This window comes from Streptomyces aquilus (genome assembly GCF_003955715.1).
Lineage (GTDB): Bacteria > Actinomycetota > Actinomycetes > Streptomycetales > Streptomycetaceae > Streptomyces > Streptomyces aquilus.
The window spans coordinates 4,222,511-4,277,784 of the sequence record NZ_CP034463.1 but is presented as its reverse complement, the minus strand read 5'-3'; the positions used below and the strand labels follow the sequence as shown (position 1 = coordinate 4,277,784).

Here is a 55,274-nt window from a genome sequence, read left to right as displayed (position 1 = left end):
GCCGATCTGCCGGTATCGGGCCGTCTTCCTGCCGGTGATTCTCCAGTCCTCGGGAAAGCTCTGCAGCACGGCGGTCTGGTCCACGGTGAGCCGTACCATGCCATCCCGGCCGAGTTCCGGCGCCCACTCGAAACCCGACCCCGGGATCTCGTTGCCCAGTGAGTGGGCGTTCACGCCCAGCCTCTCCCACTTCCGTTTCGTCCCGGCAAGCCCCAGATCCGCTCCACCGCGATTCTTCGACCCACCGACCAGTGTTGGAGCCACAACGGATGCCTGGGCAGCCCATTGGTCGGCGTCCTTCCATCCGCGCGAGCGCATGGACTCGACCAGGGCCTCACCGACTGACACATGGTGTGTCACGGTGGGAGATGGAGGCTGAAACGACGGGAACCAGTGCCTCTTGATCGCCACCAGCACCCCCTGCTTGCGATCCTGCGGTACTCCGAAGTCGGCGGCGTTGAGAACGAACCAGCTGAACTCGTAACCCAAGTGTTCCAGTTCCGCGCGGGCGAACTCGCGGAAGCCGCGGAACCGGTCCGAGTGGGCCAGAGTGGGCACGTTCTCCACGAGTAACGCACGAGGCCCGATTGCGTGTGCGAGGTAGACGGCTGCTTTCAGTAGACGTTCCTCGCTCCCGGACTCGGCCCGAGCTGCTGTGGCGTTCGACTTCACCCGCGGCAGCCCTGCGGACAGCAGGTCCACGTCGCGGCTCTCCGGGTGCTCGCTCGGATCGAAATCCAGAAGATCCGCCTGGAGCACGTTCCAGTGCGGCCGATTGGCGCGTAGGGTCCGGCAGGCGTCGTCGTCCTCGTCGAGCAACAGTCTCGGCTCAAAGCCGGCCCGCTCCAGCCCCAGGGCAAGCCCGCCTGCCCCCGAGCACACATCGACGAATGTCAGCCCGCTCAACGATTCCTCCCCAGTCTCTGTCGGGTCCTTCGCCGCTCGACTGCTGCCGTCACAACCTGAGCGACGACTTCTGGTGGCTCATGTTCCCAGAACCGCAGCACTTCCCAGCCTGCTGTCGTGAGGTGCTCAGTGGTCTCCGTGTCGCGCGCCATGTTGCGGTCCAGCTTCTTGCGCCACCACTCTGCGTTCGACTTGGGCTGCGTGGCGTGCTCAGGGCATCCGTGCCAGAAGCAGCCGTCGATCAGCACAGCAACTTTGACCGACGGGAACGCCACGTCGATTCGGCGCCGAGCCATTCCCGGCACGGGGTACTCCACGCGATAGCGCTGCCCGGCCGCGTGCAACAGGCGACGGACAGCCAACTCGGCAGCTGTGTCCTTGCTGACCTGCTTGCTCATGCGAGCCGAGACGGCGGGGGAGGAGGGGACAGCGTCTGACACATGAACAGTCTGCCGGCAGAGAAGCGCGTGCACGCACCCGCGCCTGCCTGGTGGGTCCCTGGCCTGTCGCCCAAATGCTGGAGAGCACCTCCTCTCTTTGATGCTGCTGTTGGGCCGCCCGCTTCTTTGCCAGTGTCGTGCTTCCGCGGCCCGCCTCAAGGGCGCTTCGCGTCGCCTTCGGCGATGGCCCTCCGGGCCACCCTTGACCCGGGCCGCTCCAGCACGGGGGGAGAAGCGAGCGAGCGGCCCGGAGAGACGGGTGGCCGAGGCCAGTTGGCGAGTGCTGTCGGCTGGGTAGTTGGTCGGGGTTGGGCGGGCGCGGGTGCGTCTCGCCTGCACGCCGGGTGAGTTTGGCGGCTTGTGGGTGGGTGCGTGGGCGGGTGGGGGTACGCCGGGTGGGGTTTGGCGTGCTGGTGGATTGGCGAGTTGGCGCAGAGGCTGGTGGCGGGCGGGGGCCGATAGGTGTTCGGTGGTGATTCACTCGTTCGAGTGCCAGATCTGACCTGGTGATATCACTCTGAGTGAGCGACAATGGGGGTGTCGGCCTGCTCGGGGGAGTGGGTGTTGCGGCGCGGTGTCGGGGGTGGGGGGTGAGTGCCGTGGTTGAGGTTGAGGTTGAGGCGATGACTCTTGGGGGTGTGGAGGGCGGTGGAGGTGTTCGCCGGTCGGGGTTGGAAGCCGGTCCTCTTGATGAATGGGTTGCTTCGATTCGGGAGCGGTCGCCCAGTGCGGTGACTGCTGGTGAGCTTGGTGCACTTGCGCCGGAGTCGTTGACGGCGCGGGGGCGGATCGATGCGCTTGTGGTGTTGGAGCGGCATCTGGCGTGGTTGCAGGCCAAGCAGGTGGAGGTGTTGGCGGCCATTGCCGCGCACACGGAGACTCCTGAGGCCGTCATCGTCGAGGCGGGCGGGTGTTTGGGGGACGTCTTTGCTGCTTCCTGGGACGGGGCCGTAGAAGAGGTGGCCTGTGCCCTGCGGTTGGCTAATCAGACGGCCGCGCAGCGGCTGAAGGTGGCGACTTTGTTGGCGGGGCGGCATGGGGCGACCTGTCGGCTGTTGGCCGAGGGGCGGATCTCTTATGTACAGGCCATGGCGGTCGCCGAGCAGTTGGAGGTCTTGGACGACGAGGTGGCTGGGCGGGTTGAGGCCGCCCTCGTCGACAAGATGCCTGGGCAGGCTGCCGGGCAGACTCGGGCTGCGTTGCGTCGGCAGATTCTGCGGGCCGACCCCAAGGGGGCAGAGGAGCGGCATCGGGCACGGGTCGGCGAGCGGAGGATTCAGCATTATCCGCAGGATGACGGCATGGCGTTGTTCGGGGCGGTGTTGCCTGCCCAGCAGGCCGCGTTGATGGAGCAGGCGGTGGATGTGCGGGCCAGGGGCTATGAGGCCGATGGGCGCAGCTTGGAGCAGAAGCGTGTGGATGCTCTGTTTGATCTTGTGGTCAATCAGCCTGGGGCTTCGGTCTCGGGTGAGGCCGCGGGTGGGCGGAGCGCTGCGGTGGTTCAGGTGACCGTCCCGTTCGATGTGCTTCTCGGGGCTGATGACGGGCCCGCGGAGCTCAAAGGGTATGGGTCCATCGGTGCTTCGCAGGCGCGGGAGTTGGCGTTTGCGCCGGGGACCGTCTGGCGGCGGTTGTTGATCCAGCCGGAGACCGGGTTGCTCGTCAAGACCGATCCCACCACCTATCGGCCCACCGCCGAGACCGAGCGGCATGTGATTGCGCGGGATCAGTACTGCGCGTTTCCCAGTTGCCGGATGCTTGCTCGGCGGTGCGATCTGGATCATGTCGAGCCGTTCGACCACCGGAACCCCGAACGGGGTGGGCAGACGACGCCCGACAATCTGCAGCCGTTGTGCCGTCGGCATCATCGGCTCAAGACACATCACCCAGGGTGGAAGGTCACCCGGGCCCCCCGCAGTGGCGTTTCGACCTGGACCGCGCCGACCGGGCATACGTACACCAATGCTCCGCCCGTGTATCGGGAGTGAGGTGAGGGCGAGGCGGTGAGAATGCCCTCGCGTAGCAAGATTCGGATCTGAATGCAGACACCGAACTTGGAGTTCGATCAGCCGCTGAACACTTCCAGCATGTCCGCCGCCGAGATCCGTCTACCTCTCGACGAAGTGGTTGCACTCCTGCAGGACCTGAACGAGTTCGTGGTTTCCCTTGATCGAATCGGGTCTCGCGAAGCTTCGGGGACTGCCGACGAGCACCTGGTCGAGGAGTTCGTCGCCGACTGGGATGTTGCTCGGCGGCTGGCTCGGGCGCGACGTGTCATCAGCGTTGCGCTGGACGAGCAGTTGACTGAGGAGGACAACGCGGAGATCGATGCTCTCTGCGAACGCGGGCGGTTTTACGGTGAGGGTGGCGCTGGTGGTGTTGATGCCGAATCGCGTTGAGCAGGGCGCGGGCGTTCCCAGCGCGGTTGCGTCCTGCATGGACGCCGGGTGAGGCTCGGCGGCTTGTGGGACGGGGAAAATCCCTCGCTCCGGGGCCGGGGTGGGCTGACACTCGTCTCATGTCTGACATGGGGGCGTTCCGGGACGCGGTCGCTGTGTGGGTGGGGGATGGTGGCGGCGACGGTGGTCTTGTGGCTGAGCTTGCTGCGTTGTTGCCCGTCCGTGTGGTCGTGCTGCTTGAGGGGCTGAGTGATGTCGCCGCCGTCAATGCCCTTGCGGAGCGGCGTGGGCGGGATCTGGAGGGGGAGGGGGTGTGCGTGTTGTCCATGGGTGGGGCCATGAACGTGGGGCGCTATGCCGGGCTGCTCGGGCCCTCCGGGCTGGGGCTTCGGCTTGCGGGTCTGTGTGATGAGCGGGAGCTGCCGTATTACTCGCGGGGCTTTGCGCGGGCCGGGGCGGCGGAGCAGGGGATCTTTGTCTGTGCGGCGGATCTTGAGGATGAGCTCATTCGTGCGCTGGGGGTGGCGCGGGTGGGGGAGCTCGTGGGGGAGGAGGGGGAGTCGCGGGCCCTGGAGATCTTTTTGCAGCAGCCTGCGCAGCAGGGGCGGGCTTCTGAGCAGCAGTTTCGGCGGTTTCTCGGTACGAAGAAGGGGCGCAAGATCCGTTATGGGCGTGTTCTCGTCGAGGCGCTCGATGACGATCGGGTGCCGGCTCCGCTCGACGGGCTGCTGGCCAGTCTGGTCAGTCTCTGAGCTGGGGTGACGGCCGCCTTGGCCGTGGTGGCCTGCGGCCGTCACCCGGGTTGGGTTCAGTTTCCAGTTGCGTCGGTTCCCGCGCGACGCCCGCTACGCCGGTCCCGCCCCGTGGCACTCGCCGTAGGCCTGTCCCGACCCGCACCAGCACACAGCCCCCCGCTGCGGCGGCCACGCCACCGCCCGGCCCCGGGCCGCCAGCGTCGTCGCGTACTGGGGGAGCAGCGTGCTGTCCGCCGGGGAGGCTCCCTCCGATGCCGCGAAGGCCTCGTAGGACGGGACCGTGCCTGTGACGATGCCCAGGTTCGGCGTGCCGGAAGCCGCCAGTTCGCGCAGGGAGGCCTCTATCGTCGCCAGGTGCTCCTCGTGGGAGGGGTACTCCTCCGACAGGGGCGCGTACGCGGCCAGCAGCTCCGTCAGTTCGTCCTTCGGCCAGTGCAGGACCGCCACCGGGAAGGGGCGGGAGAGGGCCTCGCGGTAGGTGCCCAGTTCCGCGCGCAGGCGGGAGATCTCCGCCGCCAGTTCCGCCGGGTTGTCCGAGCCGAGGGACCAGACGCGCTTGGGGTCGTGCAGCTCGTCCAACGGCACCGGGGACGTGTGGAGGGTGTCCGCCAGTACGTCCCAGTCGTCGTGCGGGGCGCCCAGCATCCTGCGCACCCGGTGGCGGCCGAACAGGAGGGGGTGCGTGGAGTACGGGGGTTCCGCTACGTCCGCCAGGAGCACGCGCGCCCCCTCCGTGAACGTCTCCTGGGCCTGCTCCAGCTCGTCGTGGGCCTCCAGGGCCTCCGCGACGATCACCCAGGGGGCCGGGTCGCGCGGGGCGGCCGCGCGGACGCCGTCGATGATCGCCCTCGCCTCCGCCTCATGGCCGTACTCCCACAGGTTCGAGGCCTTGAGGGCGCGTACCAGATGGGGGTTCTCCAGCGAAAGCGAAGCGGACGACGACAGCAGTCGGTCGTAGAGCGTGGTCGCGGCGGGGCGGTCGCCGGACAGTTCCAGGTGGGCGGCGGCCTGCAGGAGCAGGGGCTCGGCGTCCTCGGGATACAGGCCGGCGGTTCGCTCCAGGCGTGCCGCTTCGGCGGTGTGGTCGACGTTCTCGGCAGGCGTGTCGGGGCGCATGAGGGACACCGTACTGCCGAGCGGTGACAAGGGAGAGATCTCCGCAGGCCAGGGCCCGACCCGGAACCCTGGCCCACCTCACCCGGCGGCTAGATCGTCACCCCGTCGATCTGGATCGTCTGCACCGCCTTCGCCGCGAAGGGCACGGCCACCGTCTTTCCGCTCAGGAAGGTGTTGGAGTACGACGCGTACTTGTCGCCGCCCGTCGTCACCGTGTTCCAGCGCGGGACCAGGCCGCCCGAGCCGCCCGTCACCGTGGTGAAGCGGGAGAGGTCGAAGGTCAGGGTCTGGGCGGAGGTGGAGGTGTTGAGGGCGACGATGACCAGGCGCTTGGCGGTGGCGTCGTAGGCCGCCGTCGCGTAGCTGACGCCGGTGTCGAGGATCCTCATCCCCGGGCGGACGTGGCGGCTGAACTGGGCCAGCACGTAGTACTTCGTCTCGATCGCGCCGGGTTGCAGGGTGCTCGCGTCGTACTTGATCACGCCCCAGCCCGCCGACGGGTCCATGACCTGCCAGTAGACCCAGGCCGTGGGGTGCAGCCAGCGGAAGTCGTAGAGGAGGTTGAAGGCCAGGTTGTAGCCGGTGCCGTCGCTGTCGCCGGTCTCCGAGTTCCAGAGCTTCTTGCCGGCTGTCGTCACCACGTCCGTGTAGAGCAGGTCGCGGCGGCCGCCCGAGCCCTGGTAGCCGTGGACGTTGACCTGGTCGACGTAGCCCTTCGTCGTGGAGCTGAAGGAGTTCCAGGTGGTGCGGGCGAGGTCGTAGCTGGTCTCGTCGGAGGCGGAGATCTTCACGCCCGACAGGCCGCGGCTGTTCAACTCGCTTCTGAGATACGGCAGTACCGCCGCCTGGACCGTCGCGTCCATGTGGCAGCCCTCCTGCGTGCCGGTCGCCGTCCACCAGGACGACGAGGGCTCGTTGAAGGGGTCCACGGTCGCGAAGTTCACGCCCCAGTTGTTCTTGGCGCGGAGGACGACCGAGGCGAGGTGGGAGGCGTGCTGGCGGTAGTTCCAGGACTGGAGGTTGTTGCCGCCGTCCGAGGCGCCCGAGGGGTTGTGGTTCAGGCACATCCACCACATGGGGGAGTTGGCGAAGAGTTCGGTGGTCGCGCCGCGGGCCACCGCCTTCGTCAGCATCGCGCGCTGGGTGGCGTCCGCGGTCCAGTCCCAGGCGGAGGACGTGGGGTCCTCGTTGTTCCAGTCCTGCCAGTAGCCCTCGATCTGCTTGAACGCGGGGATGTTGGGGGACGCGACCATCGACGACCCGCTCACCGTGTTCCCGCTGCACGCGCCCAGGTTGTAGCGGGCGATGTTCAGGCCGAGGCCGGGGAGCGAAGTGCCGTTGTAGGTGGTCGACTTGGTGGTGAAGAAGAGGTCGGCGAAGTCGTCCCGGGCACCGAAGACATTGGCCCACCAGGCGAGCGATGTGCCCCATCCCTCCCAAGTGCCGTACGAGGTGCCGGGGTTGACGGCGATCGTGGCGTCGGCCCGTGCGGTGCCGGTCGCCAGGGCGCTGCCGAGGAGGGTGCCTCCTGCGGCTGTCAGCAGCGTTCTGCGTCGGATCATTGGCTGTCTTTCCGCCTCTCCGTGGGGCCGGGTTCCTGCCCCTGAGCAGGAGTTGGCCTGAAGACGTAGTGGCTCGCACCTCTCGCCCCCCGTGCGCCATCACGAAGCATCAGGGGTGACGTGTGGGGTTGTCGAGAGGTGCGACAGCGCTTTCTCCAACGGTTATGAGAAGGGGTAGCGGTTGTGGCGCGGCGGGCGGGTCGCCTGTGGCTCTGGTCACTTGCGGGAGTAGCGCCTATCGTGCGGGCCCGGTCCAGGTCCGGTGGGCGACCGAGCAGGCAGGTGGGTGCATGCGGGTTCCCCTGGTACGACGTTCACGCACTCCCGTCGTGCGGCACGACACCCGGCGTCGGCGTGCGCGACGGCGGCAGGCGGTGTGGGTGGGCGGTGAACTCCTCGTCACCGTGGGGGTGGTGCTGCTGCTTCTCGTCGTGCACCAGTTGTGGTGGACCAACCGGGAGGCCCGGCGCGGCGCCGAGCGGAAGGTCGAGGCGCTGGAGCGGGAGTGGGGGACGGGGGCGCCGACCCCACCGGTCGGTGACGCGCCCGAGGTCGAGGGCTCGGGGGAGCCGCAGGTTCCCTTGACACGCGGGCAGCCCACCACCCGCCCCGCACAGCCCAGTTGGTCCCAGGCCTACGCCATCCTCACCATTCCCCGCCTCCACCTCCGCGTCCCCGTCGCCGAGGGCGTCGGCAAGCAGGAGGTGCTCAACAAGGGGTACGTCGGCCACTACCCCGGGACCCAGCAGCCGGGCCAGGCCGGGAACTTCGCGCTCGCGGGGCACCGGAACACGCACGGGGAGCCGTTCCGCTACATCAACCGGCTGGCCGCGAAGGACACGATCGAGGTGGAGACCCGGACCGCGGTCTACACGTACGCCGTCGACAAGACCCTCGACCGGACCTCGGCCCACGACGCGGGGGTCCTGAACCGCATCCCGCGCTCCATCGTCCGTACCGCGTACGGCTACTCCGAACCCGGCTACTACCTCACCCTCACCACCTGCACTCCGGAGTACACGTCCCGGTACAGGCTGGTGGTGTGGGCCAAGCTGACGTCGATGCGCCCTCGCTGACCCGGCCCTGGGCTCGCCCTCGCTGACCCGGGCTCTGCGCCCGCTCCCGCTGAGCTGAGCCCTTGCGCCCGTTGAGCGGAGCCTCTGCGCCCGGCGCCGTTGAGCTGAGCCTCTGCGCCCGCTCCCGCTGACCTGGGCTCTGCGCCCGGCCCCGCTGAGCGGAGCCTCTGCGCCCGCTCCCGCTGAGCTGAGCCTCTGCGCCCGCTCCCGCTGACCCGGGCTCTACGCCCGCCCCGCTGAGCCGAGCCCTTGCGCCCGCCCCCGCTGACCAGCGCCCCTGCGCCCGCCCTCTACCCCCGCTCCCGCAACACCCCCAGCAGCACCGCCGCCCCCACCGCCAGCCCCGCCGACACGGCCATCGCGATGTCCGCGCCCTGTGCCAGGCCGCCGCCCGTCGACGTCGACACCGCGATCGTCAGCGCGACGCCGGCGCACGAGCCGACGTACCGGAACGTCTGCTGCGCTCCCGAACCCATCGCGGCTCGCGTCGCCGGCACCGACTCCACCGCCACCAGGGGAAGCGCGGCGTTGAGGAGGCCGCTGCCGATGCCGCCGAGGATCAGGCCGGGCAGGAGGCGGGTCCAGGAGTGCGCGGAGAGGGAGCCGAGCATGGTCAGGACGCCGCCCGCGTGCAGGGCGAAGCCGAGGGCGAGTTGGAGGCGGGGCGGGACGCGGCCGGCGAGGCGGCGGGCCTGGAGGGCGACCGTGAAGGAGAGGCCGGACCAGAGCAGGAACAGCCAGGCCGTGTTCATCGCGGACATGCCGAGGGTCTGCTGGAGCAGTGCCGGCAGGAAGCTGAAGAGGCCGATCACCGCGAGGCCGGTGAACAGGCCGCCCGCGGAGGAGGCCAGGAAGGCGGGGCGGCGCAGCAGGCCGAGGTCGATCATCGGGGTCGCCGTACGGCGTTCCACCAGGGTGAAGGCGGCCACCAGCGCGACCGACGCCAGCAGCAACAGGCCCACCGGGGCGCGTAGCCAGCCGTCCCGGCCCAGGGTCAGGGCCGCGATCAGGGCGACCAGCGCCAGCCCGAAGGTGAGGGCGCCGAGCACGTCGGGGCGGCCGGGGCGCGGGGCCTTGGACTCGGTGAGACTGCGGCTGCCCAGGGCCGCCAGGAGCAGCGCCGCCGCGCCCAGCACCCCGTACGCCACCCGCCAGTCGGGCATCGCGCCCGCGACCAGCGGGCCGACGGCTATGCCGCCGCTCACGAAGGCGCCCCACACACCGGTCGCGCGCAGCCGGCCGTGCGGGGTCGGGAAGGCGTGCACGAGCAGGCCCAGGCTGCTGGCGAGCAGGCCCGCGCTGGCCGCGCCCTGGGCGATCCGGGCCAGCGTGAACTGGAAGGTCGTGGATGCGAACGCGCCGAGGACCGTGGTGAGGCCCAGGGCGAGGGTGCCGGCGGTGAAGATCCGGCGGCGGCCGTGGTCGTCGGCGAGGCTGCCGGCCACCAGGAGGAGGGCGGCGAGACCGAGCGGGGTGCCGTTGAGGAGCCAGGCCTGGGCGGAGAGCGGGGTGTGCAGGTCGGCGGCGGTCTCGGGGAGCGTGACCATCGGCGCGGTGTACGTCATCAGCGCGACGGCGGTGGCGGCGCTGGTCAGGGCGAGGGTGCGGCCGGGGTGGGGGACGGCCACCGGGGCGGCGGAAGGGGTTGTCACGGGGGAACCGGTTACGGTTCGTTCATTGAACCTAGCCATGTCCCGTACCCTAGCAGAGTCGGTTCAGTCATTGAACCCGCATGTCGCAGACTGGCTAAGGTGGAGGACATGGCACTGGGCAAGGACTACGCGACGCAGGAGTGCTCGATCGCCCGCGCGCTGGAGATCGTCGGCGAGCGCTGGACGCTGCTCGTCGTCCGCGACGCGCTCTACGGCGTACGGCGCTACAACGACTTCCTCGTCCACCTCGGCATCCCACGCGCCGTCCTGGCCGCCCGCCTCCAGACCCTCACCGAGGAGGGAATCCTGGAGAAGCGCCGCTACCAGGAGTCGCCGCCCCGGGACGAGTACGTCATCACCGACCGCGGCATCGGACTGTGGCCCACCATCCGCTCACTGAGCCGCTGGGGCCGCGAGCACTTCGACGAGACCCGGCTGCGCTGGTTCCGGCACGCGGACTGCGGCACCGAACTCGGGTCGTACGGCGAATGTCCCGCCTGCGGAACCGTCGTACCGGTCGAGGACGTTCTGATGGAGCCGGGACCCGGACTCGATCCGGACCCGGCGGATCCGGTCAGCCGCGCGCTGCTCAAGCCGAGGAGGCTTCTTCAGCCGCTGGAGACCGGTCAGGTATAACCGAAGCGGACACGCACAGCACGCACAGGCAGGGAGGGGGCACCGGTGAACCGCAGTCCGCGGCCCGCACCCGCCGTCGCCCTGCTCCTCCTGCTTCTCCAGCTCGCCGTCCTCGACGCGGGCAGCCTCTCCGCCACGGTCGCGCTCGCCGCGACCGCCGCGGCCGGCTCCGCCCTCGCGCTCTGCGCCCTCGCCGCCGCGCGCTGCGCGCCCGCCGTGCCGCCCACCCGGGTGCGCACGGCCATCAGGGACCGCGCCCGCCGTACGGCCTTCCTGTCGCAACGCGACCCCGACGCCCGGGGCCGCACCAGGCCCCGAGCCCCCGGACACGCCCTCCCGGCGACCACCGCGTAGGGCGCGCACCTCATTCCGCCTGCCCTCGCGCGGGTCGTCATGCCGTTCCCGGCCATCCCCGGAACGTTCCGGCACCGACGAGACCCCCGGAGGGCTCACCCATGTCCGTCTTCGCCACCCTGGTCGAGCAGCTCGCCGACCTCCTCCACCCGCTGCTCGGCGCCTCCGCCGCGGCCGGCGCGATCGTCCTGTTCACCGCAGTCGTACGACTCCTCGTCCACCCCCTGTCCCGGGCGGCGGCCCGCGGCCAGAAGGCCCGCACCCAGCTCCAGCCGAAGATCGCCGAGCTGCGGAAGAAGCACGCCAAGAACCCCGAGAAACTCCAGAAGGCGGTGCTGGAACTGCACGCCGAGGAAAAGGTGTCCCCGCTGTCCGGCTGCCTGCCGAGCCTGCTCCAGCTGCCCGCCTTCTTCCTCCTCTACCACCTGTTCTCCACCACCACGAACCCGCTGCTGACCCATGAACTCTTCGCCGCGCCCCTCGGCGGCCGCTGGGCCGACGCCCTCGGTGACGGCGGGATGCTCGGGGGAGCGGGGCTGGTGTACGCCGCCCTGTTCGCGCTCGTCGCGGTCGTCGCCGCCTTCAACTACCGGCGCGCCAAGCGCACCCTGCCGGTCCCGGTCGCCGACGGGGAGACCGTGCCCGGCATGGGGGCGATGACCAAGGTCATGCCGTTCATGTCCTTCTTCACGCTCTTCACCGTGGCGGTGGTGCCGCTGGCCGCCGCGCTCTACGTCGTGACCAGTACGACCTGGAGCGCGGTGGAGCGGGCCTTCCTGTACCGCTGACCCGACCGGTCAAGCCCGAGCGGTCCAGTCCGTGAACCGGGTATTGCGGACTGGACGCCGAGCTTGGAGGATCGACCAGTCATCCGATGGCTGCACCCGTCGGAGGGCGCTCAGCGATCGAGGGAGATTGTGATCATGAAGCTGCTGCGAGTCGGTACGGCGGGAGCGGAGACGCCCGCGCTGCTCGACGGCGAGGGTGTCCTGCGCGACCTCTCCGGAGTCGTCCCCGACCTCGACGGGGCGCTGCTCGCCGACGCCGACGCGCTGGGCCGGATCCGGGCCGCGGCCGAGGCGGGCACACTGCCCGCGCTGGACCCGACCGGGCTGCGGATCGGACCGCCGCTCGCCCGCATCGGCAAGATCGTCTGCATCGGCCTGAACTACCACGACCACGCCCGCGAGACCGGCGCCCAGCCGCCCGCCGAGCCGGTGATCTTCTTCAAGGCCGCCGACACCGTCGTGGGCCCGAACGACACGGTGCTGGTCCCGCGCGGGTCGGTGCAGACCGACTGGGAGGTCGAGCTGGCCGTCGTCATCGGACGTACGGCCCGCTATGTCGAGTCGGCGGAGGCGGCGCTCGGGCATGTCGCCGGGTACGCGGTCGCGCACGACGTGTCCGAGCGGGAGTTCCAGCTGGAGCGCGGCGGCACGTGGGACAAGGGCAAGAACTGCGAGACGTTCAATCCGCTGGGGCCCTGGCTGGTGACGGCGGACGAGGTGCCCGACCCGCAGAACCTGTCGCTGAAGCTGTGGGTCAACGGGGAGCTGAAGCAGGACGGCACGACCGCCGAGCAGATCTTCCCGGTGGCGGAAGTGGTGCGGTACGTCAGCCAGTTCATGACCTTGTACCCCGGGGACGTCATCAACACGGGTACGCCCGCGGGGGTTGCGCTGGGCGCGGCTGATCCGAAGCCGTTCTTGAGGGCGGGGGACGTGGTGGAGCTGGAGATTGAGGGGCTTGGGCGGCAGCGACAGGAGTTGAAGGACGCCTAAGGGGGGTGGGGCGCGGGTACGGCGGCGGCTGCGGGTGGTTCGTGGTTGCTCGCGCAGTTCCCCGCGCCCCTGGGGCAGCTACTGCTCCTTGCTCAGGAACTCCTCCAGCGCCTCCACCACGAACTTGTGGTCCTGGAGCTGCGGCAGCCCGCTCACCGTCACCGCGCCCACGACCCCTACGCCCGCCACCGTGATCGGGAACGAACCCCCGTGGGCCGCGTACTCGTCCGGGTCCAGGCGGGAGCTCTCCTCGAACGTCGTGCCCTTGGCGCGGAAGCGGGCGCCGACCAGGTAGGACGCGGAGTTGTAGCGCTCGACCACCCGGCGCTTGCGGTTGATCCAGGCGTCGTTGTCCGGGGCGGAGCCCGGCAGGGCGGCGTGGAAGAGCTGCTGGCCGGCGCGGTGGATGTCGATCGCGACCGGGGCCTGGCGCTCGCGGGCCAGGTCCACCAGCAGGGAGCCCAGCGCCCACGCGTCGTCGTTGGTGAACCGGCGGAAGACCAGACGGCGTTCCTGGGCCTCCAACTCCTCGATCGGCGGGGTCAGTTCCGGATGGAACTTCGGGGTCAGCTCGGTGTTGTGCGTCACAGCTTCACCACCACTCCGTCGTGGGCCGAACGGCGGGCCGCCTCCAGTACGTCGAGGGCGGCGGCCGCCTCAGATGCGGTCACCGGGTTGGGACCGCCGTCGAGCAGGGCTTTCGCCACGGCCGCATAGTAAGCGGGGTAGTCCCCGGCGAGGGTCGGTTCGGCGCGTCCGCCGCCGGTCACCGGGGATTCCCCGGAGCCGACGCGACCCCACAGCGACTCGGGCTCAAGGCCCCAGTCCTGCCCCGTCCCCGGCCGCCTGCCGTCCCGCAGGGCCGCCTCCTGGGGGTCGAGGCCGTACTTCACGTACCCCGCCTCGGAGCCCAGCACCCGGAAACGCGGGCCGAGTTGGGCGGTGGTCGCGGAGACGTAGAGGTGGGAGCGGACGCCGTTCGCGTGGGTGAGGGCGAGGAACGTGTCGTCGTCGACGGAGGCGCCGGCCCGCCGGATGTCCGCCTCGGCGTACACGGAGGTCACGGGGCCGAAGAGGACGAGCGCCTGGTCGACGACATGGCTGCCGAGGTCGTACAGCAGACCTCCGATCTCTGCCGGGTCGCCGGACTCCCGCCAGCCGCCCTTCGGCTGCGGCCGCCACCGCTCGAAGCGCGACTCGAAGCGCCATACGTCGCCCAGGGCGCCCTCGGCGAGCAGCTTGCGGAGTGTCAGGAAGTCGTTGTCCCAACGGCGGTTCTGGAAGACGGAGAGGAGCAGGCCCCGCTCCTCGGCCAGGGCCGCCAGCTCGCGCGCCTCGGCCGCCGTGCCGGCGACGGGCTTGTCGACGACGACCGGGAGGCCCGCCTTCAGGGCGGTGGTGGCGAGCGCGACGTGCGTCTTGTTGGGGGAGGCGATGACGACCAGGTCGAGCTCGTCGGCCCGGTCGAACAGCTCGTCGGGGGTCGCGGCGACGCATACGTCCGGGAACTCGGCGCGGGCCTGCTCCTGGCGCTCGGGGTTCGAGGTGACCACCGTGTCGAGGGTGAGGCCCTCGGTGGCCGCGATCAGCGGGGCGTGGAAGACGGAGCCGGCGAGGCCGTATCCGATGAGGCCCACGCGGAGGGGGGCCTCGGGGATGCCAGGAGTCGTACCAGTCATGACCCCCACTTTCGCAACGCTGTTGCCAAAGTGCAAGCACAGGCGACAATGGGGGGCGTGAACAGGACGAACGCCGGCGCCAACCTCCCGGCTCTGCGCAGCCACAACACCGCACTGGTGCTGGACCTGCTGCGCACCGCCGGTGGCGACGGCATCAGCCGGCTGGAGCTCGCCGAGCGCACCGGGCTGACCCCGCAGGCCGTCAGCAAGATCACCGGGCGGCTGCGGGAGGAGGGGCTCGCGGCGGCGGCGGGGCGCCGCGCGTCCACCGGGGGCAAGCCGCGCACGGTACTGCGGCTGGTGCCGGAGGCCGGGCATGCGATCGGCGTCCATCTGGACCGGGACGAGCTGCGGGCGGTGCTGGTCGATCTGGACGGGACCGTGGTGGGGGAGCGGTGCCTGCCGATGGACCTGGGGGCCGGTGCGGAGGCGGTCGTGGCGGGGGTGGCCCGGGCGGCGGAGGGACTGGCCGGGGCTGTGGCGTCGGTGCTCGGGGTGGGCGTGGCGCTGCCGGGGCCGCTCGATCATGTGCGAGGGGTGCTGCACCGGGTCACGGGGTTTCCCGAGTGGGACGGGTTCCCGCTGCGGGACGCGCTCGCGGCGCGGCTCGGGCTGCCGGTCGTCGTGGACAAGGACACCAACGCCGCCGCGCTGGGCCTTGCGGTCGCGGACGAGGGCGCCTCCTTCGCCTACCTGCATCTCGGGACCGGGCTCGGCGCCGGACTGGTGATCGGCGGGGTCGTGCACCGGGGGGCCAGGACCGGCGCGGGCGAGTTCGGCCATCAGGTGGTCCAGCTGGACGGGCCGGTGTGCGGGTGCGGCAACCGGGGCTGCATCGAGGCGCTGTGTCTGGGCGCGGTGCGGCGCGGGGACGTGGCGGAGGCGGCGCGGGTGCTGGGGGTCGGGGCCGCGAACCTCGTCGGCCTGCTGGACATCGACCTGGTCCTGCTCGGCGGACGTACGGTCGCCTCGGCGCCGGAGGAGTTCGTCGGCGGGGTACGGGCGGTACTGCGGGAGCGGGCCCGGGGCGAGGCGGCGGTGCCGGTACGGATCGCTCCCGGCGGGGTGCGCGGGGTGGCCGAGGGGGCTGCCCAGTCGCTGCTGGCGCCGCTGTTCGGGAGGGCGGACGGGTGAGTGCTGCCGTGTCCCGCGCCCGCCGATCGGGCGGGATTCCCCCTTCGTCCGGAGCGGCTTCCCTCGTAACCCACCCCCACCCGCCATGGTCATGTGTTTATGCGACTGTTCCCGTCCCTCGCCCTCCCCCTCGCCGCGACAGCCGCCCTTCTCCTCGCGCCCCCCACCCCGGCTCACGCCGCCCCCGTCTGCGACAGCCCCGACAACTCCCGCGCCTTCCCGCTCACCACCCGCATCCACGGCGGACCCGCCACCTACGCACCCGGCGGCGGCTACGGCACCTGGAGGCTGGACCTCACCAACACCACCACCCGCACCTGCACGGCCGTTCACCCGGTCGTCGTCCTCGTCGACAAGGAACGCGCCCTCAAGGCCTCCCAGCCCCGCCTGGAGTTCTACGAGGGCGGTCGCCCCCGCCCCGTCCGCTTCGAGACCACCGACGAGGACGAACTCGTGGGCGCGTTCGGCGGTGCCGGGCTCACCGTGGGCCCCGGCAGGACCGTCACCGTCAAGGTCCGCCTCGCCCTCACCTCGGACGCCGTACCGAACCAGGTGACCGTCAACGCGGCCGTCGTACAGCGCCACGACGACGACGGCGACTGGGTCGGCCAGTCCAACGACTACCGGTTCGCCGTCGCCGACGACACCGGCACCGACACCGGCATCGAAGCCGGTACCGACCCGGAGAGCCGCCCGGCGACAGGCGACGACCGCCTCCCGTCCGTCGAGGAACTCGCCCGCACCGGGCTCGGTCCGGCGGGCCCCGCCGTCGCCGCGACCGTCGCCCTCCTCCTCACGGGCGCCGCGCTGCTCGTGTCCCGCAGACGCCGCTGATCGCCCACCCCCGAGCCACCGCCCGCCCCCCAACCCCCGTCTGCGACGATCCTCCCGTGGACTACCCGAACGACCAGGCCCCCGGCGCCCCCGTCCGTGCGGGCATTCCCGAGCACGGCCGTATTCCGAAGTACTACGCGGTGAAGGCGCGCATCGACCGGCTCGTGGGCGAACTGGGGGAGGGCGCCGTCATCCCCACCGAGCGTGATCTGTCCGAGCGTTTCGACGTCGCCCGCGAGACCGTGCGGCAGGCGCTGCGTGAGCTGCTGCTGGAGGGCAAGCTGCGCCGCCGGGGCCGGGGGACCGTCGTCGCCGGGCCCAAGCTGGAGCAGCCGCTGTCCCTGGCCAGCTACACGGAAGGGGTACGGCGACAGGGGCGCGTCCCCGGTCGCACCCTCGTCACCCTCGACCGCTTCCCCTGCCCCGAGGCGCTCGCCGCCGAGACCGGGCTGACCCGGGGAGAACCCGTCTGGCATCTGGAGCGCGTCCTGCTCGCCGACGAGGAGCGGGTCGGTCTGGAGAGCACGTACGTGGCCGTGGCCCGGGTGCCCGACCTCGACAGCGACTTCGCACCCGACTCCTCCTTCTACGCCTACCTGGGCCGGCGCGGCATCGACTTCGGCGACGCCGACGAGCGCATCGAGACGGTGCTCGCCACCCCGCGTGAGGCGCTGCTCATCGGTACCCCGCCCGCCCTGCCGATGCTGCTGATCCACCGGGTCTCCCGGGACACGGCCGGGCGGCCGCTGGAGCGCGTACGGACGCTGTACCGCGGCGACCGCTTCTCCTTCACCACCCATCTCGGCGGCTGAAACTCGCCGCCCCCGCCGACCAGGATCATCACGAATAGATAACGGGTCTAGCCCAAACGTGATGGCCAGTTCATGCTCCCGTCGTCAGCCGGACCTTTCCGGTTCCCCGATCCCGAGGAGCGTGGCCGTCGTGAGAGTGATAGTCGTCGGAGCCGGCGTGGTGGGCACCCTGCACGCCTGGCACGCAGTGGAACGCGGCCATGAGGTCGTACAGATCGAGCGCGAGACGGAGGCCCGCGGCGCCTCGCTGCGTAACTTCGGCCAGATCTGGGTCAGTGGCCGCGCGGGCGGCGAGGAGCTCGAAACCGCCCTGCGGGCAAGGAAGTTGTGGGAAGAGATCGGGGCTCGCGTCCCGGCGCTCGGCTTCCGCCCCAACGGCTCCCTGACCCCCGTCCGCGGCGACCTCGAACACGCCGTCGCCGAGGCGGCCGTGGCCCGCGCGGACGCCGCCGCCCGCGGCTACGAGCTGCTCACCCCGGCCGAGGCGCGGGCCCTCAACCCCGCCCTGCGCGGTGAGTTCGGCGCCGCCCTGTACTGCGAGCGGGACGCGGCCGTGGAACCCCGCACCGCCCAACTCGCCCTGCGCGCCGAACTGCTGAAGTCGCCGCGCTACACCTTCCTGCCAGGGCGGGAGGTGCGGGACGTGGCCGGCGGGAACGCCGTCCGCGACGACCACGGGGACGTCCACACCGGTGACGTCGTCGTCCTGTGCACCGGCGCCTGGCTCACCGGCCTGGTCCGCGAACTCGCCGGGCCCGACCTGCCCGTGCGCCGGGTCCGCCTCCAGATGATGCAGACCGAGCCGCTGGGCGAGCCGCTCACCACCTCGGTGGCCGACGCGGACAGCTTCCGCTACTACCCCGCCTACCGCGGCCCGGAGCTCGACGAGCTCAACGCCCGCCAGGCGCAGGCGGAGACGGCCGCGGAGCACCGGATGCAACTGCTCATGGTCCAGCGCGCCGACGGCGGACTGACCATCGGCGACACCCACGAGTACGAGCACCCCTTCGCCTTCGACACCACCGAGGAGCCCTACGAGCACCTCACCGCCGTGGTGGAGTCCTTCCTCGGCCGGCCGCTGCCACGGATCCGGCGCCGCTGGGCGGGCGTGTACGCGCAATGCACCGACCCCGCCCGGGTCGTGCACCGGCAACAGGTGCGCGACGGGGTCTGGCTGGTGACCGGGCCCGGCGGGCGCGGGATGACCTGCTCGCCCGCGATAGCCGAGACGACCGCGAACGAACTGGGCTGGTGACCTCCATGACCGAGCAGAACCCCGACATCCGCCTCGTCGTCCTCGACATGGCCGGTACCACCGTCGCCGACGACGGCCTCGTCGAGGAGGCCTTCACCGCCGCCGCCCGGCACCTCGGCGCCGACCCGGCCGGCCTGATCGACCACGTCCGCGCCACCATGGGCGAGTCCAAGATCTCCGTCTTCCGGCACCTGTTCGGCGAGGAAGCGGCGGCGCAGGAGGCCAACCGGGCCTTCGAGGCCGCCTACGCCGAACTCGTCGACGCCGGACGGGTCGAGGCGATCCCCGGCGCCCGTGCGGCCATCGAGCGGCTCACCGCGCAGGGCCGTACGGTCGTGCTCACCACCGGGTTCGCCCGCACCACCCAGGACGCCATCCTCACCGCGCTCGGCTGGCGGGACCTCGCCCCCCTCACCCTGTGCCCCGCGGACGCCGGGGGACGGGGACGGCCGTACCCGGACATGGTCCTGACCGCCTTCCTGCGCACGGCGGTCGCCGACGGCGTACGGCAGATCGCCGTCGTCGGCGACACCTCGTACGACATGCGCAGCGGCGTCCGCGCCGGAGCGGGCCTCGTGGCCGGTGTCCTGACCGGCGCACATGACGCGGGGGCCCTGCGCGCGGCCGGGGCGAGCCATGTCCTCGGCTCCGTCGCCGAGTTGCCCGGGATCCTCGGATGAGCGGCGGCATCCGCTTCGACGGCGTCACGGTCGCCTACGACGGGAACGTCGTCCTCGACTCCCTCGACCTCACGGTCAGGACCGGCGAGGTCATGGCGCTGCTCGGGCCGTCCGGGTCCGGCAAGACCACCGCGCTCCGGGCGGTCGCCGGGTTCGTCCGGCCGGCCTCGGGGCGGGTGTTCCTCGGCGACCGGGACGTGACCGACCTGCCGCCGCACCGGCGGGGCATCGGGATGGTCGTCCAGCAGTACGCCCTCTTCCCGCACCTGCGCGTCGAGGACAACGTCGCCTTCGGGCTCAAGGCCCGCAAGGTCGCCAAGGCAGAGCTCCGCACCCGGGTCGCCGAGGCGCTGGAGCTGACCGGCATGGCGGCCTACGCCCGCCGGTATCCGCGCGAGCTGTCCGGCGGCCAGCAGCAACGCGTCGCCATCGCCCGGGCGTTGGCGATCCGCCCGGCCGTCCTCCTCCTCGACGAGCCCCTGTCGGCCCTGGACGCCCGGCTCCGCTCCGGGATGCTCGCCGAACTCGCCCGGCTGCACCGCGAGTTGCCCGACGTGTCGATCCTGTACGTCACCCACGACCAGGTCGAGGCCCTGACCCTCGCCGACCGGATCGCGGTGATGGACCGGGCCCGCCTGCAAGCCTGCGGCACACCGCAGGAGCTGTACCGGTCCCCGGGCGACGAGTTCACGGCCTCCTTCGTCGGACACGCCAACCTGCTGCCGGTCACGGTGTCGGAGGAGGACGTCCGCTTCGGCGGGCGGCGGCTTCAGGTGGCGGGACCGGCCACGGCCGATGGGACCGCCCGGCTGGTGTGCGTACGGCCGCATCTCATCGGCCTCGGCGCCGGACCCAATCAACTCGCCGGAACCGTACGGGAGATCCAGTGGCGCGGCGCCACCCACCGCCTCTACGTCGACGTGGACGGTCACCAGATCATGGCCGACCTGCGCGAACTCAAGGACCCGCCCGCGCACGGGGACTCCGTGACCCTGCATTTCGCGCCCGAGGACGCCGTACTGCTGGGAGCCCGGCATGACTAGAAGGCTCGCGTGGGCTCTTCCGCCGGTCGTCCTCCTGGCCCTGTTCTTCCTCTACCCCCTCGCCCTCGTCGTCCGGCAGTCGTTCCGGCCGGACACCGGAGGCACCTCGCTCCAGCCGTACCTGGACGTCCTCGCCTCCGAGTCCTTCCGGCACGCCCTGTGGACCACCGTCTGGCTGGCCCTCGCCGCCACCGCCGGCTGTCTGGTCCTCGGATTCGTGCTCGCGCTCGTCATCGCCTTCGTACCGTTCCCCGGAGCGCGGGCCGTCGCCAAGTTCATCGACGTCTACCTCTCCTTCCCCTCCTTCCTGATCACCCTGGCCCTGCTCTTCCTCTACGGCACGACCGGACTCGTCGGCTCCTTCCAGTTCCTGACCACGCCCTGGGGCGTGCTCCTCGCCGAGGTCACCTACTTCACGCCGTTCGTGATGCGGCCGCTGCTCGCCGCGTTCTCGCACCTGGACACCGCGCAGATCGAGGCGGCGGCCGGTCTCGGCGCCCGCGCCCCGAGGATCGTGCGGCGGATCATCCTCCCCGAAGCGCTGCCCGCGCTCGCGGCCGGCGGCAGTCTCGTCCTCGTCCTGTGTCTCAACGAGTTCGGGATCGTGCTGTTCACCGGCGCGAAAGGGGTCACGACCCTGCCGACGCTCGTCTACGGCAAGGCGATCCTGGAGTCCGACTACCCGGGCGCGTGCGTGGTCGCCGTCGTCAACGTCCTGATCTCCGTGGGCCTTTACGGCCTCTACCGGGTGGTGAGCCGTCGTGCTGGTGCATAGCCGCGGGGCCAGACGGGCCGTATGGCTCGTGTTCCTCGTCCTCTTCCTCCCCCTCTTCGCCCTGCCCCTCCTGGTCGTCCTCGGCGCCTCCTTCGCCACCCACTGGTCCGGCGCACTGCCGTCCGGCCTCACCACCGGGCACTACGACGCCGCCACCCGCGGCGAGGCCCTCCAGGCCCTCATCACCAGCCTGGTCACGGCCCTCACCGCGAGCCTGCTCGCCCTGGCCTCCGGCACCTGGGCGGCGCTGGCCGGGGCCGCGCTGAAGGAGCGGCACCGGCGACTCCTGGACGCCCTCTTCGTGCTGCCCCTCGCGGTCCCGTCGGTCGTCGTCGGCCTCGCGATCCTGGTCGCCTTCTCCGAGCCGCCGCTGCTGCTCAACGGCACCCGGCAGATCGTGATCGTCGCCCACACCGTGCTGGTCACGGCGTTCGCGTACCAATCGGTGAAGGCGGCCCTCGCCCGCCTCGACCCCGCCTACGAACAGGCCGCCGCGTCCCTGGGCGCCCGGCCCGCGTACGTCCTGTGGCGGGTGCGGCTGCCGCTGCTCCTGCCGTCCCTCACCGCCGCCACCGGCCTCTGCTTCGCCCTGTCCATGGGCGAGTTGAGCGCCACGATGATGCTCTACCCGCCCGGCTGGACCCCGCTCCCGGTCCTGATCTACGCGGCCACCGACCGCGGCGCCCTGTTCGCCGGGTCCGCGCTCGCCGTGGTCCTGATGACGGCGACGCTGCTGGTGCTGCTCGCCGTGTCCCGGGTCCGCGCGCGGTCGACGTACCGCTGAATCCCGTCAAGCCCCTCCCACGCAAGGAGTTCATGTCGTCATGCCCAGAAGAAGCCGCACGTTCGCGCTCGCCCTGACCCTCACCGTCGCCGCCCCGCTCCTCACCGCCTGCGGCGGCTCCGCCGCCTCCGACGCGAACGTCGTCACCGTCTACAGCGCGGACGGTCTCAAGGGGGAGAACGGCGACGGCTGGTACGACCAGACCTTCAAGGACTTCGAGGCCGAGACCGGCATCAAGGTCGCGTACGTCGAGGGCGGCTCCGGCGAGATGGTGCAGCGCGCCGCCCGCGAGAAGAGCAACCCGCAGGCCGACGTCCTGGTCACCCTGCCGCCGTTCATCCAACAGGCCGACGGCAAGGGGCTGTTGCAGAAGTACGTGCCCGCGGGCGCGGACCAGGTGAGCGGCGCCGGCAAAGCGGCCGACGGGACCTGGACCTCGGTCGTCAACAACTACTTCGGGTTCGTCTACAACAAGAAGGAACTCACCCGAACCCCCGCCACCTGGGAGGAGTTGCTCGACTCCACGTACCGGAACAAGCTCCAGTACTCCACCCCCGGCGTCGCCGGCGACGGCACCGCCGTCCTCATCAAGGCCATGCACGACTTCGGCGGCGAGCAGCCCGCCCTGGACTACCTCGGCAAGCTCCAGGCCAACAACGTCGGCCCGTCCGCCTCCACCGGCAAGCTCGCGCCCAAGGTCGACAAGGGCGAGCTGCTGGTCGCCAACGGCGACGTCCAGATGAACTACGCGCAGGCCAAGGACATGCCGAACCTCGGCATCTGGTTCCCGGCGAGGAACGGCGGCAAGCCCACCACCTTCGCCCTGCCCTACGCGGCCGGCCTGGTCACCAGGGCCCCGCACTCCGCGAACGGCAGGAAACTCCTCGACTACCTCCTCAGCCGCACCGCCCAGCAGCAGGTCAGCGAGATCGGCGGCGGCTTCAGCGTCCGCCAGGACATCAAGGCCACCGACCCCGACGCGACCGCCCTCGCGAAGCTCATGAGCGGCGTCGAGGTCTTCGAACCCGACTGGGACGACATCGACGAGCACCTCACCTCGTACGTCGACGCCTGGAAGTCGGCCACCGGCAGCTGAGCCCGTACCGCATCCACCGGAGGATCACGTGACGTCACCCCTGTCCCGCCGCACCGTCCTCAGCGCCGCCGCCACCACCGCCGCGGCCCGCACCCTCGGTACCGAAGCCCGGGCGGCAGCCGCCCCCGCCCTCCCGAACGGCACCAGCGCCGACAAGGTCCTCGTCATCGGCATGGACGGGCTCCGCCACGACCGCATCGACGCGGCGAACGCCCCGCACCTGAAGGCCATGATGAGCGAGGGCACCTACGGCACCTCGCTGCTCTACGCCGGCCCGATGGCCGCCACCTCCTCGGGCCCCGGCTGGTCCACCATCTCCACCGGCGTCTGGCCCGACAAGCACGGCGTCAAGGACAACACCTTCAACGGCAAGCGGTACGGCACCTACCCCGGCTTCCTCGCCCGCCTCGCGCAGGTCCGCCCGGCCCTGTCCACCTACGCCGCCGTCGACTGGAAGCCCCTCGACACCCAGGGCACCGTCACCCCCGGCGCGGACGCCACACTGGTCCTCGACGGTGACGCCGACGGGTACACCGCGCACGACGCCACCATCGCGAGCGAGGCCGAGGCGGTCATCCGGGACCAGAACCCGGACGTCCTGTTCGTCTACTTCGGCCAGTCCGACATCGTCGGCCACAACTCCGGCGCGGCCGGCCAGGCCTACCTCGACCAGATCGCCGTACAGGACGCCTACGTCGGCAGACTCCGCGCCGCGATCAAGGCACGGCCCACCTACGGCTCCGAGCGCTGGACCGTCGTCGTCGCCACCGACCACGGCCATCTCGACGCGGGCGGCCACGGAGGATCCACCATCGAGGAGCGGCGGACGTTCGTCCTCGCCACCGGACCCGGTATCGCGGCCGGCGCCCGCCCGATCGACACCCGGCTGGTGGACGTCGTACCCACCGTCTTCCGGCAGTTGGGCGTCACCGTCGACCCGTCCTGGGGCCTGGACGGCAAGCCGATCCAGGAGCGGTCCGCCGACCCGTTCGACGCGCTCGCCCTGTCCACCCGCACCGACGAGACCGGCATCCCGGCCGGCGTCCTCGGCTACACCCACACCCCGCCCAGCGGCTGGTCCGTCAGCAACAGCGCCATGGGCACCGGCGGGGTCACCGAGTGGCGCGGCTGGGCCTTCACCACCGACGAGTGGGCCGACAAGACGTTCTCCGGGACGTACGACTCGACGCTGGTGACCCCCGCGTACGACGTCACCGTCCCTCGACGTGGCCGTTCCCGGAGGGGCGTCCAGTGTGAGCTTCCGGTTCCGGTACACCGGGTCCAACAACTGGTACTGGGTGATCGACGGGGTCAAGGTGACGACTTCCTGACTAGGGTGGGGGCGTCGGTACGTCGTGGTTCCGGCGCCCCGCTCCACCCGCACGTATGTACGCAGGAGACCACAGCAGATGTCTGACCGCAGGCCCATCGAGTCATGGCTCACCGACATGGACGGCGTACTCATCCACGAGGGCGTGCCGATCCCCGGCGCCGACGCCTTCCTGAAGAAGCTGCGCGAGTCCGGCAAGCCCTTCCTGGTGCTCACCAACAACTCCATCTACACCCCGCGCGACCTGCACGCGCGCCTGCGCCGCATGGGCCTGGACGTGCCGATCGAGTCCATCTGGACCTCGGCCCTGGCCACCGCCCAGTTCCTGGACGACCAGCGGCCGGGCGGCTCGGCGTACGTCATCGGCGAGGCCGGCCTGACCACCGCGCTGCACGACATCGGGTACATCCTCACCGACCACGAGCCCGACTACGTCGTCCTCGGCGAGACCCGGACGTACTCCTTCGAGGCCATGACCAAGGCGGTCCGGCTCATCAACGCCGGCGCCCGCTTCATCTGCACCAACCCCGACGAGACCGGCCCCTCCACCGAGGGCCCGCTGCCGGCCACCGGCGCGGTCGCCGCCCTCATCACCAAGGCCACCGGCAAGCAGCCCTATTTCGCAGGCAAGCCCAACCCCCTGATGATGCGCACCGGTCTCAACGCGATCGGCGCCCACTCCGAGACCAGCGCGATGATCGGCGACCGCATGGACACCGACGTGCTGGCGGGCCTCGAGGCCGGGATGGTGACCTTCCTCGTCCGGACCGGTCTGACCTCGGACGCGGACATCGAGAAGTACCCCTACCGGCCGTCGACGGTCGTGGACTCGATCGCGGACCTCGTCGACCGCGTCTGAAACGCCTCCACGGGCGAATCCACCCCGTATGGAGCAGTGGCGGCCATGCTGAGGATGCGGGGCCGCCGCGACGGGGGGAGTCTCCAGATATCTGGAGGTTCACGATGGGCTCACTACGCCTCACTCTCTGTGCCGGACTGCTCGGCGTCGCCTTCCTCACCCCGGCGGCACACGCGGCGGACGGGGGCGGTGTCGCGGTCACCCCGTCGTCCCCGGCCCCCGGCACCGACGTCGCCCTGCGGGTGACCGGCTGCGCGAGCAGCAGAACCGGTACGGCGGTCTCCACGGCGTTCGTCGCCGAGGTACGGCTCGCCGGCGCCGACGGCACCCTCGTCGGCGAGACCCGGGTCCGCACCGAGCTCAAGGCCGGCAGCTACGACGTGCGGATCAGCTGCGGGGACGTGTCCCGCTCGGGCGCCCTCACCGTCGTAGAGGCACCCGCGCACTCCTCGGAAGCACCCACGCAGCCCGCGCCGTACACGTCCCCCGTCGCCCCCGTCCACGCGGGCGGCGGCGGTACCGCGCAGCATCTCGCCTCCGCCGCCGGACCCGGCACCGCGCACGCCGTGACCGGGCTGGTGCTGGCCGGGGTCGCGGCGGCGGCGGTGGCGCTGCGCAGGTCCCGGCGGAGCCGCGGGAGCGACTGACCGGCCATGTCCGAGCACCACGACTCCGCCGAGCACGGCACCCGCACCGGCGGCCGGCTGCTGACCGGCGTGGCCTGGGCGGTGCTGCTGCTGGGCCTGTGGCTGTGGGGACGCGAGGTCACCGACGTACGGAACGGGATATCCGCCCCCACCACCGGCGACGTGGCCGCGGTCGGCCGGCCGCCCGGCGTCGAGCTGCCGCCCGCCGTGCACCCGCTCGGCGCCGCCCGGCCGCAGCGCATCGACATCCCCGGCCTCGGCGTGCAGGCCCCCGTGGTCGCCCGCGGCCTCGACCGGAACGGGGCGATCGACCCGCCGCCGTACGACCAGGCAGGCGTCGTCGGCTGGTACGCGGCCGGCACCCGGCCCGGGGCGGCCGGGACCGCGCTGATGGTGGGACACGTGGACACCGAGACCCGGCCCGCCGTCTTCTACAAGCTCAGCAGCGTCAAGCCCGGTGCGACGGTCCGGGTGATCCGGGACGACGGCAAGGTCGCGGAGTTCACCGTCGACGACGTACAGGTCGTCGCCCGCGACCACTTCGACGCCCAACAGGCGTACGGGACACGGCAGTCGGGGCGGGCCGAACTCCGGCTGATCACCTGCGGGGGCACCTTCGACCGGGCGAACCGCAGCTACACGGCGAACGTGATCGTGTCGGCGTACCTGACGGGAACCGGCCTGTAGCGCGCCGCAAGGACCGACCCGGCCCGGTCGACGGCCCGCTCCCCCCGAAGCCGCCGACCGGGCTGGTCCTCAACCGCGCGCGCACGGGCTGCGGGAGTAACCCGGCGTCCGACGCGGGAGGCTTGATCAGCCATGGTTGGGTGGACGACAGGCCGGGGGCTGGGGCCTTGTGGGGAAGACTCTAGAACGGATGAGCGTCCGGGCCTAGAGGTGATTGACGCCAAGTCATAAGATGACGGCGCTCTGTCATCCGCGCAGGTCGTACCGGGTTCTACGAAGGTCCGCCGGACGGCGGGCCGCCCGCCTCGCGCAACGCCGCGTCGTCGACGGCCCGTTCGATGACCGCGCTCGCCACCCGGTCCAGGGGCAGCCGGTGCCGCCGCGCGAACTGGCGCAGCGCCACGAACGCGTCGTCGGCGCGCACCCCCCACCGCTCCGCGAGCATGCCCTTGGCCTGCTCGATCCGCACCCGGCTGGAGAGCGCCTCCTGCAACTGCGCGGACAGGGTGCGGTACTGCGTGTACTCCCGGTGGTTGCGCAGCCCGACGGCGGCGGCGTCGGCGAGGGCCTGGGCCACCAGCACCTCGGCCGCGGAGGCGGGCGTCCCGCCCTCGACTGCCGCGCCGGGCGAGCCGGTCCGGTCCGGCAGCGTCGGCACGAACACGTTGAGCGCGCCGAGCAGCGTCCCGTGGCGGCGTAAGGGGACCGCGAAGGTCGAGACGATGTCGTGGCGCAGCGCCCGCTCGGTGAACTCGGGCCAGCGGGCGGCCGCGTGGGCCACCCGGATGGAGACGGGCGGCACCGGCTCGCCGGACGCGTAGCTGTCCAGGCAGGGCCCGCCCGCGTGCTGTGCCTGCAACAGGTCCAGCGCCACCTCCTCGCGGCGGCGGCTGGCCGCGAACGACACCGGCCGCCCGGTGTCGACCAGCATGATCCCGGCGGCCCGCGCGGCCAGCAGCTCCACGCAGTGGTCGGAGACGCGTCGCAGATGGTCTTCGGCGTCGAAGCCGTCCGCGAGGGTGTCGGCCGCCTCCACGAGTGCCGCCGCCAGCCGGAGTTCCCGGGTGGTGTGGTGCATGACCGCGCACTTCCTTCCCTGCCGGCCCGCCCCCGTGTCAGCGCGCGCGTACCCCGACCATGGGCGCTGTAACAGCTCCCCGACAAGGCTCGGGCGATCTCGTGTGCCCCACGCCACCTATGTCAGGATTGAGACTTGGACGAGTGCACCCGAGGGGGAGCTGGATGTACGGCAAGAGGGGGGCCGGGGCGAGGACATCCGCGATGGCGCTGGGGGCGGCGCTGCTGATCGCGGGATGCTCCTCGTCCGGGGACAAGGACGATCCGGAGGACAGCTCCGGCGCCCGGATCACTCAACAGCCCAAGGGCACCGATCCGTTCTGGGTCAACCCGGACGGCAACGCGGCCCAGCAGGTCGCCGAGTACGCGAAGGCGGGCAAGAAGGCCGACGCCGAACAGATCCGCAAGATCGCCGAGCAGCCGACCGGCGAGTGGATCGGCCCGGAGAACCCCGAGCAGGAGGCCCGCGGCTTCACGGAGGCCGCCGAGAAGGCGGACCGCACGGCGCTGCTGGTCCTCTACAACATCCCGCACCGCGACTGCGGCCAGTACTCGCAAGGCGGCGCCGCCGACGGCAACGCGTACCGCTCCTGGATCGACGGCGTGGCCGCGGGCATCGGCGACCGCCCGGCGACGGTGATCCTGGAGCCGGACGCGGTCCTGCACCTGGTCGACGGCTGCACCCCGGGCGAGTTCCACGAGGAGCGCTACGACCTGCTGAGCGGGGCCATCGCCAAGCTCAAGTCCCTGAAGAACACCAAGGTCTACCTGGACGCGGGCAACGCGGGCTGGGGCCACCCGGACCAGATCTTCGAGCCGCTGAAGTGGGCGGGCGTGGAGCGCGCCGACGGCTTCTCGGTCAACGTCTCCAACTTCTACTCGACCCAGGACTCCATCGCGTACGGCAAGCAGCTGTCGCAGAAGGTCGGCGGCAAGCACTTCGTCGTCGACACCAGCCGCAACGGCAACGGCCCGTACACCGAGGGCAAGGCCGACGAACGCTGGTGCAACCCGCCCGGCCGCGCCCTCGGCGAGGCCCCGACGACGAAGACGGCGGACCCGCTCGTCGACGCCTACGTGTGGGTCAAGCGGCCGGGGGAGTCGGACGGCGAGTGCAAGGGCGGCCCGAAGGCCGGTGAGTGGTGGGCGGAGTACGCGCTGGGCCTGGCGAAGGCGAGCAAGTAACCCCCCGTTCCTCCTGTCCTCCTACGACGACGAGGGCGCCCACCGGATCACCGGTGGGCGCCCTCGACTCTGTGCGGGCTAGGGAACCTTGACCCACTGCGCCTTGCTGGGCGTCCCCTGGTCGTCGTCGACGAACAGCATGTACCAGCCCGACTGCACCAGGTTCTTGTTCTTCGGCACCGTCACCGTGATCTTGTCCCCGGACACCTTGTAGTCCAGCGCGATGGAGCGCTGGTCGACGTCGGTGACGTGGGTGGAGGCGCTCGGCCGGATCAGCCGGACCTTCCTGACCGTCGAGGCGTGCTGGGAGGTGAACGTCCCCGAGTCGCCGCGCTCGATGGTCTGCGGGCCGCCCGAGAGGGAGGGCCGCGAGTCCCGGTACAGGTACGGCGGCGTGTAGATCTCGATGCGCTGCTCGAACTTGCCCGGCTTGGTGTTGGCCTTGTCGCTGTAGAGCGAGTCCGAGCCGAAGAACATCACCCGGCCGTCGGGCAGCAGCAGCGACCCGGAGTGGTAGTTCCGGCCCACCAGCGGGTCCGCCACCTTCTCGAAGGTGTTGGTGTCCGGGTGGTAGAGCCGCGCCTGGTGGATGTTGGAGTCGCCGCGCCCGCGGTAGTCCTCCGAGCCGCCCGACACCAGCACGGTGTCGTCGGGCAGGATCGAGGAGCTCGGGTAGCGGGTGCCCTTCTCCAGCGTGGGGCCGTCCACGAACTTCGGGTTGTCGGCCTTCAGGTCGATGATCCGGGTCTTGTTGCTGGACTTGGCCGACTCGCCGACCCCGCCGCCGCCGACCACCATGAACTTCTCGTCCTGCGCGGGCGGCAGCAGCACCGTGCCGGAGGTCTCCATCAGCTTGGGGTCGCTGAGCCCGGGCAGCTTGGTGAACTTGTTGGTGTCGACGTCCCAGATGCCCGGGTCACGGCCGACGTTGTCCGGTCCGTAGCCCGCGTTCGACCCCGAGTAGAAGACCTTGCCGTTCTGCATGAGGAACAGCGCGGGGTACGTCGGGAACTGCCGGGTCTTGTCGAGGTACGTCCACTTCCTGGTCTTCGGGTCGAAGACCTCGTTCTTGCCCGGCACCAGCTGGCCGATGTCGTCGAGGCCGGAGACGCTGAGGATCTTGCCGTCGCTCAGGGTGGTGAGCGTCGGGTACCAGCGGGCCTCGTTCATCGGGTCGACCTTGATGTACCGCTCGGCGACCGGGTCGAACTCGTAGGAGTCCCGGATGCCCTGGAAGTCCTTCTTGTCCAGGGCGAGCTTCTGGGCGATGCCGTAGGTGTTGCGCGCGTCGGTGCCGGTCAGCCCCTGGATGCGGTAGTTGTCCTGGGTGCCGGTCGCGTACTTCTCGCCGGACTTCTGCGCCTCCACGTACACCCGGTAGATACCGGGGGTGTTGCCGAGGAACTTGCCGGTCGCCTTGTCGAAGTTCTTCTTCGCGCGCGGCACGATGATCGAGTCCTTGGACACGAACGTCTTGCCGTTCTCCTTGCCGGTGAACTTGGTGCCGGCGGGCAGGGTGATCGGCTTGTCCGGGTTCTCGTTGTGGACGATCATCAGGCCGCCGGCCTTGGTGACGTCACCCTTCAGCTTCTCGTACCGCTTGGTGCCGCCCGCGATCAGCAGATTGCCGTTGGCGAGCTGGGTGTGGCCGGTGCAGAACAGGTCGCTGGGGGTGGGCACCTTCTTGATGGTGCCCTTGACCGGGTCCCAGATCCGGGAGTCGAACTTCTTGGCGTCGAAGTTGTCCTGGTTGTTGCCGGAGCCCGCGACGAGCAGCACCTTGCCGGTGCGCAGCAGCGCCGCGTGGATGGTGTTCTGCCGGTACTCCTCGGGGAACTCGACGACTTGCCACTTGCCGTTCTCGGCTTTGTACTCCGGCTTGTTGATCTGGTACTGGTGGTATTTCTCGGTGCCGAAGCGGTACAGCCACGGCCCGTTCATCCCGGCCAGTGCGAGTACCACCACCGTGCCGATCGCGAGGCGACGGGCACGGCGGCGTCCAGCCTGGTCGTTCATTCCTTACGTCCCCCAAGTCCACCGAGGGCGATCTGCATCGTCTGATCGTTGCCCCCGTTGTCGGTGTTGCTCGTGTTGCCGGTGCTGCCGGTGTTCGACGACGCCCAGGTCGGCTTCTGCGCCGGGGTGTGCGGAGCCGTCGGCAGCGGCTGCGGCTGGTACTGCGCCTGCGCCGGCACGGCCGCCGGGTCCTGCGGCTGCGCGGCGGGCCGCTTCCTCTCCTGGCGCAGCGTGAGCCGCCAGACGAAGATCGGGGTCGCGGTGATCAGCAGGGCGAAGATGGCCCAGGTGATCATCGCGGGGTGCGAGTGGCCGTAGACGAAGCCGGCGCCGATCGAGCCGCCGAAGATCGCGATGAAGTACCAGTGGTAGCGGAAGGTCGCGAACCAGCGGTCGGGGCTGGCCGACTCGCCCTTGGGGGTGACGACGAACTTGCTCTTGCGGCGCAGCGCGGAGTCGATCAGGGCCTTGGCGTACAGCGGGGCGGAGAGCGCGGACATCACCATGCCGGCCACACCGCCGGAGCCCTCGGGCTCGTGCGGCGAGACGTTGTGGCGGCGGTTCCAGACGTAGAGGCCGATCTGGAGCGCGGAGGCGTTGCCGTAGAGCATCAGCCACACGGTCGGGTCGATGTTCACACCCGAGGCGCCCAGGCCCAGGAACAGCGCGCAACTGATGGCCGCGAGGATCCAGTTGAGGGCGGACATCGGGTAGAAGATGATCATCATCGTGTAGTTGAAGAGCTTGCCCGGAGGCAGCGAGAACCAGCCCTTCCAGTACTGCTTGAGGATCGTCTCGTACGTCCCTCGCGACCAGCGCATCTGCTGGGTGAAGAAGTCCGTCCAGGCGCTGGGGCCCTCACCGACGGCCAGCACGTCCGGCGTGTAGACCGAGCGCCACTTGCGGCCCGTCGCCGGGTTCTTGTGGCGGTGGATCTCGAAGCCGGTCGCCATGTCCTCGGTGATCGAGTCGTACAGGCCGCCGATCTGCTTGAGCGCCGAGATCCGTACGGCGTTTGACGTGCCGACGAACATCGGGGAGCCGTAGTAGTTCCCGGCCCGCTGGATGAGGGCGTGGAAGAGGAACTGCTGGGACTCGGCGGCCTTGGTGACGAAGTTGTCGTAGTTGCCGTAGACCTGCGGGCCGATGACGAAGCCGATGTCCGGGTCGCGGAAGAAGCCGAGCATCCGCTCCAGGTAGTTGGGCAGCGGCACGTGGTCGGTGTCGACGGAGGCGAAGTAGTCGTAGTCGTCGCCGTGCGCGTCCAGCCAGGCGTTGTAGTTGCCGTGCTTGGTCTTGGCGCGGTGCGGGCCCTTGGCCTGGTTCCACTGCGCGACGCCCTTGCGGGAGAAGTGGTGCACGCCGAGCCGGGCGCAGACCTCCTTGACCTCGGGGTCGTCGCCCTCGTCGAGGAGCCAGACGTGCAGAAGGCCCCGGTGGCGCAGCTTGACCGCCGCCTCCAGGGTCTTCGTCACCATCTCCAGCGGCTCCTTGCCGGGCACGAAGGAGGTCAGGAAGGCGACTCTGGTGCCGGTCTCGGGTACCACCGGGATGGGGTCGCGGGCGACCAGGGTGGCGTGCGCGTTCGACAGCACGTTCATGCAGCGGAAGAACTCGATCAGGCCGATCGAGACGAGCATGACGATGTCGAGGGCCGGCAGGAAGTCGAAGGCGGGGTAGTCGCGTTCGGTCCAGTGCTCGGGCTGGAGCAGCCAGAACAGCAGGACGAGGGAGAGCACCGGCGCGGCGGCCAGCATCAGGGCGACTCGTATGCGATGCGGCTCCTGGGAGATCAGCGAGCGGTACTGCACCTTGTACGGCTTGCTCGGATCCGGCTGGGTGAGGGGGCCGGCGAGTCGGCTGTAGTGCTCGTAGTCGTACTTCGGCAGCGTCTTCTTGATCCGGCGAAACGTACCCGTCCGGGTTTGTGAGGCCACCCTGAGCTGGGTGGTTTGAGACGGGTCGAAGTCCGGCCGGGCGCCCGTCGGCGTCGACGTCATGAGTCATCCCCCCACACGCGAACCATCGCGTGCTTTGTCGGTTCCTTACGCCTGATCGAGTCCCCCTCGACCTTCACAGGCGTATCAGTGGTGGGCCGCAGTCACCACATTCTCCACACCCATAGACATGGAACCGCGACCTTCCGGTTGCATGATGCCCCCCTCGGCATCTCCTTATGAAACGGGGTCCCTCACCCCGTCAACGTCGGCAACCGGCTCCCTACCCCCCAACTGCCGCGAATCCGCAGCATCTTGAAGGACCAGGTTTCTACGGTGCCAGTCATGATCGCAAGATGCGAAACGCGGTGTTTACCGGTCATACGCGTTCATTGTGGCCCCTGTGGGGAGGGTGTGGAGCCGTTGTGGACAGTGGTGGGCGAAATGTTTCCGATCCATACGGTCCATGAGTCCGTCCGGTTCAAGCGGGCGGCAGGGTGCAAAAGCGGAAGCCCCCCGCTCGCGCGGAGGGCTTCCTGCTCGTCTGTGCGCCGCCAGGGACTCGAACCCCGGACCCGCTGATTAAGAGTCAGCTGCTCTAACCAACTGAGCTAGCGGCGCCTGCTGACCCGGAGAACTCTACCGGACGCCGGAGGGTGCTCCTGACCATCGCGAGGGCTCCCACCTGGGGCGGAGTCGGCCGCGTACATCATTCGGACCGTCAACATGCGCGTCCGGAAGACAGTTGAGAAACTGACGAATGTGCACAGTCGCGGACATTTCCATCTGGAGTGTGAGGGGAATCGCATGGAGACTCCGGGATTCGACGAACCGGCGTTCGAGGAGTTCGATCCCGCGAGCGACTGCGACTGCCCCGGATGCGTTCACTGGAGGCGCGTACTGCCGCATTCCCGTACCGGCCGCCACCCGGCCGCCCACCGAGCCGTCGTCCTCGCCGCGACGGCCACCGCGGCGGTCGCCGTGACCCAGGCCGCCCCCGCCTTCGCCGCCCCCCACGCCCCCGGCCACCCCGACCGCCCCACCGTTCCCGCAGGTGACGAACCCGACACCCCCCAGGGCGGCAAGGCCCCGCTGCACGGCCCCGGCGGCAAACCCGCCGGCATCCAGACCCCCGCCACCACCCGCGCCGCGATCATCAAGCGGGCCAAGACCTGGGTCGCCGCGCAGGTGCCGTACAGCATGACCGAGTACTGGTCCGACGGTTACCGGCAGGACTGCTCCGGCTTCGTCTCCATGGCCTGGAGCCTGCCCGGCAACGAATGGACCGGCAGCCTCGACCAGTACGGCGTCCGGATCGCCAAGGACGACCTCCAGCCCGGCGACATCCTGCTGTTCCACAATCCGGCCGACCCCGAGAAGGGCTCGCACGTCGTCCTCTTCGGCGGCTGGACCGACTACACGCACACCTACTACATCGCCTACGAGGAGACCCGCCCGCGCGCCCGCAAGCAGGCCACCCCGTACGCGTACTGGAGCAACTCGGCCCGCTACACCGCCTACCGCTACAAGGGCCTGGTGGCCGGCGCGGCCGGCGGCGACAAGCCGGCCGAGCCGCTCGACGTGCCGTTCCCCGGCGCCGCGTACTTCGGTCCCGGCGCCAACAACAAGTACGTCACCCAGCTGGGCCGCATGCTCGTCGAGCGCGGCGCCGCCCGCTTCTACGCCTCCGGCCCGGGACCCCGCTGGACGGACACCGACCGGCGGGCCACCCAGGCCTTCCAGCAGGCGCAGGGCTGGACCGGCCGGGACGCCGACGGGCTGCCGGGGGCGCAGACCTGGGCGCTGCTGGTGACGGGCAAGGGCAACGACATCCGTACGGGCGCGGCGGGGCCGCCGGCACCCTCCTCGCACGGGGTGCCCGGCTATCCGGGGCGGGCGGCCTTCCGGCCCGGCGCGAACAACAAGGACGTCACCCTGCTCGGCAGGCAGCTGGTGAAGAAGGGGTTCGGCAAGTACTACACGACGGGTCCCGGCCCCCGCTGGGGCGAGGCGGACCGACGGGCCGTGGAGGCCTTCCAGCGCGCCCAGGGCTGGCGGGGCGGCGCGGCGGACGGCTATCCGGGCCCGGAGACCTGGCGGCGGCTCTTCAAGTGACCCGCAGCGGCGCAAGCCGCACCTCGTGACCCGGACGACGTAAGCCGCACGACGCGACCCGCAGGAAGCAAGCCGCACCACGCGACCCGCAGGACGCAAGCCGCACCACGTAACCCGCATTCCGCAACACCCATCCACTGTCATGACGCATCTGGCGCGGAGGCTGGAGGCACGCATGAGCACCACCACACCATCCCCATCCACGGAAGAACCCGAGGGGCCGGCGACCGAGACCACCCCGGTCGCCCGGCCGGCCCGGCTCATCCAGAACGAGGCGACCACCGAGATCCCCGTTCATCTGCTGTTCCGCGACGACCCCGAGACCGGGGCCGTCCCGCTCAGCCCCGCCGTCGTCGGACGCCGCCAGGGCACCGGCGAGCAGCCCCGCTTCCGGCGCCCGGGCCGGCCCGCGCCGCGCCCCGCCCCCCAGGTCGACCCCGAGCTGGTCGAACGCCCGGCGCGGGTGCTGCCGGGCTCGGCCGGGGTGCTCGCCGGTACCTGCGGGGTGGCCGGCTGCGTGGCCACCTCCTGGTGGGCGGGCGCGCTGCCGACGCTCGCGGTGGAGGCGCTGCGGCTGCCGGAGTACGCGGGCGCCGGCCTCGGTCCGGTGCAGTGGGCGGCGTACGCGGGCGCGGGTGCCCTCGGTCTCTTCGGGTTCGGCGGGCTGGCCCGCGGGCGGACCGGGCGGGCCTGGGTGCTCGGGCTGTTCGGCCGCTACCGGGGCACGGTCCGGCGCACCGGGCTGATGTGGGTCAACCCCCTGCTGCTGCGCCGCCGGGTCGACGTACGGCTGCGGCACTGGCGCAGTGAGCCGATGCCGGCCGCGGACGGCAACGGGGTCGCGCTGCGGGTGGTCGTGCTCGTGGTGTGGCGGGTGCGGGACACCGCGCGGGCCACGCTGGGCGTCGAGGACCACGAGAGCTATCTGCGCGAGTGCGTGGAGGCGGCGCTGGCGCGGGTGCCGGTGGAGCTGCCGGGTTCGGCGCGGGCGTCCGTCGACGCGGCCACCGAGGCGCTGACCCGGCTGGTCGCGACGGACGCGGCGCCGGTGGGTCTTGAGGTGTTCTCGGTGCAGCCGGTGCGGGTGGAGTACGCCCCCGAGGTCGCCGCCGCGATGCACCGCCGCCGGATCGCCGCGCTGGACGCCCAGCACCGGGCGAGCGTGCTGACGTCGGTCGTGGACTCGGTGGAGGACACGGTGACCCGGCTGACCATGCGCGGTCTGGTGGAGCTGGACGACTACGAACGCAAGGCACTGGTCAAGGACTTGACGGTGGCGTTCTGCGCGGGGCGGGGGGAGCAGGGGGCGTGACGGGCGTCTGAGCCGACCCGTCGAACAGGTCCGCCGATTGGTATGGACATGTTCAAGCGGCGGCAATAATCTGGGACTTGGTCTAGACCTGCACGCCTCACTGAACCGCCTCACTGAACTTCCCCACGTTCTCCAGGGAGCGGCAGCATGCGTAAAAAGACCAAGTGGTACGCCGCCGTGCTGGGCCTCAGCACGGCCGGAGCCCTCGTGCTCTCCTCCGGCGGCGCCAGCGGCCACGGCTACACCGACCTCCCCATCAGCAGGCAGAAGCTCTGCCAGAACGGCACCGTGACGAACTGCGGCGACATCCAGTGGGAGCCGCAGAGCGTCGAGGGCCCCAAGGGCTTCCCCGGCTCCGGACCGGCCGACGGACAGCTGTGCAACGGCGGCGTGAGCCGCTTCAGCCAGCTCAGCTCGCCCACCAAGCCGTCGGGCGGCGCCTGGCCGACGACGAAGGTGACGGGCGGGCAGAGCTACACGTTCCGCTGGCAGTTCACCGCCATGCACGCCACCACCGACTTCAAGTACTACGTCACCAAGCCGGGCTGGAACCAGAACCACAACCTGGCCCGCTCCGACCTCAACCTCACCCCGTTCCTGACCGTCCCCTACAACGGTCAGCGCCCGCCGTCCACCCTCTCCCACAGCGGCACCCTGCCGTCCGGGCTGAGCGGTCACCACGTGATCCTCGCGGTGTGGACGATCGCCGACACCGGCAACGCGTTCTACGCCTGCTCGGACGTCACGTTCTGATTCTCTGAGCCTTGCTTGAGCCGGGCCGGCTCTCCCCCGGGGTAGGTTCCCTCCACGTCGTCATGACCATGTCGGCGCTGAGGAGCAGTATCCGACCTCGGGGGAAGCACCATGGAGCTCTTCTTCTACCTCGTACCCAGCATCATCCTGGCGCTGGTCCTGTTCCTCGCGTACCGCCTGCTGCGCCGCGCGATACAGCTGCGCCGGGCGTGGAACAGCGGGCTGACGGCCGAGGCGCGCTGTCTGCGGGTGTACACGACGACCCACGGCGGCGGTGGCGACACGTCGGTGAGTACGACGCTGCACCACGTCTACGAGTTCACCGCCCGCGACGGCCGTGCCGTCCGCTTCGAGGAGGAGGACGGCCCGGGGACGGTCCTGGAGGGCGACTTCGTCACCGTGTACTACGCCGAGGGCGCCACCGTCATCGCCACGGCCAAGGCCCCGCGCCGGACCGCGCTCGCCGCGTCCATGATCGGTGTGCTGGCGTTCCTGGGGGTGGTCGCGGGCTTCTGCATCGCCTTCATGATCACGTTCAACCAGATGTCGGACGAGTTCGGCTTCGGCTTCGGCGACGACGGGGGCGACACGACCAACACGGTCGTCGTCGACGGCGTGACGATGACCCCGTGACGACCCTCCCCATCTGAGGACCCGTCAGCTACCGTGCGCGGCCATGGAGTCCAAGGCGTGCACGGTCGCGGAGCTCGTCGCGGCGCGGTGGGGAGACCATCGGCCCGGCCTGTGGTTCGAGGAGCGGACGCTCACCCATCACGAGGTGGCGGCGGGCGCGGCGGCCCGGGCGGCGCTGCTGGCCGACCTGCTCCCGTCCGGTGGCGCGCACATCGGCGTGCTGCTCGACAACACCCCTGAATATCCGCTGTGGTTGAGCGCGGCGGCCCTCGCCCGTACCGCCGTCGCCGGCATCAACCCCACCCGCCGCGGCCCCGAACTGGCCCGGGACATCCTGCACACCGAGTGCCGCCTCCTGATCACGGACCGGACGTACGAACCGCTCCTGACGGGCCTCGAACTCCCTGGCGTACGCGTGCTGTTGACCGACTCCGAGGAGTACGAGGCCCTGCTCGCCCCGTACGCGGGCGCCCGCCCCGACCCCTCCCGGGCCGGCCCGCGCGACCGCCTCCTCCTCTACTTCACCTCGGGCTCGACGGGCGCCCCGAAGGCCGCGATCTGCTCCCAGGGCCGCCTGGCGGCGGCGGGGCGTTCACTCGCGGACCAGTTCGGTGTCGGCGCGGACGACGTGCACTACGTCTGCATGCCGATGTTCCACGGCAACGCGGTGATCGCCGACTGGGCGCCCGCGCTCGCGGCGGGGGCGGGGGTCGCGCTGCGGCGGCGGTTCTCGGCGTCGGGGTTCCTGGGGGACGTACGGCGGTACGGGGCGACGTACTTCACGTACGTGGGCCGGGCCGTGCAGTACGTCCTGGCGACCGAGGAGCGCGAGGACGACCGGGACAACCCGCTCCGGACGGGCTTCGGCACGGAGGCGGGGGCGGTGGACGCGGCGGCCTTCGAACGGCGGTTCGGGGTGCGGCTGGTGGAGGGGTACGGGTCGTCGGAGGGCGGGGCGGCGGTGCAGTGGTCGCCGGGGACGCCGGCCGGGGCGGTGGGGCGGGCGGGGCCGGGGCTCGTCGTCCTCGACCCGGAGACGCGGGCCGAGTGCCCGGCGGCGGAGTTCGACGCGGCGGGGCGGCTGCTGAACGGGGACGAGGCGATAGGGGAGCTGGTCAACCGGGCCCCGAACCCCTTCGAGGGCTACTGGCGCAACACGGAGGCTGAGCAGGAGCGGCGGCGGAACGGCTGGTACTGGACCGGCGACCTGTTCTGTCGGGACGCCGACGGTTTCCTGTACTTCGCGGGCCGGGCGGACGACCGCATCCGGGTGGACGGGGAGAACCTGGCCGCCGCGATGATCGAGAACATCCTCGCGCGCTACGAGGGGGCCGGCGCCGTCGCCGTGTACGCGGTGCCGGACCCGGTGACCGGGGACCAGGTGATGGCGGCGCTGGCGGGAAGCTTCGAGGCGTCGGGCTTCACGGCCTTCCTGTCCGCCCAGCCCGACCTGGGCACGAAGATGGCACCCCGTTTCGTACGGGTGGTGGACCGGATGCCGGTGACGGCCACGAACAAGATCCACCGAGCCCTGCTGAGACGGGAGGGCGTCCACTGCGAGGACCCGGTGTGGTGGCGCCCACCGGGCGAGCCGACGTACCGCCGACTGACCCGAGACGACCTGCACAACATCGAAGGGCCCCTCGCTCCCACGAGAGGCCCTTCAAGAGTGCGCCGCCAGGGACTCGAACCCCGGACCCGCTGATTAAGAGTCAGCTGCTCTAACCAACTGAGCTAGCGGCGCATGACTCTCGCCCTCCGCCTTCGGCGGCTGGCGACAGAGAAAATACTACCTGGTCCAGAGGGGTGCTTCTGACCACCGGTGGGTAGGGGGCTCAGATGGCCAGGCTGAGCAGGACCGGGGCCGCGTTGCGGTTCAGGGCGTCCGCCGCCTGACGGAGCCGGTGGGCGTGCTCGACCGGGAGCGAGAGGGCCAGGCAGCCCACCGACGATCCGGCGGTGATGGGGACGGCCGCGCAGACCGTGCCCACCGCGTACTCCTGGAGGTCGAGGTGGGGGACGGTGGGCGGCTGGGACTCCAGACGGGACAGCAGGAGCCTGTCGCTGGTGATGGTCCGGGAGGTGAGGCGGGCCATCTTGTGCCGGGAGAGATGGTCACGCCGGCTGTTGTGGTCGAGCTGGCCCAGCAGGCTCTTGCCGATCGCCGTGGCGTGCGCCGAGTAGCGGAAGTCCACCCACTCGTTCACCACCGGCATCGTCGGCCCGTCGGCGTACTGGGCGATCCGCACCTCTCCGTCCACGTACCGGCTCAGGTACACGGCCGCGCCGACCGAGTCGCGCAGCCGGTCCAGCGTCCGCTGGAGCGTCTCGCGCAGCGCCTGGTCACGGTCATGGGCGGAGCCGAGGCGGGTCAGGGCGTCGCCCGTGACATACGCGCCGTCGGCGACCTGCTCGACGTACCCCTCGCGGCGCAGCATACGAAGGAGGGTGGTCAGCCGCTCCGGGTCGATGCTGGTGTGCCGGGAGAGCTGGGCGTCGGTGATTCCGGTGGTGTGCCGCGCCACCGCCTCCAGGACGCGCAGCGCGTCCTGGGCGGAGTGGTACGGCGCGGTCGGCTCGTGCTTCAGCGCCACGGTGGTTCCCCCTGCGCTCGCTAAGTCGCTCTACAGTTGGGCCGTAATCCGGACAGCGATCCCTACCACGATAACGGGCAAGAGGCTTGAAGTGAGGGCCTGTTGACGAGATTCCATCCCTCTCAGCAGGGGCGCTGACCCACTGGCATATGCCAAAGTCAAGACCCAGCGCCCCTACCTCGTGCATCGACGCCTTCACAAGGTGTAGTTGACCTTTGGTCAGAGAACCGCGCTCAGGAATTCCCGGGTACGGTCCTGCTCCGGCTCGCTGAAGATCTTCTCCGGCGCCCCGGCCTCGATGATCCGTCCCGAGTCGAACATCAGGACCTGGTCCGAGATGTCCCGGGCGAAGTTCATCTCGTGCGTCACACAGAGCATCGTGATGTCGGTGCTGCGGGCGATGTCCCGCAGCACGTCGAGGACGCCCGCGACCAGCTCCGGGTCCAGCGCGGAGGTCACCTCGTCGAGCAGCAGCACCTGCGGCCGCATCGCCAGCGCCCGCGCGATCGCGACCCGCTGCTGCTGCCCACCGGACAGCTGCGCCGGGTAGGCGTCGCACTTGTCGGCCAGCCCCACCAGGTCGAGCAGCTCGCGGGCGCGCTCCTCCGCCTCGTCCTTGGGCAGGCCGAGCACCGTGACCGGGGCCTCGGTGATGTTTCTCAGCACCGGCATGTTCGGGAACAGGTTGAACTGCTGGAAGACCATGCCGATCTTCTTGCGGACCTCGCGGACCTCCTTGTCGGAGGCCGGGAAGAGGCGCTGTCCGTCGACGGTGATGGTGCCCTCGTCCGGCTTGGTCAGGGTCATCAGCAGCCGCAGGATCGTGGTCTTGCCCGATCCGGACGGCCCGATGAGCGTGACGTGCTTGCCGGCCTCGACGGAGAAGTCGAGGTGGTCGAGGACGGTGTTGTCGCCGAACCGCTTGGTGACCTGGTCGAGCCGGATCAGCTCGCCGGTACCGCGCTGGTCGAGGGGGCTGTTCTCGGGCTGTATGTCAGTGGACAAGACGTCGCTCCAGGGCTCGCATGAGGAGGGAGGCCAGATAGGAGATGAGGATGAAGGCCACGCCGATCACGGTCAGGGGCTCGGTGAACTGGAAGTGCTCCTGGGAGAAGAGCCGCGCCTGCCCGAGCATGTCGAGGACGGTGATCGCCATCAGCAGCGGCGTGTCCTTGAGCATCGCGATCACGTAGTTGCCGAGCGCGGGGACCACCCGGCGGATCGCCTGCGGCAGGATCACCACCCGCCAGGTCCGGGCGACCGGCAGGTTCAGCGCCGTCGCGGCCTCCCACTGACCGGCGGGCACCGCCTCGATGCCGGCCCGGTAGACCTGCATGGTGTACGTCGAGTAGTGCAGGCCGATCGCGAAGACGCCGGTGGTCAGCGCGGAGAACGTGAAGCCCCACTCGGGCAGCACGTAGAAGAGGAAGAACAGCTGCACCAGCAGCGGCGTGTTCCGCACGAACTCGGTGACCGCGCCCACCGGCCAGGTCACCCACCGGGTCGGCGCCCGCATCAGCAGCGCCCACACCAGGCCGAGCACGAAGGAGATCACCGAGCCGAGGGCCAGCGCCTGAAGGGTGACCAGCAGACCGTCCCAGAACTGCGGCATGAAGTCGCCGACCGCTCCCCAGTCCCACTTCATCCGAGAACACCTCCCGAGGACGAGGCGCCGACGCCGGTCGTCTCGGCGCGCTTGAGCTCCTGCTGCGGGGACGACCCACGCGACGGAGCCTTGCCGACGCCCGCCTTCAGCCTCTTCTCCAGACCGCGCATCACCCGGGTGAGGGCGAAGGCGATCACGAAGTAGATGACCAGCAGATACGTGTAGATCTCGGCGCTCTCCTGGAGCGCCAGCCGTACCAGGTTGCCGCTGAACGCCAGGTCACCCATGCCCATGATCGACACCAGGGCGGTGCCCTTGAGCAGCTCGATCAGCAGGTTGGAGAACGGCGGGATCATCTCCGGCACCGCCTGCGGCAGCAGGATCAGCCTCAGCCGCTGCCAGGGCGTGAAGCTGAGCGCGATCCCGCCCTCCTGCTGCGCCGGATCGACCGCGGTGAGGGCCCCGCGCACGATCTCCGAGCCGTAGGCGCCGTACGTCAGCCCGAGCGCCAGCGTGCCCGCCCACAGCGGGACCAGCTGCCAGCCGAACGCGGGCGGCAGCACGAAGAACACCCAGAAGATCATGACGAGGGCCGAGGTCCCGCGGAACACCTCGGTGTAGAAGCCCGCGAGGAAGCGCACGATCCACAGCCGGTGGGTGCGCGCGATGCCGACCACGAAGGAGACGGCACCCGCCAGCAGCGCGCTCAGGAAGAGCAGTTGGAGGGTGACCCACACGCCCTTGAGGACCAGCTCCCAGAGTCCTGAAGTCATCCGCCGCAGAGCTCCTTCGCCGTGAGGTCCGTCATCTCGGCTTCCGTGAACCCGAAGGGCTTGAGGATGCGGAACAGCTCCCCGCTCTTCTTGAGCTTGCGCAACTCGACGTTGAACGCGTCCCGCAGCCTGGTCTCGGTGGGCCGGAAGGCGAACGCGCCGCCGTCCACATGCGGTTTGCCGTCCACGAGCGGCGCGAAGGCCTTGGTGGCCTCGGCCTTGGCCGACTTCTTCACCACCTCACGGGTGGTGAGCGCCGTACCGGCGAACACGTCGGCCCGGCCCGCCTCCACGGCGTTCAGCCCGGCGACCTGGTCCGGCACGATCAGGATGTCGCTCTCCTTGTACCCCGCGTCCACGGCGTACTGGATCTCCGCGTACCCGGTCCCGGTGGCGAACTTGGCCTTCTTCTCGACGACGTCCTGGTAGGTGTGCAGCCCCTTGGGGTTGCCCTTGCGGACGATGAACGAGTCGAGCATCTGGTAGTCCGGGTCGGCGAAGATGACCTGCTCACAGCGCTCGGGGTTGACGTACATCCCGGCGGCGACGACGTCGAACTGCTGGGAGTTGAGACCCGGGATGAGCGAGCCGAACTCGGTCGGCACCGGCTGGACCCGGTCCACCCCCAGCCGTTTGAAGATCGCCTTGGCCAGCTCGGGCGCCTCGCCGGTCAGCTCGCCGTTCTTGTCGATGTAGCCGAACGGGATCTCACCGGCGATACCGAGCCGTACCACCCCCGCCGCCCGCATCCGATCCAGCAGATCACCGCCGGCCGTCGTCGAGGCCGTGGCCACCCGCGTGCAGCCGGCGGCCCCCAGCGCACCGAGCGCCGCCACCCCCGCGAGCAGCGATCGGCGGGTGGTTCCGGGTGTGTGTTTCTCGTTCCCTGTTGGTGGAGCCATGGCGGCGCGGCTACCCGACCGCATGCGATGTATGCACCATGGAGTGCATGGCTGACCGTTACATAGAAGTCTCGCTGGTCAAGCGGGGAATCAGCGTCACGGCAAAGCTGCTGGACGACCGCGCGCCTCTGACCTGCGCGGCTGTCTGGGAAGCGCTCCCGCTCGCCGGTGACGTCTACCACGCGAAGTACGCCCGCAACGAGATCTACGCCCTCTTCCCACCCTTCGCCTCCACGGAACCTCCCCTGGAGAACCCCACCGTCACCCCCATTCCCGGCGACCTCTGCTACTTCTCCTTCGCCGGCACCGAGCTGGGCACCAAGTCCTACGGCTACGACCGCGAGGTCCGCGCCGGGACCACGGTCGTCGACCTGGCCCTGTTCTACGAACGCAACAACCTGCTGCTCAACGGCGATGTGGGCTGGGTGCCCGGCATCGTGTGGGGGCAGGTGGTGGACGGGCTGGAGACGCTGGCCGAGGGCTGCAACGACCTGTGGCGGTCGGGAGCGCTGGGGGAGACCCTCAGTTTCCGGCGGGCGTGAACCCGTCCAGGGCGTGCGCCGCCCGCAGCACCAGATCGTCCCGGTGCCGGGCGGCCACGATCTGGAGTCCCACCGGCAGCCCGTCGCCGTCCACCCCCACCGGGACGGACGCGGCCGGCTGCTGGGTCAGGTTGAACGGGTAGGTGAACGGCGTCCACCCCGTCCACCGCCGATACGCCGAGCCCTTCGGCACCTCGGCGCCCGCCTCGAACGCCGTGACCGGCAGGGTGGGCGTCACCAGCAGGTCGTACGACTCGTGGAAGCGGCCCATCCGGCGGCCGAGGTCCATGCGGACATCGACGGCGGCGAGATAGTCCAGCGCGCTGTACCGCGCCCCGAGCCCGCAGATCTCCCGCAGCCCGGGATCGAGCAACTCCCGCTCGCGCGGCCCGAACTGCTGGGTCACCCGGGCCGCCCCGCTGAACCACAGGGTGTGGAAGGCGTCCACCGGGTCGGCGAAGTCGGGGTCGGCCTCCTCGACATAGGCACCGAGCCGCGCCAACTCCTCGACACCGCGCCGGACCGCCGCCGCGACGCCCGGCTGCACCCGGACCTGCCCGCCGAAGGAGGGGGAGTAGGCGATGCGCAGACCACGGACGCCCCCGTGGAGAACGTCCCGGTAGGACACGGCACTTGGCCCCTGCGCCGACCAGTCCCGGGCGTCCGGTGCCCCGATGACGTCCAGCATCAGCGCCGCGTCCGCCGCGTCGCGGGTCATCGGCCCGACATGGGCGAGGGTGCCGAACGCGCTCGCCGGGTACAGCGGCACCCTGCCGTACGTCGGTTTCAGCGCGAAGATCCCGCAGAACGCGGCCGGGATACGGACGCTGCCGCCTCCGTCCGTGCCGAGGGCGAGCGGGCCCGCGCCGAGGGCCACGGCCGCCGCGGCGCCGCCGCTGGAGCCGCCCGCGGTGCGGGTGGGGTCGTGCGGGTTGCGGGTGACGCCGGACAGCGGCGAGTCCGTGACGCCCTTCCAGCCGAACTCCGGGGTCGTGGTCTTGCCGAGGAACACGGCACCCTGCTCCCGGAGCCGGGCGACGGACGGCGCGTCCTCGTCCCAACCACCCTGCTCCGACAGCGCCTTCGACCCCTTCAGGGTCGGCGACCCGCGCATCAGCAGGATGTCCTTCACCGTGACCGGGACCCCGTCCACCAGCCCGGCGGGCGCACCGCGCCGCCAGCGGTCCGCCGACTCCCGCGCCCGCGCGAGCGCCTCCTCGGCGGTCAGCCGCACGAACGCGTTGACCTCCGGCTGGATCTCCTCGGCCCGCTCCAGCGCCGCCCGGGTCACCTCCACGGGGCTGAACTCGCCCTTGCGGTACCCCTCGACGAGCTCCACGGCGCCGAGTGCGGTGAGGTCCCTCATGCACACCCCCAGGTCAGTGTCCGGGTACGTACCCACGCTTCTTGTCGACCACGTTCAGCAGCGGCTTGCCCGTCTCCCACCGCTCGTACAACTCCAGGAACTGTGCCCCGAGTTCGTCCCGCCAGCCCACCGTGTCGCCGCTCATGTGCGGGGACACGATCAGATCGGGCACCTGCCACAACGGGCTGTCGGGGCCCAGGGGTTCGTGCTCGAAGACGTCCAGCGCCGCGCCCGCGATCCACCGGCGGCTGAGCGCCTCGGCCAGCGCGTCCTCGACGACCAGGCCGCCCCGCCCGATGTTGATGAACCGGGCCGAGGGCTGCATCACCCCGAACCGCCGGGCGTCGAACATGCCGTACGTCTGCTCGGTCAGCGGGGCCGCCGCGATGATCCAGTCGGCGCGGGCGATCAGCCGGTCGAGATCGTCGGGGCCGTGGATGCCGGTGCGCGGGGTGCGGCCGACCAGCGCGGTCGTCACCTCAAGTGCCTTGAGCGTGCGGGCGATCGTCCGCCCGATGGGCCCGGAGCCGACGATCACGGCCCGCGTCCCGGAGACCCGGCGGGACTCCCGGTGCCGCCAGGTGCGCTCCCGTTGCAGGTCCAGGGTCCTCGGCAGATCCTTCGCCATCGCCAGGACGAGGGCCGCGACGTACTCGGCGATCGGCTGGTCGAAGATCCCGCGCGCGTTGGTCACCACCGTGTCGGACGCGGCGAGTTCGGGGCACATCAGATGGTCCACCCCCGCACTCGCCGTGTGCACCCAGCGCGGCCGCGGACCCTCGCCGGGCCAGGCGTGCCGTACCGCGTGCGAGGTGAAGTCCCACACCAGCAGCACGTCGGCGGACGGCAGCCGCTCGGCCAGCGTCGACGCGTCCGCGTGCAGGACGCGGGCGCGACCGGTGAGGCGGCCGAGGCGGGGGAGGGGATCGGCGTCCAGGACGAGGAGGGTGGGGGAGGTCATGCGAAGCCGTTCCTCCACGGGCGTCTGACATGCGCGGATTGACCACGCTCGCACCCGAACCTACCTTCGTCAACACGGGCGCGCGCACGGTCCGTTGTCCCCCCGTCTCTCACCGTGAGGCCGGTGCCTGCCATGGACCTCTCTTTTCTCGGCGGACCGCGCCCCCAGCGCGGGGTCGGCGTCGTGGCACCCTTCGACTTCGCCCTGGACCGCGAGCTGTGGCGCTGGGTCCCGGACGACATCTCGCTCCATCTGACCCGGACGCCGTACGTGCCCGTCGAGGTCAGCCTCGACCTGGCCCGTCTCGTCAGCGAGCACGAGACCCTGCACGACGCCGTCCGCACCCTGCACGCCATCACCCCCGAGGTCGTCGCCTACGCCTGCACCTCCGGCAGCTTCGTCGGCGGCATCGCGGGCGAACGCGCCATGTGCGAGGCGATGACGAGGGCGGGCGCGGTCCCGTCCCTCACCACCTCCGGGGCCCTCCTCGAAGCCCTGACCGAGCTGGGCGTGCGGCGGCTGGCCCTGGTGACGCCGTACACCGTCTCGGTCACCCGCTCCCTGGAGGAGTACGTCGCGGAGGCGGGCGTCACCGTCACCGGCTGCGCCTTCATGGGCCTGACCAGGCACATCTGGAAGGTGCCGTACCGCGAGGTGGTCGCCATGGCGCACAAGGCGGTCCGCCGGGACGCCGACGCCCTGTTCATCAGCTGCACCAACCTCCCGACGTACGACGTCATCCCGCAACTGGAGGCCGAACTGCGGCTGCCGGTGATCTCGGCCAACCAGGTGACGATGTGGGCGGCGCTGCGCCGGCTGGGTACCCGGGCCATGGGGCCCTATCAGGCGCTGATCGATCCGGCGGCGCGTCCGGGCCCCCTGCGACCGGTACTGCCCGACGAAGAACAGCAGCAGGAAGGCTGGACATGACCGCACTCGGACTCCTCTACCCGGGCCACTCCGCCGAGGACGACTATCCACGCATCGAGCAGCTCCTGGGCAGCGACATCCGGGTCGACGTGGTGCACACCGACATCGGCGAGGACGCCCACCGTGAGGACGCCCTGCTGGAGATGGGCTCGCCCGAACGCCTCGCGGCCGGCGTCGAGGAACTGCGCATGGGCGGCGCCGAGTCCGTGGTGTGGGCCTGCACCAGCGGCAGCTTCGTCCACGGCTGGGAGGGCGCCCAGGACCAGGTCCGCACCCTGGCCCGGGCGGCAGGCCTGCCGGCCTCCTCGACGTCCTTCGCCTTCGTGCACGCGGCCCAGGAGATCAAGGCGGGCCGGGTCGCGGTCGGGGCGACGTACCCGGACGACGTGGCCGCGATGTTCGCGGACTTCCTGCGGGCCGGCGGCCTGGAGGTGACCGGGGTCAAGGGGGCCGGGATCATCACGGCGGCCGAGGTCGGCACCTGGGGCGAGGCGGAGGTCTTCGCCCTGGCGCGGCAGGCCGACACCCCGGACGCGGACGCCCTCCTCCTCCCCGACACGGCCCTGCACACGGTCGCCCACCTCCCCGCCCTGGAGAAGGAACTGGGCAAGCCGGTCCTCACCGCCAACCAGGTCACGGTCTGGGAAGGCCTCCGCCTGGCAGACCGCCGCGTGAACGCCCCGAGGCTGGGAGCACTGTTCACGAAGGAGCCGATTGTGCAGGTGTGAGAAATGTGAGGCCGACGCCCTCGGTATTTCCTTCGGTGGATACGTGAATTCCGCCGTCCAGAATGCCGGGGGCGCGCCATAATTGCGCTCTGCATCGGCATCGGGGGATGCGTCGGGGGATGCAGCAGGGAAAGTAACGGGGGATGTACATGTCGTCATTCACGCCGCCGCCACCTGCGCGGCCACCGGCACCACCGAGGCGGCAGGGCGATGCGGGGGCGGCCCACAAATGGCAGGCGATCGCGGCGCTGATCAGTGCCGGGGTGGGTGCGCTCACCTTCGCGGTCGGCTTCATCGGGCTCCCCGCGGCAGGTGTCACCTCGCCCGTGGCGGTCCGTGAAACCGTCACCGCGACGGTGAGCGTCACGACCACCGCGACGCCGCAGGGAAATCCCGGGGGTGGCTCCGGTGATCGGCCGTCACCGCAGTCCGAATCGGAGCCGGAAGTGCAGTGGTCGGGCCCGCTGCTTTCGCAGAACCAGGGATTCGATCTCGATCTTGTGCCACCCGCGGTGGGCGACGACGACATCGATCCCTGGGGTTTTGACGGGCAGAAAGTGAATCTCATCTACAACAACTACGCGCTTGTTCCCGAGGGGGAGGAACCCGGTTTCAGCGAGTGCAAGCTGCTCGCGACCACGAAACCCCAGTCGTCGCTCTCGGTGGGCGAAGGGCGGAGCGTCTGCCTCTTCACCGACGGCGGGCGCGTGGCGCTCGTCAGGGTGGACTCGCTCGATCCCGACAGCGAGATCACGAACCTGACCGTCAAGGTGTGGGACAAGGCGTCTTCCGCATGATCTGGCGCAGGGAATAACCGGAGAGCGCCTCCTGTTAGTGCCGGACGGACAGCGCACGGCCCACAACAGGAGGCACCCCCGTGGCGGCAGACGAGACCCGAGGCATCGCACAGGGCACCGCCCCCGTCCCCCTCTCCGTACTGGACCTGGTCACGGTGGGCGCCGGGTACACCGCCACCGAGGCGCTGCGTACCAGCGTCGAGCTCGCCAAGCTGACGGAGTCGCGCGGGTTCCACCGGTACTGGGTCGCCGAGCACCACTCCATGCCCGGCGTGGCCTCGTCGTCCCCCGCCGTGATCCTGGCCCACCTCGCCGCCCACACCGAGCGCATCCGCCTCGGCTCGGGCGGCGTCATGCTGCCCAACCACGCCCCGCTGGTCATCGCGGAGCAGTTCGGCACGCTGGAGGCGCTGGCCCCGGGGCGGGTCGACCTCGGCCTCGGCCGCGCGCCCGGCACCGACGGTGCCACCGCCGCCGCCCTGCGCCGCACCCAGACCCTCCACGAGGGTGCCGACGACTTCCCCGAGCAGCTCGCCGAGCTGACCCGCTTCCTCGACGACGACTTCCCCGACGGCCACCCCTACCGCCGTATCCACGCGGTCCCCGGCCCGATCCAGGCGACGTCCCCCGGCGGCGTCCAGTCCCCGCACCGCCCGCCGATCTGGCTGCTCGGCTCCTCCGGCTTCAGCGCCCGCCTCGCCGCCGAGCTCGGCCTGCCCTTCGCCTTCGCCCACCACTTCTCGGCCCAGAACACCATCCCGGCCCTGGACCTCTACCGCGAGGCCTTCCGCCCGAGCGAGATCCTCGCCGAGCCCTACGCCCTCATCGGCGTCTCCGCCCTCGCCACCGACGACGAGAAGGAGGCCCGCCGCCAGGTGCTCGCCGCGAGCCTCAACATGATCCGGCTGCGCACCGGCCGCCCCGGCCTCGTCCCCACCCCCGAGGAGGCGGAGGCCTACGACTTCAGCCCCGTGGAACGCGACTTCGCCACGTCCTGGAACGCCAACGTCGTCCACGGCACCGCCGACGAGGTCCGCGCGGGCCTCGACGACCTCCAGAAGCGCACCGGCGCCGACGAGTTGATGATCACGTCCCACGCACACAGCGGAGCGCTGCGGCTGCGCTCGTACGAACTGATCGCCGACGCCTACGGCCTGCCCGCGGCCTGACCCGCCATCAGCTCGGAGATACGATCCGGCGACACCGGCCGTGAGTACAGCCACCCCTGGCCGGTGTCGCACCCGATCCGCCGCAGGCGGGAAGCCTGCGCGGACGTCTCCACGCACTCCGCGGTGACCGTCAGCCCCAGCCGGTGGGCGAGCTGGATCATCGCCTCGACGACGACCTCGTCGGCCGGGTTGGGCGGGGCGCCGGTCCCCTCGTACTGGAAGCCCCGGACGAAGGACCCGTCCAGCTTCAGGACCGCGACCGGCAGCCGGCTGAGGTAGGCGAGGTTGGAGTAGCCGGTGCCGAAGTCGTCGATGGCGATGTGGACGCCCATGTCGCTGAGCGCCTGGAGCGCCTGGAGCGGGCGGCCCGCCGAGCCCATCACCGCGGACTCCGTGAGCTCCAGTTGCAGCAACCCCGGCGCCAGTTCCGTCTCCGCGAGGATCTCCGCCACGTCGGCGACCAGGTCGGAGTCCCACACCTGGCGGACCGCGACATTCACACTGACGAAGATCGGCGGCTCGCCCGGGTGGTCGAGCTGCCACCGCCGGGCCTGGCGGCAGGCGGTCGCCAGCACCCAGCGCCCCAGCGGCACGATCGAGCCGTCCTCCTCGGCCAGTGCGATGAACCGATTCGGCGTCAGCATCCCGAACTGCGGGTGGTTCCAGCGCACCAGCGCCTCCACACCCCGCAGCCGCCCGTCCTCCATGCCGACCAGCGGCTGGTACTCCAGCGTGAACTCGCCGCGCTCGATGGCCGGCCGGAGGGTGGAGGCGAGGGCCTGGCGGGTCATGCGGTGGGCGTTGCGCTCCGGGTCGAACAGCGTCCAGCGGGACTTGCCGTCGGCCTTCGCCCAGTAGAGCGTCGTGTCGGCGGCCTGCACGAGGGCCGTGGGAGTGGTGCCGGCCGCGTGGCGCTCGACGACGCCGATCGACGCGGAGACGGACAACCGGTGCCCGGCGATGTCGAAGGGGCTCTGCACCGCCTTGAGCACGGCCTCGGCGAGATCGGCGAGTTGGTCGGTGCCGGTGGAGTCCTCGACGAGCAGCGCGAACTCGTCGCCGCCGAGTCTGGCCACCAGCGGCGTGCTGCCCCGGGTGAGGCCCGCCTCGTCCGCGCACCGCGTCAGCCGCTCCGCGACGGCGGCCAGCAGCCGGTCGCCGACCCGGTGGCCGAGCGTGTCGTTGACGGCCTTGAAGCCGTCGAGGTCCAGATAGCACAGGCCGATCCGGCCGGTGCCGCCCTGCTCGTACGCCTCCGCCTCCAGCGCGGCCGACAGCCGTTCGAAGAACAGCGTGCGGTTGGGCAGCCGGGTCACCGGGTCGTGCATCTGCAAGTGCCGCAGCCGGGCCTGGAGTTCACGCTGGGAGCTGACGTCGGCGACCGACAGCAGCACCCCGGGTTCACCCGTGCCGAGCGGCGCGACGGTGACCTGCGTCCACAGGTACTGGCCGTCGGGGTTCTTCAGCCGCCGGGTGCAGCGCAGCCGGGCCTGCCGGCCGCGCAGCACCTCCTGGTAGGCGTGCCAGGTACGGGCGTCGGAGGCCAGGTCCACCAGATCGGCGGCGATCCGCCCGGCGAGCGCCTCGGGCGCGCAGCCGAGGAGGTCGCCGAGGGTGTGGTTGGCGCTGACGACCACACCCTCGCGGTCGACGACGGCCATGGCGAGCGGCGCGGCCACGAAGGCCGACCGGTACGCCTGGGAATCGGTACGAGAAGACGTGTTGTAGTCACTGTCTGTGACGGCCGCCCGGTCGAGGTCTGTCGCGGGCGCCGGCCCTTCGGAGGTTCCGCTCACCGTTCGCTCCCGCAGTGCACTCGATCTCTGTCCGTGCAGGAAAGTGTGCCGATCATAGAGGCTGGCCCCCACCCCTTCCAGCCACTGCCCAGTGTCCCGGAACAACGGGCCCTTCTGACAGATCGTTTCTGCCCGCACCTGGACGGCTTGTTGAGGCGCCCGACCAGGTGTGACGTTCCGTGAGCGATTCGGGGTGTCGATTCTGACGGTTCTTCGGCTGACTCACTCTTCTGGTGCAGACAAACAGGGCGTAGTACGACAATCTCACACAGGCTGGGTGCGGTGTCCCGTGAACCGCATCCGGAGGTCCCCGTGCCGCGCCCCTTCCCGCGCCCCCGACTGCGCAGCACCGCGGCCGTGTTCACCACGATGTCGGCGCTCGCCGCCACCTCCCTCATCACCGGCCCGTCGGCCGCCGAGCCGTTCTCCGCGGCCGCCTGCGCGCTCACCCGCACCGAGGCGCACCACTCCGAGGGCGTCGACACCTGGAACACCGCCTATCCGCGGCCCACCCGCACGCTGGACGCGGTGATGGTGTTCCTGTCCTTCCCGGACGCGACCCCGCGCACCACCCCCGACCAGCTTGCCGCCGACCACTTCCCCGCGACCAGCCGCTACTTCGAACAGGCCTCCTACGGCAGGTTCACACTGCGCCCGCATCCGCTGCGGAACTGGATCCGGATGCCGCGGCCGTCGACTTCGTACGTCATAGAGCGTGACTGGAACGAGTCGCATCGCGCCGACTATCTGCGCGACGCGCTGGCCGCGGCGGACGGGCAGGTGGACTTCTCCCGCTACGACGTCGTCTACTTCGTCGCCGATCCGGACGCGCCCGGGGTGGACTCGGACGCCACGAAGGTCGTCAACCTCGACACCCCGCTGCGGGCCGACGGCACGGACATCCGGCGGGTCGTCACGGTGTTCGAGCAGCACCCGCCGGACCGCCTCGTCCTGGCCCACGAGACCGGCCACGTCTTCGACCTCCCGGACCTGTACCACCGCCCCGTCGACGGCAAGGGCGACTGGGACACGTACGTCGGCGACTGGGACCTGATGGGCAGCCAGTTCGGGCTGGCCCCCGACCTGTTCGGCTGGCACAAGTGGAAGCTGGGGTGGCTGGAGTCGCGACAGGTGGCGTGCGTGGGCAAGCCGACGCGGCTGACGCTGGAACCGCTGGGGGCGGGGCCGGGGGCGCCGGTCGTGGGCCGCTCGGCCTTCGGCCTGGGGCGCGGCACCAAGCTGGCGGTGGTCCGCACCGGCCCCGAGACCGCCCTCGCCTTCGAGGCCCGCGGCCCGGCCGGCAACGACGCCGGGACCTGCAAGGAAGGAGTCCTGGTCTACCGGGTACGCGCCGGCGCCGCGTCCGGCGGCGGCCCGATCCAGGTCATCGACGCCCACCCGCACACCGAGGCCTGCTGGGAGGCCTCGGTCTACCCACCCCTCGCGGACGCCCCGGTAGCCCTGGGCGAGAGCTTCACGGTGCCGGGGGACGGTGTACGGGTGAAGGTGGAGGGCCGTACGGTCTCCGGGGCGTGGACGGTGAAGATCACGCCCGGGTGACCTGTCGGCCTACGGCCACCGCACGCCGGGGAAAGGGGGTGCGGGTGGCGGAGCCCCCGCGACGCGCGGCGCGGCCGCGCAGAAACAACGATGGCGAGGCCGATTCGCGCTTTCCGCGAACATGCCTCGCCATCGACAACGTGCGCCGCCAGGGACTCGAACCCCGGACCCGCTGATTAAGAGTCAGCTGCTCTAACCAACTGAGCTAGCGGCGCCTGCTGACGTCGTAGACCTTAGCATCCTGATCGGCGGGAGGAAAAATCGATATCCGCACGGCCGCGCGGGCCGCCCGTACGGCCGCCCAGAGCAGGATCTCGGGGCCCGGCAACCAGGGGTGACGGGTGTCCGGGGCGACCAGCCAGCGGCTGTCGAACGGGGTCGGCGTGGTGCGGGTCGGCAGGGGCGCGGGGAGCGTCACCGCGTCGCCGTTGCCGTGGCACAGCAGTGGCGGGATCGCGCCCGTGCGGCCGCACTCCTCCCACTGCAACAGCGACGGCAGCCGGTACGCGGTGCCCGGCGCCGCGAACAGCAGCATCCGGCCCCGGAACATCGCCACCGGCCCCGAGCCCGGCCCGTCGCCCCATAACCGGTCGAGCATCCGGCGCCCGAAGATGGCGGGCGCGCTCACGACGTCGAACGAGGCGCCGCACGGCAGCACCACCGGGGCGTCCGGGCGCTCCCGCCAGAGGGCGAGCGTGCTTCGCGGATACGTTCCTGCCGAGGCGAGCCAGGCCGCACCGTCCGCAGTGACCCCGCAGACGTCGGAACGGTCGGAGAACGGCTCGATGCGTGTGTCGCTCATGCATCCAGATGTACCGGGCGTGAGCGTTCCGTCTCTGAGGGTTGCCGGAAATCGGGACAGGAGGGGGTGGGAAGGGGTATCTTGCCCGCCTGGCATATGCCAGAACGAGTCCGGTGCGGCACGGCGGCTACGCCGGACCGGGGAGCCCCTCGCCCTCGGCGCCCTCGGCGGTCCCGCGCATCAGGTCCCGCCCGAACTCGACCATCTTCTTGGCATAGTCCTCGGTCCACTCGGCCCGCTCCGCGATGTCCGCCGGCGTCAGCCGGTCGAAACGGCGCGGGTCGGCCAGCTGGGCCGCGGCGATCGCCTGGAACTCCACGGCACGGTCCGTCGCCGCACGGAAGGCATGCGTCAGCTCCGTCGCCCGGGCGAGCAGCGCCCTGGGGTCGTCGATGGACTCCAGGTCGAAGAAGTGCTCCGGGTCGGCGGCCGCCTGCGCGGGCTCGAAGAGCAGGGGCGCGGGGCGTAGCCGCGGTTCGTTCCGACGCGGCGTGGGCTCCGCCATGTCTTCTCCTCCTCGTACGTCGCTGATGCCCCCTCCGTAGGGGAAGCGGGCCATCGTCCATTGTCGCGCGCCCGCGCAAGGGCCCCGTAAGGGTCAGGGCTCGAAGCCCACCCGGTGCTCCGCCAGATGCGCCAGCACCGCATGGTTCGCCTCCCACCCGTCCGGGCTGCATTCATCGGCCGCCTCCGGCGGCGTGCCGGGCTCCGCCCGGCGGGTGGGCGACGGTGCGTGCGGAGTGGGCTGGGAGGCGTGGGTCATGGCTGCCAGACCACCCGGTGCTCCGCCAGATGCGCCAGCACCGCATGGTTCGCCTCCCACCCGTCCGGGAACTTCACCAGCGTCCCCAGCTGTACCGGCTCCGTCGACGGATAGTCGTCCAGGAGGTCGCCCACGCCCGCCCGGCAGACCACGATGCACGCGTGCCGGTGGCGGGAGGCCAGGACGCAGAGGCGGCCGGTCTCCAGGTGGAACGCCGTGGCGTCGGGGCGGCCGGACAGGGGGTGCAGGACGACCGTGACGTCGTACTCGCGGCCCTGGAGGCGGTTCGCCGTGTCGACGGTGACGTCCGTGACGCCCAGCTCGGTGAGGGCCGCGCGGATCGCCGCCGCCTGGTCGCGGTGGGCCGTGCCGACGGCGATGCGGTCGGCGGTGAGCGGGGACGGGTCCGGGGAGCGTTCCGAGGTCGCCGCGCCGCCCCGGTCCAGCAGGCGTCGGACGACCGTCGCCACCGCCCGCACCGCCTCCGGGTCGGTGCGCGGGGTGTGCCGGGCGGGCAGCTCCAGCAGGCCCCAGCCGGACTCCGCCGCCTCGTCGATGACCCGGTCCGGGCCCGAGCCGTCCGAGGGGATCGCGAAGGACAGGGCGCGGTCGCCGTGGTCGGTGCCGCTGCGGAACGGGGTGTACGGGTAGAAGGCGGCCGAGAC

54 protein-coding genes, 3 tRNA genes and 1 pseudogene (2 of these 58 running past the window's edge) are annotated in these 55,274 nt (G+C 70.9%); 33 read left to right on the top strand and 25 right to left on the bottom strand.

Annotated features, from left to right (window positions below; all coding sequences use genetic code 11):
* Together EJC51_RS19640 and EJC51_RS19635 are read right to left on the bottom strand one after the other, a co-directional pair.
* Positions 1-906, bottom strand: the 5' portion of a protein-coding gene (locus EJC51_RS19640) for a DNA cytosine methyltransferase (protein WP_126272288.1). Its footprint begins 66 nt before the window's first position; 906 of the gene's 972 nt are visible here — the first part of the coding sequence; the start codon lies at positions 904-906; its stop codon lies off the left edge, out of view.
* Positions 903-1,304 (bottom strand): very short patch repair endonuclease, encoded by a 402-nt coding sequence (locus EJC51_RS19635; protein WP_126272287.1) that lies wholly within the window; start codon positions 1,302-1,304, stop codon positions 903-905. The genes EJC51_RS19640 and EJC51_RS19635 overlap by 4 nt, the downstream gene beginning before the upstream one ends.
* Before the next feature lie 641 nt (positions 1,305-1,945).
* Here EJC51_RS19635 and EJC51_RS19630 point away from each other — a divergent pair.
* The 3 genes from EJC51_RS19630 to EJC51_RS19620 all read left to right on the top strand — a co-directional run bounded on the left by EJC51_RS19630 (position 1,946) and on the right by EJC51_RS19620 (position 4,497).
* Positions 1,946-3,334: an HNH endonuclease signature motif containing protein gene (locus EJC51_RS19630; protein ID WP_244362743.1), complete on the top strand. Its 1,389-nt coding sequence runs from the start codon at positions 1,946-1,948 to the stop codon at positions 3,332-3,334.
* Between the two features lie 99 nt (positions 3,335-3,433).
* Positions 3,434-3,745 carry a hypothetical protein gene (locus EJC51_RS19625; protein ID WP_208870726.1) on the top strand — a complete coding sequence of 104 codons (312 nt, stop codon included), beginning with the start codon at positions 3,434-3,436 and terminating at the stop codon, positions 3,743-3,745.
* Positions 3,746-3,864: 119 nt separating this feature from the next.
* Positions 3,865-4,497: a TOPRIM nucleotidyl transferase/hydrolase domain-containing protein gene (locus EJC51_RS19620; protein WP_126272286.1), complete on the top strand. Its 633-nt coding sequence runs from the start codon at positions 3,865-3,867 to the stop codon at positions 4,495-4,497.
* A 93-nt stretch (positions 4,498-4,590) separates the two neighbouring features.
* Here the strand turns inward: EJC51_RS19620 and EJC51_RS19615 are convergent, their stop codons facing one another.
* Both EJC51_RS19615 and EJC51_RS19610 read right to left on the bottom strand, forming a co-directional pair.
* Positions 4,591-5,616 (bottom strand): SEC-C domain-containing protein, encoded by a 1,026-nt coding sequence (locus EJC51_RS19615; protein ID WP_126272285.1) that lies wholly within the window; start codon positions 5,614-5,616, stop codon positions 4,591-4,593.
* An 89-nt stretch (positions 5,617-5,705) separates the two neighbouring features.
* The gene (locus EJC51_RS19610) at positions 5,706-7,178 is read right to left on the bottom strand and encodes a glycoside hydrolase (RefSeq protein ID WP_126272284.1); all 1,473 of its coding nucleotides are present in this window, start codon (positions 7,176-7,178) and stop codon (positions 5,706-5,708) included.
* A 290-nt stretch (positions 7,179-7,468) separates the two neighbouring features.
* On the opposite strand from EJC51_RS19610, the gene EJC51_RS19605 reads away from it, so the two are divergent.
* Entirely contained in the window at positions 7,469-8,254 is a 786-nt protein-coding gene (locus EJC51_RS19605) for a class E sortase (RefSeq protein WP_126272283.1), read from the top strand.
* 290 nt (positions 8,255-8,544) lie between these two features.
* Here the strand turns inward: EJC51_RS19605 and EJC51_RS19600 are convergent, their stop codons facing one another.
* Complete coding sequence (locus tag EJC51_RS19600) at positions 8,545-9,945, bottom strand: MFS transporter (protein WP_126272282.1); 1,401 nt, start codon at positions 9,943-9,945, stop codon at positions 8,545-8,547.
* Between the two features lie 69 nt (positions 9,946-10,014).
* Between EJC51_RS19600 and EJC51_RS19595 the strand changes: the two genes are divergently transcribed.
* The 4 genes from EJC51_RS19595 (at position 10,015) to EJC51_RS19580 (ending at position 12,677) form a co-directional block, all read left to right on the top strand.
* Positions 10,015-10,542, top strand: a complete 528-nt coding sequence (locus EJC51_RS19595) for a winged helix-turn-helix transcriptional regulator (protein ID WP_207924749.1) — start codon at positions 10,015-10,017, stop codon at positions 10,540-10,542.
* A gap of 45 nt (positions 10,543-10,587) precedes the next feature.
* Positions 10,588-10,896, top strand: coding sequence for a DUF6412 domain-containing protein (locus EJC51_RS19590; RefSeq protein ID WP_126272280.1), 309 nt, complete (start codon positions 10,588-10,590; stop codon positions 10,894-10,896).
* Between the two features lie 101 nt (positions 10,897-10,997).
* On the top strand, positions 10,998-11,684 hold the full coding sequence (locus EJC51_RS19585) for a YidC/Oxa1 family membrane protein insertase (RefSeq protein ID WP_126272279.1): 687 nt from the start codon (positions 10,998-11,000) through the stop codon (positions 11,682-11,684).
* A 135-nt stretch (positions 11,685-11,819) separates the two neighbouring features.
* On the top strand, positions 11,820-12,677 hold the full coding sequence (locus tag EJC51_RS19580; protein WP_126272278.1) for a fumarylacetoacetate hydrolase family protein: 858 nt from the start codon (positions 11,820-11,822) through the stop codon (positions 12,675-12,677).
* 78 nt (positions 12,678-12,755) lie between these two features.
* On the opposite strand, the gene EJC51_RS19575 is transcribed toward EJC51_RS19580, so the two are convergent.
* Positions 12,756-13,265 (bottom strand): heme-degrading domain-containing protein, encoded by a 510-nt coding sequence (locus EJC51_RS19575; protein ID WP_126272277.1) that lies wholly within the window; start codon positions 13,263-13,265, stop codon positions 12,756-12,758.
* Complete coding sequence (locus EJC51_RS19570) at positions 13,262-14,356, bottom strand: Gfo/Idh/MocA family protein (protein WP_126272276.1); 1,095 nt, start codon at positions 14,354-14,356, stop codon at positions 13,262-13,264. Before EJC51_RS19570 ends, EJC51_RS19575 begins: the two co-directional genes overlap by 4 nt.
* 48 nt (positions 14,357-14,404) lie before the next feature.
* Here EJC51_RS19570 and EJC51_RS19565 point away from each other — a divergent pair, with 48 nt between their 5' ends.
* The 13 genes and pseudogenes from EJC51_RS19565 to EJC51_RS19505 all read left to right on the top strand — a co-directional run bounded on the left by EJC51_RS19565 (position 14,405) and on the right by EJC51_RS19505 (position 26,292).
* Entirely contained in the window at positions 14,405-15,490 is a 1,086-nt protein-coding gene (locus EJC51_RS19565) for an ROK family transcriptional regulator (protein WP_126272275.1), read from the top strand.
* A gap of 99 nt (positions 15,491-15,589) precedes the next feature.
* A complete protein-coding gene (locus tag EJC51_RS19560) occupies positions 15,590-16,324 on the top strand; it encodes a hypothetical protein (RefSeq protein WP_126272274.1) in 735 nt (244 codons plus the stop codon).
* 56 nt (positions 16,325-16,380) lie between these two features.
* On the top strand, positions 16,381-17,136 hold the full coding sequence (locus EJC51_RS19555) for a GntR family transcriptional regulator (protein ID WP_126272273.1): 756 nt from the start codon (positions 16,381-16,383) through the stop codon (positions 17,134-17,136).
* Between the two features lie 130 nt (positions 17,137-17,266).
* Positions 17,267-18,391 carry a TIGR03364 family FAD-dependent oxidoreductase gene (locus EJC51_RS19550; protein WP_126272272.1) on the top strand — a complete coding sequence of 375 codons (1,125 nt, stop codon included), beginning with the start codon at positions 17,267-17,269 and terminating at the stop codon, positions 18,389-18,391.
* Positions 18,392-18,396: 5 nt separating this feature from the next.
* Positions 18,397-19,071 (top strand): phosphonatase-like hydrolase, encoded by a 675-nt coding sequence (locus EJC51_RS19545; RefSeq protein ID WP_126272271.1) that lies wholly within the window; start codon positions 18,397-18,399, stop codon positions 19,069-19,071.
* The gene (locus tag EJC51_RS19540; RefSeq protein ID WP_126272270.1) at positions 19,068-20,114 is read left to right on the top strand and encodes an ABC transporter ATP-binding protein; all 1,047 of its coding nucleotides are present in this window, start codon (positions 19,068-19,070) and stop codon (positions 20,112-20,114) included. The genes EJC51_RS19545 and EJC51_RS19540 overlap by 4 nt, the downstream gene beginning before the upstream one ends.
* The gene (locus tag EJC51_RS19535) at positions 20,107-20,889 is read left to right on the top strand and encodes a 2-aminoethylphosphonate ABC transporter permease subunit (protein ID WP_126272269.1); all 783 of its coding nucleotides are present in this window, start codon (positions 20,107-20,109) and stop codon (positions 20,887-20,889) included. The genes EJC51_RS19540 and EJC51_RS19535 overlap by 8 nt, the downstream gene beginning before the upstream one ends.
* Complete coding sequence (locus EJC51_RS19530) at positions 20,876-21,673, top strand: ABC transporter permease subunit (protein ID WP_126272268.1); 798 nt, start codon at positions 20,876-20,878, stop codon at positions 21,671-21,673. Before EJC51_RS19535 ends, EJC51_RS19530 begins: the two co-directional genes overlap by 14 nt.
* Before the next feature lie 40 nt (positions 21,674-21,713).
* A complete protein-coding gene (locus tag EJC51_RS19525) occupies positions 21,714-22,769 on the top strand; it encodes a 2-aminoethylphosphonate ABC transporter substrate-binding protein (RefSeq protein ID WP_126272267.1) in 1,056 nt (351 codons plus the stop codon).
* A gap of 28 nt (positions 22,770-22,797) precedes the next feature.
* A pseudogene (locus EJC51_RS19520) lies at positions 22,798-24,100 on the top strand (alkaline phosphatase family protein).
* 78 nt (positions 24,101-24,178) lie between these two features.
* Positions 24,179-24,958, top strand: a complete 780-nt coding sequence (locus EJC51_RS19515) for an HAD-IIA family hydrolase (protein WP_126272266.1) — start codon at positions 24,179-24,181, stop codon at positions 24,956-24,958.
* Between the two features lie 104 nt (positions 24,959-25,062).
* Complete coding sequence (locus EJC51_RS19510; protein WP_126272265.1) at positions 25,063-25,605, top strand: hypothetical protein; 543 nt, start codon at positions 25,063-25,065, stop codon at positions 25,603-25,605.
* A gap of 6 nt (positions 25,606-25,611) precedes the next feature.
* Positions 25,612-26,292 (top strand): class F sortase, encoded by a 681-nt coding sequence (locus tag EJC51_RS19505; protein ID WP_126272264.1) that lies wholly within the window; start codon positions 25,612-25,614, stop codon positions 26,290-26,292.
* A gap of 271 nt (positions 26,293-26,563) precedes the next feature.
* On the opposite strand, the gene EJC51_RS19500 is transcribed toward EJC51_RS19505, so the two are convergent.
* Positions 26,564-27,370, bottom strand: a complete 807-nt coding sequence (locus EJC51_RS19500) for a GAF and ANTAR domain-containing protein (RefSeq protein ID WP_126272263.1) — start codon at positions 27,368-27,370, stop codon at positions 26,564-26,566.
* A gap of 164 nt (positions 27,371-27,534) precedes the next feature.
* On the opposite strand from EJC51_RS19500, the gene EJC51_RS19495 reads away from it, so the two are divergent.
* Positions 27,535-28,554, top strand: a complete 1,020-nt coding sequence (locus EJC51_RS19495; protein ID WP_126272262.1) for a glycoside hydrolase family 6 protein — start codon at positions 27,535-27,537, stop codon at positions 28,552-28,554.
* Positions 28,555-28,632: 78 nt separating this feature from the next.
* On the opposite strand, the gene glxA is transcribed toward EJC51_RS19495, so the two are convergent.
* The 3 genes from glxA to EJC51_RS19480 all read right to left on the bottom strand — a co-directional run bounded on the left by glxA (position 28,633) and on the right by EJC51_RS19480 (position 33,128).
* Positions 28,633-30,570 (bottom strand): radical copper oxidase GlxA, encoded by a 1,938-nt coding sequence (gene glxA / locus EJC51_RS19490; protein WP_126272261.1) that lies wholly within the window; start codon positions 30,568-30,570, stop codon positions 28,633-28,635.
* Positions 30,567-32,570: a glycosyltransferase family 2 protein gene (locus EJC51_RS19485; protein ID WP_126272260.1), complete on the bottom strand. Its 2,004-nt coding sequence runs from the start codon at positions 32,568-32,570 to the stop codon at positions 30,567-30,569. Before EJC51_RS19485 ends, glxA begins: the two co-directional genes overlap by 4 nt.
* Before the next feature lie 484 nt (positions 32,571-33,054).
* Positions 33,055-33,128: transfer RNA gene (locus EJC51_RS19480), tRNA-Lys, on the bottom strand.
* 186 nt (positions 33,129-33,314) lie between these two features.
* Between EJC51_RS19480 and EJC51_RS19475 the strand changes: the two genes are divergently transcribed.
* The 5 genes from EJC51_RS19475 to EJC51_RS19455 all read left to right on the top strand — a co-directional run bounded on the left by EJC51_RS19475 (position 33,315) and on the right by EJC51_RS19455 (position 39,025).
* A complete protein-coding gene (locus tag EJC51_RS19475; protein WP_126272259.1) occupies positions 33,315-34,622 on the top strand; it encodes a peptidoglycan-binding protein in 1,308 nt (435 codons plus the stop codon).
* A 175-nt stretch (positions 34,623-34,797) separates the two neighbouring features.
* Entirely contained in the window at positions 34,798-35,934 is a 1,137-nt protein-coding gene (locus EJC51_RS19470) for an SPFH domain-containing protein (protein ID WP_126272258.1), read from the top strand.
* Positions 35,935-36,081: 147 nt separating this feature from the next.
* Positions 36,082-36,687, top strand: a complete 606-nt coding sequence (locus tag EJC51_RS19465) for a lytic polysaccharide monooxygenase auxiliary activity family 9 protein (RefSeq protein ID WP_126272257.1) — start codon at positions 36,082-36,084, stop codon at positions 36,685-36,687.
* Positions 36,688-36,798: 111 nt separating this feature from the next.
* Positions 36,799-37,320, top strand: coding sequence for a DUF3592 domain-containing protein (locus EJC51_RS19460; RefSeq protein ID WP_244362739.1), 522 nt, complete (start codon positions 36,799-36,801; stop codon positions 37,318-37,320).
* Positions 37,321-37,363: 43 nt separating this feature from the next.
* A complete protein-coding gene (locus tag EJC51_RS19455; RefSeq protein ID WP_126272256.1) occupies positions 37,364-39,025 on the top strand; it encodes a long-chain-fatty-acid--CoA ligase in 1,662 nt (553 codons plus the stop codon).
* Here EJC51_RS19455 and EJC51_RS19450 read toward each other — a convergent pair.
* From EJC51_RS19450 to ehuB, 6 genes are all read right to left on the bottom strand, one after another.
* Positions 38,991-39,064, bottom strand: a tRNA-Lys gene (locus EJC51_RS19450). The two genes, EJC51_RS19455 and EJC51_RS19450, sit on opposite strands and share 35 nt — an antisense overlap.
* Positions 39,065-39,155: 91 nt before the next feature.
* Positions 39,156-39,914, bottom strand: a complete 759-nt coding sequence (locus tag EJC51_RS19445) for an IclR family transcriptional regulator (protein WP_126272255.1) — start codon at positions 39,912-39,914, stop codon at positions 39,156-39,158.
* A gap of 219 nt (positions 39,915-40,133) precedes the next feature.
* Entirely contained in the window at positions 40,134-40,919 is a 786-nt protein-coding gene (gene ehuA / locus EJC51_RS19440; protein WP_244362737.1) for an ectoine/hydroxyectoine ABC transporter ATP-binding protein EhuA, read from the bottom strand.
* Positions 40,909-41,559, bottom strand: a complete 651-nt coding sequence (ehuD, locus tag EJC51_RS19435; protein ID WP_126272254.1) for an ectoine/hydroxyectoine ABC transporter permease subunit EhuD — start codon at positions 41,557-41,559, stop codon at positions 40,909-40,911. The genes ehuA and ehuD overlap by 11 nt, the downstream gene beginning before the upstream one ends.
* Entirely contained in the window at positions 41,556-42,293 is a 738-nt protein-coding gene (gene ehuC / locus EJC51_RS19430) for an ectoine/hydroxyectoine ABC transporter permease subunit EhuC (protein WP_126272253.1), read from the bottom strand. Before ehuC ends, ehuD begins: the two co-directional genes overlap by 4 nt.
* Positions 42,290-43,195, bottom strand: a complete 906-nt coding sequence (ehuB, locus tag EJC51_RS19425; RefSeq protein WP_126272252.1) for an ectoine/hydroxyectoine ABC transporter substrate-binding protein EhuB — start codon at positions 43,193-43,195, stop codon at positions 42,290-42,292. Before ehuB ends, ehuC begins: the two co-directional genes overlap by 4 nt.
* A gap of 47 nt (positions 43,196-43,242) precedes the next feature.
* Here ehuB and EJC51_RS19420 point away from each other — a divergent pair, with 47 nt between their 5' ends.
* Positions 43,243-43,737 carry a DUF3830 family protein gene (locus EJC51_RS19420; protein ID WP_165951158.1) on the top strand — a complete coding sequence of 165 codons (495 nt, stop codon included), beginning with the start codon at positions 43,243-43,245 and terminating at the stop codon, positions 43,735-43,737.
* On the opposite strand, the gene EJC51_RS19415 is transcribed toward EJC51_RS19420, so the two are convergent.
* Together EJC51_RS19415 and EJC51_RS19410 are read right to left on the bottom strand one after the other, a co-directional pair.
* Entirely contained in the window at positions 43,718-45,103 is a 1,386-nt protein-coding gene (locus EJC51_RS19415) for an amidase (protein WP_126272250.1), read from the bottom strand. The genes EJC51_RS19420 and EJC51_RS19415 overlap by 20 nt on opposite strands.
* A gap of 13 nt (positions 45,104-45,116) precedes the next feature.
* Positions 45,117-46,064, bottom strand: coding sequence for a D-2-hydroxyacid dehydrogenase (locus EJC51_RS19410; protein WP_126272249.1), 948 nt, complete (start codon positions 46,062-46,064; stop codon positions 45,117-45,119).
* A gap of 132 nt (positions 46,065-46,196) precedes the next feature.
* On the opposite strand from EJC51_RS19410, the gene EJC51_RS19405 reads away from it, so the two are divergent.
* The 4 genes from EJC51_RS19405 to EJC51_RS19390 all read left to right on the top strand — a co-directional run bounded on the left by EJC51_RS19405 (position 46,197) and on the right by EJC51_RS19390 (position 49,688).
* Positions 46,197-46,994, top strand: coding sequence for a maleate cis-trans isomerase family protein (locus EJC51_RS19405; protein WP_126272248.1), 798 nt, complete (start codon positions 46,197-46,199; stop codon positions 46,992-46,994).
* On the top strand, positions 46,991-47,722 hold the full coding sequence (locus EJC51_RS19400; RefSeq protein ID WP_126272247.1) for a maleate cis-trans isomerase family protein: 732 nt from the start codon (positions 46,991-46,993) through the stop codon (positions 47,720-47,722). The genes EJC51_RS19405 and EJC51_RS19400 overlap by 4 nt, the downstream gene beginning before the upstream one ends.
* A 149-nt stretch (positions 47,723-47,871) precedes the next feature.
* A complete protein-coding gene (locus tag EJC51_RS19395) occupies positions 47,872-48,519 on the top strand; it encodes a hypothetical protein (protein WP_126272246.1) in 648 nt (215 codons plus the stop codon).
* Positions 48,520-48,599: 80 nt separating this feature from the next.
* A complete protein-coding gene (locus tag EJC51_RS19390; protein WP_126272245.1) occupies positions 48,600-49,688 on the top strand; it encodes an LLM class flavin-dependent oxidoreductase in 1,089 nt (362 codons plus the stop codon).
* On the opposite strand, the gene EJC51_RS19385 is transcribed toward EJC51_RS19390, so the two are convergent.
* A complete protein-coding gene (locus EJC51_RS19385) occupies positions 49,667-51,484 on the bottom strand; it encodes a putative bifunctional diguanylate cyclase/phosphodiesterase (protein WP_126272244.1) in 1,818 nt (605 codons plus the stop codon). The two genes, EJC51_RS19390 and EJC51_RS19385, sit on opposite strands and share 22 nt — an antisense overlap.
* 282 nt (positions 51,485-51,766) lie before the next feature.
* Between EJC51_RS19385 and EJC51_RS19380 the strand changes: the two genes are divergently transcribed.
* Entirely contained in the window at positions 51,767-53,044 is a 1,278-nt protein-coding gene (locus EJC51_RS19380; RefSeq protein ID WP_244362735.1) for a M6 family metalloprotease domain-containing protein, read from the top strand.
* Between the two features lie 141 nt (positions 53,045-53,185).
* Here EJC51_RS19380 and EJC51_RS19375 read toward each other — a convergent pair.
* From EJC51_RS19375 to EJC51_RS19360, 5 genes are all read right to left on the bottom strand, one after another.
* Positions 53,186-53,259 (bottom strand) — tRNA-Lys (locus tag EJC51_RS19375).
* Positions 53,250-53,846 carry a bifunctional DNA primase/polymerase gene (locus tag EJC51_RS19370; protein WP_126272243.1) on the bottom strand — a complete coding sequence of 199 codons (597 nt, stop codon included), beginning with the start codon at positions 53,844-53,846 and terminating at the stop codon, positions 53,250-53,252. Before EJC51_RS19370 ends, EJC51_RS19375 begins: the two co-directional genes overlap by 10 nt.
* A gap of 127 nt (positions 53,847-53,973) precedes the next feature.
* Positions 53,974-54,351, bottom strand: coding sequence for a hypothetical protein (locus EJC51_RS19365; RefSeq protein ID WP_097264523.1), 378 nt, complete (start codon positions 54,349-54,351; stop codon positions 53,974-53,976).
* 93 nt (positions 54,352-54,444) lie between these two features.
* Positions 54,445-54,609 carry a hypothetical protein gene (locus EJC51_RS47770; RefSeq protein WP_165951157.1) on the bottom strand — a complete coding sequence of 55 codons (165 nt, stop codon included), beginning with the start codon at positions 54,607-54,609 and terminating at the stop codon, positions 54,445-54,447.
* On the bottom strand, positions 54,606-55,274 hold the 3' end of the coding sequence (locus tag EJC51_RS19360; RefSeq protein WP_126272242.1) for an AAA domain-containing protein. Its footprint extends 675 nt past the window's final position; the window shows 669 of its 1,344 coding nt (coding positions 676-1,344); its start codon lies off the right edge, out of view; its stop codon occupies positions 54,606-54,608. Before EJC51_RS19360 ends, EJC51_RS47770 begins: the two co-directional genes overlap by 4 nt.

Excerpts from the sequence above, each read along its gene's own strand:
- EJC51_RS19635 (WP_126272287.1), bottom strand. The coding sequence starts at position 1,304 with ATGAGCAAGCAGGTCAGCAAGGACACAGCTGCCGAGTTGGCTGTCCGT.
- EJC51_RS19625 (WP_208870726.1), top strand. The coding sequence starts at position 3,434 with ATGTCCGCCGCCGAGATCCGTCTACCTCTCGACGAAGTGGTTGCACTC.
- EJC51_RS19620 (WP_126272286.1), top strand. The coding sequence starts at position 3,865 with ATGTCTGACATGGGGGCGTTCCGGGACGCGGTCGCTGTGTGGGTGGGG.
- EJC51_RS19615 (WP_126272285.1), bottom strand. The coding sequence starts at position 5,616 with ATGCGCCCCGACACGCCTGCCGAGAACGTCGACCACACCGCCGAAGCG.
- EJC51_RS19610 (WP_126272284.1), bottom strand. The coding sequence starts at position 7,178 with ATGATCCGACGCAGAACGCTGCTGACAGCCGCAGGAGGCACCCTCCTC.
- EJC51_RS19605 (WP_126272283.1), top strand. The coding sequence starts at position 7,469 with ATGCGGGTTCCCCTGGTACGACGTTCACGCACTCCCGTCGTGCGGCAC.
- EJC51_RS19600 (WP_126272282.1), bottom strand. The coding sequence starts at position 9,945 with ATGGCTAGGTTCAATGAACGAACCGTAACCGGTTCCCCCGTGACAACC.
- EJC51_RS19595 (WP_207924749.1), top strand. The coding sequence starts at position 10,015 with ATGGCACTGGGCAAGGACTACGCGACGCAGGAGTGCTCGATCGCCCGC.
- EJC51_RS19585 (WP_126272279.1), top strand. The coding sequence starts at position 10,998 with ATGTCCGTCTTCGCCACCCTGGTCGAGCAGCTCGCCGACCTCCTCCAC.
- EJC51_RS19580 (WP_126272278.1), top strand. The coding sequence starts at position 11,820 with ATGAAGCTGCTGCGAGTCGGTACGGCGGGAGCGGAGACGCCCGCGCTG.
- EJC51_RS19570 (WP_126272276.1), bottom strand. The coding sequence starts at position 14,356 with ATGACTGGTACGACTCCTGGCATCCCCGAGGCCCCCCTCCGCGTGGGC.
- EJC51_RS19565 (WP_126272275.1), top strand. The coding sequence starts at position 14,405 with ATGGGGGGCGTGAACAGGACGAACGCCGGCGCCAACCTCCCGGCTCTG.
- EJC51_RS19560 (WP_126272274.1), top strand. The coding sequence starts at position 15,590 with ATGCGACTGTTCCCGTCCCTCGCCCTCCCCCTCGCCGCGACAGCCGCC.
- EJC51_RS19545 (WP_126272271.1), top strand. The coding sequence starts at position 18,397 with ATGACCGAGCAGAACCCCGACATCCGCCTCGTCGTCCTCGACATGGCC.
- EJC51_RS19540 (WP_126272270.1), top strand. The coding sequence starts at position 19,068 with ATGAGCGGCGGCATCCGCTTCGACGGCGTCACGGTCGCCTACGACGGG.
- EJC51_RS19535 (WP_126272269.1), top strand. The coding sequence starts at position 20,107 with ATGACTAGAAGGCTCGCGTGGGCTCTTCCGCCGGTCGTCCTCCTGGCC.
- EJC51_RS19525 (WP_126272267.1), top strand. The coding sequence starts at position 21,714 with ATGCCCAGAAGAAGCCGCACGTTCGCGCTCGCCCTGACCCTCACCGTC.
- EJC51_RS19515 (WP_126272266.1), top strand. The coding sequence starts at position 24,179 with ATGTCTGACCGCAGGCCCATCGAGTCATGGCTCACCGACATGGACGGC.
- EJC51_RS19510 (WP_126272265.1), top strand. The coding sequence starts at position 25,063 with ATGGGCTCACTACGCCTCACTCTCTGTGCCGGACTGCTCGGCGTCGCC.
- EJC51_RS19505 (WP_126272264.1), top strand. The coding sequence starts at position 25,612 with ATGTCCGAGCACCACGACTCCGCCGAGCACGGCACCCGCACCGGCGGC.
- EJC51_RS19500 (WP_126272263.1), bottom strand. The coding sequence starts at position 27,370 with ATGCACCACACCACCCGGGAACTCCGGCTGGCGGCGGCACTCGTGGAG.
- EJC51_RS19495 (WP_126272262.1), top strand. The coding sequence starts at position 27,535 with ATGTACGGCAAGAGGGGGGCCGGGGCGAGGACATCCGCGATGGCGCTG.
- glxA (WP_126272261.1), bottom strand. The coding sequence starts at position 30,570 with ATGAACGACCAGGCTGGACGCCGCCGTGCCCGTCGCCTCGCGATCGGC.
- EJC51_RS19485 (WP_126272260.1), bottom strand. The coding sequence starts at position 32,570 with ATGACGTCGACGCCGACGGGCGCCCGGCCGGACTTCGACCCGTCTCAA.
- EJC51_RS19475 (WP_126272259.1), top strand. The coding sequence starts at position 33,315 with ATGGAGACTCCGGGATTCGACGAACCGGCGTTCGAGGAGTTCGATCCC.
- EJC51_RS19470 (WP_126272258.1), top strand. The coding sequence starts at position 34,798 with ATGAGCACCACCACACCATCCCCATCCACGGAAGAACCCGAGGGGCCG.
- EJC51_RS19465 (WP_126272257.1), top strand. The coding sequence starts at position 36,082 with ATGCGTAAAAAGACCAAGTGGTACGCCGCCGTGCTGGGCCTCAGCACG.
- EJC51_RS19460 (WP_244362739.1), top strand. The coding sequence starts at position 36,799 with ATGGAGCTCTTCTTCTACCTCGTACCCAGCATCATCCTGGCGCTGGTC.
- EJC51_RS19455 (WP_126272256.1), top strand. The coding sequence starts at position 37,364 with ATGGAGTCCAAGGCGTGCACGGTCGCGGAGCTCGTCGCGGCGCGGTGG.
- ehuD (WP_126272254.1), bottom strand. The coding sequence starts at position 41,559 with ATGAAGTGGGACTGGGGAGCGGTCGGCGACTTCATGCCGCAGTTCTGG.
- ehuC (WP_126272253.1), bottom strand. The coding sequence starts at position 42,293 with ATGACTTCAGGACTCTGGGAGCTGGTCCTCAAGGGCGTGTGGGTCACC.
- ehuB (WP_126272252.1), bottom strand. The coding sequence starts at position 43,195 with ATGGCTCCACCAACAGGGAACGAGAAACACACACCCGGAACCACCCGC.
- EJC51_RS19420 (WP_165951158.1), top strand. The coding sequence starts at position 43,243 with ATGGCTGACCGTTACATAGAAGTCTCGCTGGTCAAGCGGGGAATCAGC.
- EJC51_RS19415 (WP_126272250.1), bottom strand. The coding sequence starts at position 45,103 with ATGAGGGACCTCACCGCACTCGGCGCCGTGGAGCTCGTCGAGGGGTAC.
- EJC51_RS19410 (WP_126272249.1), bottom strand. The coding sequence starts at position 46,064 with ATGACCTCCCCCACCCTCCTCGTCCTGGACGCCGATCCCCTCCCCCGC.
- EJC51_RS19405 (WP_126272248.1), top strand. The coding sequence starts at position 46,197 with ATGGACCTCTCTTTTCTCGGCGGACCGCGCCCCCAGCGCGGGGTCGGC.
- EJC51_RS19400 (WP_126272247.1), top strand. The coding sequence starts at position 46,991 with ATGACCGCACTCGGACTCCTCTACCCGGGCCACTCCGCCGAGGACGAC.
- EJC51_RS19395 (WP_126272246.1), top strand. The coding sequence starts at position 47,872 with ATGTCGTCATTCACGCCGCCGCCACCTGCGCGGCCACCGGCACCACCG.
- EJC51_RS19370 (WP_126272243.1), bottom strand. The coding sequence starts at position 53,846 with ATGAGCGACACACGCATCGAGCCGTTCTCCGACCGTTCCGACGTCTGC.
- EJC51_RS19365 (WP_097264523.1), bottom strand. The coding sequence starts at position 54,351 with ATGGCGGAGCCCACGCCGCGTCGGAACGAACCGCGGCTACGCCCCGCG.
- EJC51_RS47770 (WP_165951157.1), bottom strand. The coding sequence starts at position 54,609 with ATGACCCACGCCTCCCAGCCCACTCCGCACGCACCGTCGCCCACCCGC.